The sequence below is a fragment of the Microbispora bryophytorum genome, from assembly GCF_006874465.1.
In the GTDB taxonomy this organism is placed as follows: domain Bacteria; phylum Actinomycetota; class Actinomycetes; order Streptosporangiales; family Streptosporangiaceae; genus Microbispora; species Microbispora bryophytorum.
The window spans coordinates 1-57,671 of sequence record NZ_VIRL01000002.1 but is presented as its reverse complement, the minus strand read 5'-3'; the positions used below and the strand labels follow the sequence as shown (position 1 = coordinate 57,671).

General features: G+C 71.7%; 49 protein-coding genes (1 of these 49 running past the window's edge). 24 read left to right on the top strand and 25 right to left on the bottom strand.

The annotated features are described in order from the left end of the window. A protein-coding gene (gene hflX, locus FLX07_RS04495) for a GTPase HflX (RefSeq protein ID WP_223852731.1) crosses the window boundary here: on the bottom strand, nucleotides 1–306 show its start. The gene continues 1,098 nt to the left of window position 1, outside the view; the window shows 306 of its 1,404 coding nt (coding positions 1–306); it begins with the start codon at nucleotides 304–306; its stop codon lies off the left edge, out of view. Nucleotides 307–639: 333 nt separating this feature from the next. Here hflX and FLX07_RS04490 point away from each other — a divergent pair, with 333 nt between their 5' ends. Beyond that, complete coding sequence (locus tag FLX07_RS04490) at nucleotides 640–1,992, top strand: FAD-binding oxidoreductase (protein ID WP_142568176.1); 1,353 nt, start codon at nucleotides 640–642, stop codon at nucleotides 1,990–1,992. A 6-nt stretch (nucleotides 1,993–1,998) separates the two neighbouring features. On the opposite strand, the gene FLX07_RS04485 is transcribed toward FLX07_RS04490, so the two are convergent. Beyond that, nucleotides 1,999–2,679 carry a DUF4097 family beta strand repeat-containing protein gene (locus FLX07_RS04485; RefSeq protein WP_142568175.1) on the bottom strand — a complete coding sequence of 227 codons (681 nt, stop codon included), beginning with the start codon at nucleotides 2,677–2,679 and terminating at the stop codon, nucleotides 1,999–2,001. A gap of 146 nt (nucleotides 2,680–2,825) precedes the next feature. Between FLX07_RS04485 and aceB the strand changes: the two genes are divergently transcribed. The 11 genes from aceB (at nucleotide 2,826) to FLX07_RS04430 (ending at nucleotide 16,864) form a co-directional block, all read left to right on the top strand. Continuing rightward, the gene (gene aceB, locus FLX07_RS04480; RefSeq protein WP_142568174.1) at nucleotides 2,826–4,415 is read left to right on the top strand and encodes a malate synthase A; all 1,590 of its coding nucleotides are present in this window, start codon (nucleotides 2,826–2,828) and stop codon (nucleotides 4,413–4,415) included. A gap of 24 nt (nucleotides 4,416–4,439) precedes the next feature. Beyond that, nucleotides 4,440–5,891 (top strand): FAD-linked oxidase C-terminal domain-containing protein, encoded by a 1,452-nt coding sequence (locus tag FLX07_RS04475; RefSeq protein ID WP_142568173.1) that lies wholly within the window; start codon nucleotides 4,440–4,442, stop codon nucleotides 5,889–5,891. After that, entirely contained in the window at nucleotides 5,891–7,279 is a 1,389-nt protein-coding gene (locus tag FLX07_RS04470) for an FAD-binding oxidoreductase (RefSeq protein ID WP_142568172.1), read from the top strand. Before FLX07_RS04475 ends, FLX07_RS04470 begins: the two co-directional genes overlap by 1 nt. Then, nucleotides 7,279–8,508, top strand: a complete 1,230-nt coding sequence (locus FLX07_RS04465; protein WP_142568171.1) for a (Fe-S)-binding protein — start codon at nucleotides 7,279–7,281, stop codon at nucleotides 8,506–8,508. Before FLX07_RS04470 ends, FLX07_RS04465 begins: the two co-directional genes overlap by 1 nt. 112 nt (nucleotides 8,509–8,620) lie before the next feature. Continuing rightward, nucleotides 8,621–9,355: an IclR family transcriptional regulator gene (locus FLX07_RS04460; protein ID WP_229689958.1), complete on the top strand. Its 735-nt coding sequence runs from the start codon at nucleotides 8,621–8,623 to the stop codon at nucleotides 9,353–9,355. A gap of 29 nt (nucleotides 9,356–9,384) precedes the next feature. Next, nucleotides 9,385–9,603 carry a DUF2277 domain-containing protein gene (locus FLX07_RS04455; RefSeq protein WP_142568170.1) on the top strand — a complete coding sequence of 73 codons (219 nt, stop codon included), beginning with the start codon at nucleotides 9,385–9,387 and terminating at the stop codon, nucleotides 9,601–9,603. Between the two features lie 217 nt (nucleotides 9,604–9,820). Further along, complete coding sequence (locus FLX07_RS04450) at nucleotides 9,821–11,782, top strand: FHA domain-containing protein (protein ID WP_142568169.1); 1,962 nt, start codon at nucleotides 9,821–9,823, stop codon at nucleotides 11,780–11,782. A gap of 223 nt (nucleotides 11,783–12,005) precedes the next feature. Then, nucleotides 12,006–12,653: an RNA polymerase sigma factor gene (locus FLX07_RS04445; RefSeq protein WP_308424437.1), complete on the top strand. Its 648-nt coding sequence runs from the start codon at nucleotides 12,006–12,008 to the stop codon at nucleotides 12,651–12,653. Continuing rightward, complete coding sequence (locus FLX07_RS04440) at nucleotides 12,653–13,699, top strand: CU044_5270 family protein (RefSeq protein ID WP_142568168.1); 1,047 nt, start codon at nucleotides 12,653–12,655, stop codon at nucleotides 13,697–13,699. The genes FLX07_RS04445 and FLX07_RS04440 overlap by 1 nt, the downstream gene beginning before the upstream one ends. A 133-nt stretch (nucleotides 13,700–13,832) precedes the next feature. Beyond that, the gene (locus FLX07_RS04435) at nucleotides 13,833–15,320 is read left to right on the top strand and encodes a hypothetical protein (protein ID WP_142568167.1); all 1,488 of its coding nucleotides are present in this window, start codon (nucleotides 13,833–13,835) and stop codon (nucleotides 15,318–15,320) included. A 53-nt stretch (nucleotides 15,321–15,373) separates the two neighbouring features. After that, nucleotides 15,374–16,864: an ArnT family glycosyltransferase gene (locus FLX07_RS04430; protein ID WP_142568166.1), complete on the top strand. Its 1,491-nt coding sequence runs from the start codon at nucleotides 15,374–15,376 to the stop codon at nucleotides 16,862–16,864. 12 nt (nucleotides 16,865–16,876) lie between these two features. On the opposite strand, the gene FLX07_RS04425 is transcribed toward FLX07_RS04430, so the two are convergent. The 11 genes from FLX07_RS04425 to FLX07_RS04375 all read right to left on the bottom strand — a co-directional run bounded on the left by FLX07_RS04425 (nucleotide 16,877) and on the right by FLX07_RS04375 (nucleotide 29,626). Further along, complete coding sequence (locus tag FLX07_RS04425) at nucleotides 16,877–17,626, bottom strand: HNH endonuclease family protein (protein ID WP_223852732.1); 750 nt, start codon at nucleotides 17,624–17,626, stop codon at nucleotides 16,877–16,879. 202 nt (nucleotides 17,627–17,828) lie between these two features. Continuing rightward, nucleotides 17,829–18,779 carry an ABC transporter substrate-binding protein gene (locus FLX07_RS04420; RefSeq protein WP_142568164.1) on the bottom strand — a complete coding sequence of 317 codons (951 nt, stop codon included), beginning with the start codon at nucleotides 18,777–18,779 and terminating at the stop codon, nucleotides 17,829–17,831. Between the two features lie 163 nt (nucleotides 18,780–18,942). Continuing rightward, entirely contained in the window at nucleotides 18,943–19,923 is a 981-nt protein-coding gene (locus tag FLX07_RS04415) for an ABC transporter substrate-binding protein (RefSeq protein WP_142568163.1), read from the bottom strand. Then, nucleotides 19,920–21,857, bottom strand: coding sequence for an ABC transporter permease (locus tag FLX07_RS04410; protein ID WP_142568162.1), 1,938 nt, complete (start codon nucleotides 21,855–21,857; stop codon nucleotides 19,920–19,922). The genes FLX07_RS04415 and FLX07_RS04410 overlap by 4 nt, the downstream gene beginning before the upstream one ends. Next, nucleotides 21,858–22,973, bottom strand: coding sequence for a quaternary amine ABC transporter ATP-binding protein (locus FLX07_RS04405; RefSeq protein ID WP_229689957.1), 1,116 nt, complete (start codon nucleotides 22,971–22,973; stop codon nucleotides 21,858–21,860). Nucleotides 22,974–23,317: 344 nt separating this feature from the next. Next, the gene (locus FLX07_RS04400; RefSeq protein WP_229689956.1) at nucleotides 23,318–24,079 is read right to left on the bottom strand and encodes an SDR family NAD(P)-dependent oxidoreductase; all 762 of its coding nucleotides are present in this window, start codon (nucleotides 24,077–24,079) and stop codon (nucleotides 23,318–23,320) included. A gap of 69 nt (nucleotides 24,080–24,148) precedes the next feature. Beyond that, the gene (locus FLX07_RS04395; protein WP_142568161.1) at nucleotides 24,149–26,425 is read right to left on the bottom strand and encodes a tetratricopeptide repeat protein; all 2,277 of its coding nucleotides are present in this window, start codon (nucleotides 26,423–26,425) and stop codon (nucleotides 24,149–24,151) included. A gap of 74 nt (nucleotides 26,426–26,499) precedes the next feature. Beyond that, nucleotides 26,500–27,258, bottom strand: a complete 759-nt coding sequence (locus FLX07_RS04390) for an SCO6745 family protein (protein ID WP_142568160.1) — start codon at nucleotides 27,256–27,258, stop codon at nucleotides 26,500–26,502. A 72-nt stretch (nucleotides 27,259–27,330) separates the two neighbouring features. Then, entirely contained in the window at nucleotides 27,331–28,143 is an 813-nt protein-coding gene (gene dapF, locus FLX07_RS04385) for a diaminopimelate epimerase (protein ID WP_142568159.1), read from the bottom strand. A 9-nt stretch (nucleotides 28,144–28,152) separates the two neighbouring features. After that, nucleotides 28,153–29,064: a tRNA (adenosine(37)-N6)-dimethylallyltransferase MiaA gene (gene miaA / locus FLX07_RS04380; RefSeq protein ID WP_142568158.1), complete on the bottom strand. Its 912-nt coding sequence runs from the start codon at nucleotides 29,062–29,064 to the stop codon at nucleotides 28,153–28,155. Between the two features lie 28 nt (nucleotides 29,065–29,092). Further along, the gene (locus FLX07_RS04375; protein ID WP_142568157.1) at nucleotides 29,093–29,626 is read right to left on the bottom strand and encodes a methylated-DNA--[protein]-cysteine S-methyltransferase; all 534 of its coding nucleotides are present in this window, start codon (nucleotides 29,624–29,626) and stop codon (nucleotides 29,093–29,095) included. Between the two features lie 42 nt (nucleotides 29,627–29,668). Here FLX07_RS04375 and FLX07_RS04370 point away from each other — a divergent pair, with 42 nt between their 5' ends. Then, a complete protein-coding gene (locus FLX07_RS04370) occupies nucleotides 29,669–30,361 on the top strand; it encodes a class III extradiol dioxygenase subunit B-like domain-containing protein (RefSeq protein WP_142568156.1) in 693 nt (230 codons plus the stop codon). Here FLX07_RS04370 and FLX07_RS04365 read toward each other — a convergent pair. Together FLX07_RS04365 and FLX07_RS04360 are read right to left on the bottom strand one after the other, a co-directional pair. Continuing rightward, complete coding sequence (locus tag FLX07_RS04365) at nucleotides 30,334–31,284, bottom strand: ribonuclease Z (protein WP_142568155.1); 951 nt, start codon at nucleotides 31,282–31,284, stop codon at nucleotides 30,334–30,336. The two genes, FLX07_RS04370 and FLX07_RS04365, sit on opposite strands and share 28 nt — an antisense overlap. A 672-nt stretch (nucleotides 31,285–31,956) precedes the next feature. After that, the gene (locus tag FLX07_RS04360) at nucleotides 31,957–32,208 is read right to left on the bottom strand and encodes a hypothetical protein (RefSeq protein ID WP_142568154.1); all 252 of its coding nucleotides are present in this window, start codon (nucleotides 32,206–32,208) and stop codon (nucleotides 31,957–31,959) included. Between the two features lie 13 nt (nucleotides 32,209–32,221). On the opposite strand from FLX07_RS04360, the gene FLX07_RS36290 reads away from it, so the two are divergent. Continuing rightward, entirely contained in the window at nucleotides 32,222–32,380 is a 159-nt protein-coding gene (locus tag FLX07_RS36290; protein ID WP_167748121.1) for a hypothetical protein, read from the top strand. Nucleotides 32,381–32,447: 67 nt separating this feature from the next. Here the strand turns inward: FLX07_RS36290 and miaB are convergent, their stop codons facing one another. Next, nucleotides 32,448–33,905, bottom strand: coding sequence for a tRNA (N6-isopentenyl adenosine(37)-C2)-methylthiotransferase MiaB (miaB, locus tag FLX07_RS04355; protein WP_268239549.1), 1,458 nt, complete (start codon nucleotides 33,903–33,905; stop codon nucleotides 32,448–32,450). 401 nt (nucleotides 33,906–34,306) lie between these two features. Here miaB and FLX07_RS04350 point away from each other — a divergent pair, with 401 nt between their 5' ends. The 7 genes from FLX07_RS04350 (at nucleotide 34,307) to FLX07_RS37480 (ending at nucleotide 42,245) form a co-directional block, all read left to right on the top strand. Continuing rightward, nucleotides 34,307–35,722, top strand: a complete 1,416-nt coding sequence (locus FLX07_RS04350) for a sensor histidine kinase (protein WP_142568152.1) — start codon at nucleotides 34,307–34,309, stop codon at nucleotides 35,720–35,722. A gap of 204 nt (nucleotides 35,723–35,926) precedes the next feature. Next, nucleotides 35,927–36,682 carry an amino acid ABC transporter ATP-binding protein gene (locus tag FLX07_RS04345; protein ID WP_142568151.1) on the top strand — a complete coding sequence of 252 codons (756 nt, stop codon included), beginning with the start codon at nucleotides 35,927–35,929 and terminating at the stop codon, nucleotides 36,680–36,682. 44 nt (nucleotides 36,683–36,726) lie between these two features. Then, the gene (locus FLX07_RS04340) at nucleotides 36,727–37,560 is read left to right on the top strand and encodes a glutamate ABC transporter substrate-binding protein (RefSeq protein ID WP_142568150.1); all 834 of its coding nucleotides are present in this window, start codon (nucleotides 36,727–36,729) and stop codon (nucleotides 37,558–37,560) included. A 33-nt stretch (nucleotides 37,561–37,593) separates the two neighbouring features. Further along, entirely contained in the window at nucleotides 37,594–38,265 is a 672-nt protein-coding gene (locus tag FLX07_RS04335) for an amino acid ABC transporter permease (RefSeq protein ID WP_142568149.1), read from the top strand. Continuing rightward, entirely contained in the window at nucleotides 38,262–39,140 is an 879-nt protein-coding gene (locus tag FLX07_RS04330) for an amino acid ABC transporter permease (protein ID WP_142568148.1), read from the top strand. Before FLX07_RS04335 ends, FLX07_RS04330 begins: the two co-directional genes overlap by 4 nt. Nucleotides 39,141–39,225: 85 nt before the next feature. After that, complete coding sequence (locus FLX07_RS04325) at nucleotides 39,226–39,963, top strand: transporter substrate-binding domain-containing protein (RefSeq protein WP_167748119.1); 738 nt, start codon at nucleotides 39,226–39,228, stop codon at nucleotides 39,961–39,963. A gap of 53 nt (nucleotides 39,964–40,016) precedes the next feature. Next, nucleotides 40,017–42,245, top strand: coding sequence for a S9 family peptidase (locus tag FLX07_RS37480; RefSeq protein WP_223852733.1), 2,229 nt, complete (start codon nucleotides 40,017–40,019; stop codon nucleotides 42,243–42,245). A gap of 319 nt (nucleotides 42,246–42,564) precedes the next feature. On the opposite strand, the gene rny is transcribed toward FLX07_RS37480, so the two are convergent. The 3 genes from rny to recA all read right to left on the bottom strand — a co-directional run bounded on the left by rny (nucleotide 42,565) and on the right by recA (nucleotide 46,569). Then, entirely contained in the window at nucleotides 42,565–44,187 is a 1,623-nt protein-coding gene (rny, locus tag FLX07_RS04315) for a ribonuclease Y (RefSeq protein WP_142568146.1), read from the bottom strand. Between the two features lie 280 nt (nucleotides 44,188–44,467). Then, nucleotides 44,468–45,109, bottom strand: a complete 642-nt coding sequence (recX, locus tag FLX07_RS37475; RefSeq protein WP_223852873.1) for a recombination regulator RecX — start codon at nucleotides 45,107–45,109, stop codon at nucleotides 44,468–44,470. Between the two features lie 362 nt (nucleotides 45,110–45,471). Continuing rightward, nucleotides 45,472–46,569 carry a recombinase RecA gene (gene recA / locus FLX07_RS04305; RefSeq protein WP_142568144.1) on the bottom strand — a complete coding sequence of 366 codons (1,098 nt, stop codon included), beginning with the start codon at nucleotides 46,567–46,569 and terminating at the stop codon, nucleotides 45,472–45,474. Nucleotides 46,570–46,903: 334 nt separating this feature from the next. On the opposite strand from recA, the gene FLX07_RS04300 reads away from it, so the two are divergent. Continuing rightward, nucleotides 46,904–47,179: a hypothetical protein gene (locus tag FLX07_RS04300; RefSeq protein ID WP_142568143.1), complete on the top strand. Its 276-nt coding sequence runs from the start codon at nucleotides 46,904–46,906 to the stop codon at nucleotides 47,177–47,179. Between the two features lie 22 nt (nucleotides 47,180–47,201). Here FLX07_RS04300 and FLX07_RS04295 read toward each other — a convergent pair whose 3' ends face one another. The 6 genes from FLX07_RS04295 to FLX07_RS04270 form a co-directional block, all read right to left on the bottom strand. Then, nucleotides 47,202–48,287 (bottom strand): ABC transporter permease, encoded by a 1,086-nt coding sequence (locus FLX07_RS04295; protein ID WP_142568142.1) that lies wholly within the window; start codon nucleotides 48,285–48,287, stop codon nucleotides 47,202–47,204. Continuing rightward, nucleotides 48,284–49,162 (bottom strand): ABC transporter ATP-binding protein, encoded by an 879-nt coding sequence (locus FLX07_RS04290; RefSeq protein ID WP_142568141.1) that lies wholly within the window; start codon nucleotides 49,160–49,162, stop codon nucleotides 48,284–48,286. Before FLX07_RS04290 ends, FLX07_RS04295 begins: the two co-directional genes overlap by 4 nt. Continuing rightward, complete coding sequence (locus FLX07_RS04285; RefSeq protein ID WP_142568140.1) at nucleotides 49,155–49,463, bottom strand: winged helix-turn-helix domain-containing protein; 309 nt, start codon at nucleotides 49,461–49,463, stop codon at nucleotides 49,155–49,157. The genes FLX07_RS04290 and FLX07_RS04285 overlap by 8 nt, the downstream gene beginning before the upstream one ends. After that, complete coding sequence (locus FLX07_RS04280) at nucleotides 49,460–49,891, bottom strand: hypothetical protein (RefSeq protein WP_142568139.1); 432 nt, start codon at nucleotides 49,889–49,891, stop codon at nucleotides 49,460–49,462. The genes FLX07_RS04285 and FLX07_RS04280 overlap by 4 nt, the downstream gene beginning before the upstream one ends. 160 nt (nucleotides 49,892–50,051) lie before the next feature. Next, nucleotides 50,052–50,246 (bottom strand): DUF3046 domain-containing protein, encoded by a 195-nt coding sequence (locus FLX07_RS04275; RefSeq protein ID WP_142568138.1) that lies wholly within the window; start codon nucleotides 50,244–50,246, stop codon nucleotides 50,052–50,054. A gap of 80 nt (nucleotides 50,247–50,326) precedes the next feature. Then, nucleotides 50,327–50,815, bottom strand: a complete 489-nt coding sequence (locus tag FLX07_RS04270) for a VOC family protein (RefSeq protein WP_142568137.1) — start codon at nucleotides 50,813–50,815, stop codon at nucleotides 50,327–50,329. A 197-nt stretch (nucleotides 50,816–51,012) separates the two neighbouring features. Here FLX07_RS04270 and FLX07_RS04265 point away from each other — a divergent pair, with 197 nt between their 5' ends. Then, the gene (locus tag FLX07_RS04265) at nucleotides 51,013–56,112 is read left to right on the top strand and encodes an Lhr family helicase (protein ID WP_142568136.1); all 5,100 of its coding nucleotides are present in this window, start codon (nucleotides 51,013–51,015) and stop codon (nucleotides 56,110–56,112) included. A 793-nt stretch (nucleotides 56,113–56,905) separates the two neighbouring features. Further along, a partial coding sequence (locus FLX07_RS04255; protein ID WP_191049445.1) for a cellulose-binding domain-containing protein occupies nucleotides 56,906–57,671 on the top strand: 766 nt, incomplete at its 3' end.

Here is a 57,671-nt window from a genome sequence, read left to right as displayed (position 1 = left end):
GATCGCCTTGCCCGATCCGATGTAGGTGGCGGTGTCGGGCCGGTCGCGCCGCTGGATAAGACCGTCCAGCACCTGCGATCCGGCGGTTTCGGCCAGCAGCTTCAGCTCCTGCAGCGAGTTCTCCGCGTCCAGGGCCGTGCCGCCCGCCCAGACGCCGACAAGGACGACGCGCTCCAGCCGGAGCTGCCGGTACTCGACTTCGGTGATGTCTTCGAGCTCTGTCGACAGACCCGCTACGCGGCGGAGCGCCTGGCGCTCTTCCAGTTCGTAATCGCCCACGGCGAGGTCTTCGGGCTCGTTTCGCATATATGTCATCTCTACTAGACAGAACAGTCGGACACCGCAATGCCTTCCCGGCCCCGGGTGCCTTCCGTCGATGGTGACACGCCCCCGGGACGTGCGCACTCCCTTATGTGCCCAGATCTCATGAACACAGTTCTCACGGACACAGATCCATAGGCCCGGTTCTCATGGCGCCCGCCGCGGCGGGTGCGGACGGCGATCACGCCGAGGGAAACCGGATTCCTGCCGAAAGACCAGACGATTCCGAGCTGATTGCCAATCACCGGCAAACGGGATGTAGCAGGGTTGATCACGAGCGGGGCCGACCGGCGCCGCCGGACGCAGCAGGAGGAGAGCGTGACAACCCTGGGAACCGACCTTCGCCGTGCGGTACGCGGGCAGGTCCTCGTCCCCGGCGACGACGGATTCGAGGCCGCGCGACTGCCGTGGAACCGAGCGGTCGACCAGCGGGTGGCCGCGGTTGTGGAGGTCGAGGACGCGGCCGACGCCGCCGCCGCGGTCCGCTGCGCGAGACTGGCCGGCCTCGCCGTCGCGGTGCAGCCGAGCGGGCACGGCGCCACGACCCACCTCGACGGGACGATCCTGCTGCGCACCGGACGGTTGCGCGGCATGGAGGTCCTGCCGGAGCGGCGCACGGCCCGCGTCGAGGCCGGCGTGCGGTGGGGCGAGTTGCTGACCGCGACGGGCAAGCACGGGCTGACCGGCCTGCCCGGCAGCTCTCCCGTCGTCAGCGTCACCGGCTACACCCTCGGTGGCGGGCTCGGGTGGTTCGCCCGCAGGCACGGCTGGGCGGCCGGCGGCGTACGCGCCTTCGAGGTGGTCGGCGCCGACGGCTCGCAGGCCCGCGTGACGGCCGGCTCCGACCCCGATCTGTTCTGGGCGCTGCGCGGCGGCGGAGGCGACTTCGCGCTGGTGACCGCGATGGAGATCGACCTGCACCCGGCGCCGCTGCTGTACGGCGGGCGCATGCTGTGGCCCGCCGACCGGGCGCCCGAGGTGCTCGCGGCCTACCGGGAGGTGACCGCGGCGGCGCCCGTGGAGTTGACCGCCTGGTTCGCGATGGTGAAGTTCCCGCCGGCGCCCCAGGTGCCCGAGCCGCTGCGCGGGCTCGCCGCGGTCGCGGTGGACTCGACGTTCCTGGGCGGCGAGGAGGAGGGGTGTGACCTGCTGCGGCGGTTCGAGGACATTCCCGGCCTGCTGCGCGACAGCCGCGCGGCGATGCCGCTGGACGCCCTGGGCGGCATCTGCGCCGAGCCGACGCAGCCGGTGCCCGGCGCGGGCCGCGCCGAACTGCTGACCGGACTCGGCGACGCCGTGGCGGACGACCTGCTCGCGGCCGCGGGCGACGTCGCTCCCCTGGGCACGGTGCAGGTGCGGCACCTGGGCGGCGCGCTGAGCCGGCCCGCCGACGGCGGCGGGGCGTGCGGGCACGTCGCCGAGCCGTACCTGCTGAGCATGGTGGGGCCGGTGATGTCGCCGGAGGGCGGGCAGGCGGTCACCGCGCGGCTGGCGCAGATCGCCGGGGCGCTGGCGCCGCACACGACCGGCCGCAAGCCGTTCACCTACCTGAACGGCGACGAGAAGGCCGCCTCCGCGTTCGACGCGGAGACGCTGGCCCGGCTGCGTGAGATCAAGCGCCGCCGCGACCCCGACGGCGTCTTCCGCGCCGGCCGGCCGGTGCTCGCCTGACGGCGATCACAGCTTGTGCACCTCGGCGTCGCCCGATCCGGTCCTGACCGTGATCGCGTTCGGCGCCGAGGCGTCGTCCGGCACCTCGACCGTGCGGTCGCCGCTCCCCGACGACACGTTGACCTTGTAGGCGCCGTTCGGCACCCAGAGCCGGCCGTCGCCCGATCCGGTCACGGCCTGCACGTCCGCGGGGACGGCCGAGAACCTGAGTGTGATGTCTCCCGAGCCCGTCCGGGTGTTGACCTGCGCGGCGGCGAGGCCCCGCGCCTCGACGTCGCCCGAGCCGGTGGAGGCGTTCACCTGGCCGGTCAGGTCGCGCAGCGTGATGTCTCCCGACCCACTGTCGATCTTCATGGTGAGACCGCGCGGCACCTCCACCTCGTAGTCCACCGAGCAGTTGTCGCACTTGTACTTCAGCGTGAGCGTGTCCCCGCCGACGGAATGGCCGTCCGTGGGCTTGTCCCCGCGCCAGTGCAGGGTCTCGGTGACGTGGACGCCGGACCTGTCGCCCTCGCGCACCACGACGTCGCCCGAGCCGGTGCGGGCGTCGAGGACGGCCACCTTGTCCGTCACGTCGTAGGACTCCACGGCCTGCTGCTCGCCGAAGCCAAATGGCACGTCGCATGCCGTCGCGACGAGGCTCATTCCCAGGACGGCCCCCGCAATGGCCATCGTCTTGTGTCTCATGTCCTCGATCTTCGGCCATGCGTGCGGCGTCTCCCATCGGGGAATCCCCGGACCATCCCCTGAGGAACCCCTTGCGTTGACCCTCAGCCGCCTCCTGAAGTAGCGTCGATTCCATCATTCAGAACTATTTTTCCGGAAGGTGGAAAATGACGGAAGGCGTCGAGATCACAGGCCCCCTGCTGGACCGGTTCGACGAGATCCTCACTCCCGAGGCCCTCGGCTTCGTGGCCACCTTGCAGCGCGAGTTCGACCCCAGGCGCAGGGAGCTGCTCGCCGCGCGTCAGGCGCGGCAGGAGGAGCTGTCCGCGGGCGGCACGCTCGATTTCCTTCCCGGGACGGCCCATGTCCGCGAGTCCGAGTGGCGGGTCGCCCCGCCCGCTCCGGGGCTGGAGGACCGCCGGGTCGAGATCACCGGGCCGGTCGACCGCAAGATGACGATCAACGCGCTCAACTCCGGCGCCAAGGTCTGGCTGGCCGACTTCGAGGACGCCAACTCCCCGACCTGGGAGAACACGATCAACGGGCAGCTCAACCTGCGCGACGCCCTCGACCGCACGATCGACTTCGAGTCGGGCGGCAAGGCGTACGCGCTGCGCCCGGACGGGGAGCTGGCCACGATCGTGGTCCGCCCGCGCGGCTGGCACCTGCCGGAAAAGCACGTCCTGGTGGACGGCGCGCGGATGTCCGGGTCGCTGCTCGACTTCGGCCTCTACTTCTTCCACTGCGCCCAGCGGCAGATCGCCAAGGGCCGCGGGCCGTACTTCTACCTGCCGAAGATGGAGTCGCACCTGGAGGCGCGGCTCTGGAACGACGTGTTCGTCCGGGCCCAGGAGTTGCTCGGCATTCCCCGGGGGACGATCCGGGCGACCGTGCTGATCGAGACCTACCCTGCCGCGTTCGAGATGGAGGAGATCCTCTACGAGCTGCGCGAGCACTCCGCGGGGCTCAACGCCGGCCGCTGGGACTACCTGTTCAGCGTCATCAAGAAGTTCCGCACCCGAGGGCGGGAGTTCCTGCTGCCCGAGCGCAACGCGGTGACGATGACCGCGCCGTTCATGCGGGCCTACACCGAACTGCTCGTGCGCACCTGCCACAAGCGCGGCGCGCACGCGATCGGCGGCATGGCGGCCTTCATCCCCTCCCGCCGCGATCCCGAGGTCAACAAGGTCGCGCTGGAGAAGGTGCGGGCCGACAAGACCCGCGAGTCGGGCGACGGCTTCGACGGCTCGTGGGTGGCCCACCCGGACCTCGTGCCGATCTGCCGCGAGGTGTTCGACGGCGTGCTCGGCGACCGGCCCAACCAGCTCGACCGGCGGCGCGAGGACGTCCACGTCGCGGCCGAGGACCTGCTGGCGGTGTCCAAGACCCCCGGCGAGATCACCGAGGCCGGGCTGCGCGGCAACGTGGACGTCGGCCTGCGCTACCTGGCGGCCTGGATGGGCGGCAACGGCGCCGCGGCGATCCACAACCTGATGGAGGACGCAGCGACGGCGGAGATCTCCCGATCGCAGGTCTGGCAGTGGATCCACAACGACATCGCGCTGGCCGACACCGGCGCGGTGGTGACACGGGAGCTCGTCGAGCGGATCATCGAGGAGGAGCTCGCCGGGATCGCCGCCGGGCCGGGCTACGACGAGAAGCTCTACGCGCAGGCAACGGCGCTGTTCAAGGAGGTCGCCCTTGACGACGACTTCGCGGAGTTCCTCACGCTTCCTGCCTACGAGCGGATGCCGTGACGATGTGAGGGGAAACGGGAGCCGATGTCCGAGCTCGAACGGCTGACGGAACGGCTGACGGCCGCGCTCCCGCCGGACGCCGTCCTCACCGATCCCGTACGGCTGCGCACCTACGAGTGCGACGGGCTGACCCACCACCGGGCGACCCCCGGTGTGGTCGTGCTGCCCGAGACGGCCGAGCAGGTGGCCGCGGTGGTGCGGCTGTGCGGCGAGCACGGCGTGCCCTTCGTCGCCCGCGGGTCGGGCACCGGCCTGTCGGGCGGCGCCCTGCCCCGCACGGACGGCGTGCTGATCGTCACCTCCCGCATGCGGCGGATCCTGGAGATCGACATCCCGAACCGCCGGGCCGTGGTCGAGCCCGGGGTGACGAACCTGGCGATCACCGAGGCGGTCCGCGACCGGGGGTACTACTACGCCCCCGACCCCTCCAGCCAGCAGGTCTGCTCGATCGGCGGCAACGTGGCGGAGAACTCGGGCGGCGCGCACTGCCTCAAGTACGGCTTCACGGTCAACCACGTGCTCTCCGCGGAGATCGTCACGCCGGACGGGGAGATCGTGGAGCTGTCCGCTCAGGACCCCGGCTACGACCTGCTCGGCGCGTTCATCGGCTCCGAGGGCACGCTCGGCATCGCCACCAAGATCACCGTACGGCTGTCGCGGGCGCCGGAGGTGGTCACGACCCTGCTCGCCGCCTTCACCGGCATCGAGGCCGGCGGCCGCGCCGTGTCGGCGATCATCGCGGCGGGCGTCGTGCCCGCCGCCATCGAGATGATGGACGCGCTGGCGATCGAGGCGGCCGAGGCCGCCGTGCACTGCCGCTACCCCGCCGGTGCGGGAGCCGTGCTGGTGGTGGAGCTGGACGGCCCGCATGCCGAGGTGGAGCACCAGTTCGCGGCCGTGGAGCGCATCTGCCGCGACAACGGCGCCTTCGAGATCCGGGTGGCCGCCTCCGCGGAGGAGCGGGCGGCCATCTGGAAGGGCCGCAAGTCGGCGTTCGCGGCGGTGGGCCGGATCAGCCCGGCGTACATCGTGCAGGACGGCGTGGTGCCGCGGACCGCGCTGCCGCGTGTGCTCGCGGGGATCGACCTGTTGCAGGAGGAGTACGGCATCCGGGTGGCCAACGTCTTCCACGCGGGCGACGGCAACCTCCACCCCCTCGTGCTGTTCGACGACTCGGTGCCCGGGGAGGCCGAGCGCGCCGAGGCCGTCAGCGGGCGCATCCTCGACCTGTGCGTCGAGCACGGCGGGTCGATCACCGGGGAGCACGGCGTCGGCGTGGACAAGGCCCGCTACATGCCCCGGATGTTCACCGAGGACGACCTCGACACCATGCAACTCGTGCGGTGCGCGTTCGATCCCCGGGGGCTGGCCAACCCGGGCAAGGTCTTCCCCACCCCCCGCCTGTGCGGCGAGGTTCCGGGAGTGCGCAGGGGCGCCCATCCCCTGGTCGAGGCCGGTCTCGCGGAGCAGTTCTGATGGCCGCGCGGGACGTCGGGGACGCGCTGGAGGCGGCCGGTGTGGCCGTGCGCGCGGCCGGCGACGGGGACGAGGTCGCGGGCGTGCGGCCGCGCTGGGTGGCGCTGCCCGAGTCGGCCGAGGAGATCGCGGCCGTGATGCGGGTGTGCGCGGCGCACGACCTGGCCGCCGTCGCGACGGGCGGCGGGACCAAGCTGCACTGGGGCGCACCGCCCGACCGCTGCGACGTGCTCGTCGACCTGTGCTGCATGAACCGTCCGCCGGAGCACGCGGCGGGCGACCTGGTCGTCCGGGCGCAGGCCGGGGTGACCGTGGAGGCGCTGGCGCGCGCTCTGGCCGAGGGAGGTCAGGAGCTCGCGCTCGACGTGCCGGTGCCGGGCACGACGGTCGGCGGGCTGCTGGCCACCGGCATCGCCGGGCCGCGCAGGTTCCGACACGGCACGGCCCGCGACCTGCTCATCGGCGTCACGGTCGTGCTCGCCGACGGCACGATCGCCAAGTCGGGCGGGAAGGTCGTCAAGAACGTCGCCGGATATGACCTCGGCAAGCTGTTCACCGGCTCGTACGGCACGCTCGGGATCATCGCGGACGCGACGTTCCGCCTCCATCCCCTGCCCGCCGCCCGCGCCTGGGTGACGGCGACCGTCGAGCGTCCGGTGACCGAGACGTACGGGACCTGGACGAACGAGGACGGCCTGACCTTCGAGACTCTCACCACCGACCTCGCCGGGTCTCTGGCGACGATGGTCCCCGCGGTGACCGAGTCGCCGTTGGAGCCGAGCGCCGTGGAGATGGACTGGCCCGACGCGGAGGGGCCCTGCACGGTCGCGGTCCTGGTCGAGGGCGCCGCCGCGGCCGAGCGCGCCAAGGCCCTGTGCGCCCTCATCGGCGGCGCGCTGAGCGACGCGCAGGTGACCGAGGAGCCGCCGCCGTGGTGGGGACGCCTGCCCGAGCCCCCGGCACCGGACGGGCCGCCCGGCCCCCTGGGCGCGGGCACGGGTGCGGGCGACGGCGACGGCGGGGAGATCCTGCTGGAGGTCAGGAACGTCCCCTCCCGCCTGGCCGGCAGCTTCGTCGGCCCCTTGACGGCGGCCCGTGAGGCGGGCGTGCACGCGGCGGTGCGCGGCTCCCTGGCCTCGCACGTCTTCCACGTCGCCCTGCCGCCGGACACCGAGCCCCGCCGGGTCGCCGCCTTCACGGGCGGGCTGCGGGCCCACATGGAGACGGACGGTGACGGCCGGGTGGTCGTGCTCGCCGCGCCCCAGGAGGCCGCGCGCCGCCTCGACCGGTGGGGACACGTCGGCGCGCTGCCGCTGATGCGCCGGGTCAAGGAGCGGTTCGACCCCGATCGCCGGCTGTCCCCCGGCCGCTTCCTGGGAGGCATCTGATGGACCCCGAGCTGATCAAGGACTGCGTTCACTGCGGGTTCTGCCTGCCCACCTGCCCGACGTACGTGCTGTGGGGCGAGGAGATGGACTCCCCACGCGGGCGCATCCACCTCATGGGCCAGCACGTCGAGGGCACGCCGCTCACCGACGCGATGGCCGGCCACTTCGACGCCTGCCTGGGCTGCATGGCGTGCGTCACCGCGTGCCCGTCGGGCGTGCGGTACGACCGCCTGATCGAGCAGACCCGCGCGGTCGTCGAGCGCGAGCACGTGCGCCGCCCCGACGAGCGCGCGATCCGGGCGCTGGTGTTCGCGCTGTTCCCCTACCGGCGCAGGCTGCGGGCGATGCGACTGCCCATGCGGCTGAGCAGGCGCCTGCAGCCGTTCCTGGAGCAGGTGCACCCCTCCCTCGGCGCGATGGCCGAACTGGCGCCCGACGCCCCCCGGCCCGTACGGCTGCCGCCGCTGGTGCGGGCGCGGCGACGCCGCAGGGCGCGCGTCGGGCTGCTCACCGGCTGCGTGCAGGGTGAGTTCTTCCCGCAGGTCAACGCGGCGACGGCCCGGGTGCTCGCGCTGGAGGGCTGCGACGTGGTGATCCCGCCCCGGCAGGGCTGCTGCGGGGCGCTGTCGCTGCACTCGGGCCGCGAGGCCGAGGCGCGCAGGTTCGCCCGCCGCACGATCGCCGTCTTCGAGCGAGCCGGGGTGGACGCCGTGGTGGTGAACGCGGCGGGCTGCGGATCGAGCATGAAGGACTACGCGGAGGTGCTGGCCGACGAGCCTGGCTGGGCGGCCCGCGCGCGGGCGCTGCGGACCCGCGACCTCGCGGAATTCCTGATCGAGCTGGGACCTGTCGCCGGGCGCCACCCGCTGCCGGTCACGATCGCCTACCACGACGCCTGCCACCTGGCCCACGCCCAGGGAGTGCGCGCCCAGCCGCGCGAGCTGCTGCGCGCGATCCCGGGGCTGGAGCTGCGGGAGATCGGGGAGTCCGCCGTCTGCTGCGGGTCCGCGGGCACCTACAACCTCTTCCAGCCCGAGGCGGCCCGGCAGCTGGGCGACCGCAAGGCCGAGCGCGTGCTCGCCGCCGGCGCCGACCTGCTGGTGTCGGCCAACCCGGGGTGCACGATGCAGATCGCGGCCTCCGTCCGCAGGGCGGGCAAGGGGGAGATCCGGGTCGCGCACACGGCCGAGGTGCTCGACGCCTCGCTGCGAGGGCTGGGGAGTGTCTGAGGCGCCGCCTGGGCCACGCGCAGCAGGGCTTGATTTGTCAGACACGACCGAGAACCCGGCATGCTGGGACGGTCCCCGCATTGCGGATGACACCGCCAAAGAGGAGGCTGCGGTGAGCGTGCAGAGCGTCGACCGGGCGCTGGACGTGCTCGAGGCACTGTCCGAGCAGGGCGGCCAGGCCGGTCTGTCGGAGATCGCCGCCATGACCGGCCTGCCGTACGGGACGATCCACCGGCTGTTGCAGACGCTGCTGGCCCGGGGGTACGTACGGCAGGAGTCCGACCGGCGTTACGCCCTCGGCGGCGCGCTCGTGCGGATCGGCGGCGCGGCCGAGCGGATGCTCGCGGTCTGGGCCGAGCCCTACCTCGCGAGGCTCGTGGAGCTGTCCGGCGAGACCGCCAACCTCGCCGTGCTGGAGGGCGACTACGTCGTCTATGTGGCGCAGGTGCCCTCACCGCGCAGGCTGCGGATGTTTGCCGAGGTGGGCCGCCGGGTGCTGCCGCACAGCACGGCCGTCGGCAAGGCCCTGCTGGCCGGGCGGGACGACGCGGAGGCGGTGTTCCGGCGCACCGGGCTGCCCCGCCGTACGGACCGGACGATCACTGCGGTCGGCGAGCTGCTGGAGGAGCTCGGCCGGGTGCGCGCCCGGGGGTACGCGCTCGACCTGGGCGAGGAGGAGAGCGGAGTGCACTGCATGGCCGTGCCGGTCCACGACGGCGGGCGGACCTTCGCGGCGATGTCGGTGTCCGGACCGGCCGAGCGCATCGACGCGGTCGACCGCGAGGAGCTCGCCGCGATGCTGCGCAAGGTGGCCGAGGACTTCGGCGCCGCCGTCTTCCACTCCTGACCGCACCGCGGATCGGCCAGTATGGGGTCATGTGCCGAAGCATCAAGACCCTGCGCCCGCCGTTCACCGACGAGGTGACCGAGGAGGACATCCGGGCGGCGGCCCTGCAGTATGTCCGCAAGATCTCCGGCTTCCGCGCGCCCGCCGCGCACAACGCGGAGGCGTTCGACCGCGCGGTCGAGGAGATCGCGCAGGCCAGCACGGCGCTGCTGGCCTCTCTCCAGGTGCGCGGCCCGGCGACCAGGTAACGCCCGGGGTGTCTCCGGCGGACGGCGGCTACGGCGCGGAGGTCCCCGCCGCCCGGCAAGCCGCCCTCGCGATCGCTGCCCGCGACCGCGCCCGCCTCGCCCGCGCAGGGGTGCGTGCAGGGGTGATTGCCTGCCCTGACTGGGACGCTTTGTCTCAGACGGGAAGCGTGTCACGATTGATGATCACATCGGCTTTCGAGGGAAAGGGGGCGGACCGATGCCACCTGCGATCGTCGGGCATGAAGGTCCCCTTGCCGGTCAGCGTTTCCCGATCGACGACAAGCCGATCACCTTCGGTCGCAGAGGCGACAACAGTGTGGTGATCACGAGTGAGAGGGCCTCGCGCTTCCACGCGGAGGTGCGCCGCGAGGCCGAGGGCTACGTGCTCCTCGACCGGGGCAGCAGCAACGGGACGCTGGTCAACGGCACGCGTGTCACCACGCATGTGCTCCGGCCCGGCGACACGATCACCATCGGAGGGGAGACGTTCCGCTTCGAGGCGTTCGACGACTCCGAGACGATCGTGAACACCTCCCTGATGCAGCACTTCCGCCCGTCGGTTCCGGACATCGAACCGGAGCAGGTCCTGCACGTCACCGTCTCCGGCGGCGGGCCCGTCGGGCTGGCCTTCGCCCTGCTCCTCGACCACCTCATGGGGCAACGGGTCACCATCACGATCTACGACGGCCGCTGGACCGAGGACGGGTCGCGGATCGTGTGGAAGAACGCGGCGCAGGGCAACAACCGGCGGCAGCAGGTCGTGACGGTGCAGAGCCGCCAGTATCTGAACCTCCCGGAGGACGTCCAGTCGCGGCTGTTCACCGAGGGGTCCTACAGCGAGATGTGGCCGGCCGGTCCGGACTCGATCCGCGGCTACGGCCCGCGGAACATCCGAATCGCCTACATCGAGGACACCCTGCTGGAGATGGCGAACGAGAGGTCCGCCCGCATCCGCCTGGTGCCCGAGAGATTCGACGCCGCGGAGCGCCAGGACGCCGTGGCCAAGGAGCACGTGCTAGCCATCTGCGAGGGAGGGCGCTCGCGGACCCGCGAGCACTTCACCGACAGGTTCGGCCGGGCCGACGACTCGATCTTCTCGCTCGACGGCCGGCACGTGCAGGACGTGGTGCTGGGGCTGCGGGTGAAGTCCAGCCTGCCTGACCCGGCGATCGTGCTGCTGACCGTGGCGCAGAACCGCTTCCTCCTGAATTCCCTGCGCGGCGAGGGCTTCCTCAACATGCGGCTCACCGACGACGAGGCCGCGGAGGTCGTCGGCATCGACCCCGTCCGGCACGTGTTCGAGGAGTGCGTCGCCTCCAGTCCCTGCCTGATGGAGCGCACCGAGGACGGGGACTTCCACTGCTCAACCCACCACACGCTGTTCCTGCCCGCCCTGATCAGGGGTTCGGCACTGTGGAGGAGGGCGAAGGAAGGGCTCGCGCTCTTCGGCGTCGCCGACGGCGACGTGAGCGCGGTCACCGCCTTCCGGCTGGACATGGTGCAGCGGCCGCGATTCACCGCCCGGTTGTACTCCCCCACCTCGACCACCCCGGGGACGTACGGGTTCCTCCTGGGCGACGCGGCCAACGCGATCCACTTCTGGCCGGGGCGGGGCCTCAACAGCGGGCTGGCGTCGGCCATCTCGCTGGCCCGGTCGCTCAACCGCAACTGGCGCGGCAGGCCGTTGCGGGACGCCGACTTCGTACGGCACGAGGCGGCGATGTCGATGCTGCAGTATCGGCACAAGAGCCGCGCGTGGAACGCGATGGTGACCGTCGACGATCAGGGGGTCACGCGGGCGATCAAGGACACGATCGTCCAGGGCATCGAGGAGGGCCACGCCGCCCCGGACAGGGAAGCGGACGTCGACGCCTTGATGGAGCGCCTGCGGCAGATCCGCGACCGCCTGTCACCACGTGTTCCCGGCATGCCCGACGACGCGACCCTCATCCGGCACCTGCACGAACTGCGGAGCGAGACGCTGCGCACCCTGCTGGCGAGCGGAGCTTGGGAGACGCTGACGGTCGGCGGCGAGGAGGTCGACATCGACATCTTCGACCAGCCGGTCTCCGCGGCGTCCCCCGTGGCGTCCCCCGTGGCATCCCCCGCGGAGGGGGCGCTCGTCGCGCGGCAGGCGGACGGGCAGACCATGCCGCCCGGCGGCACGCCCTCCGTCTGACGTCGCTCCGGCGAACCACGGAACCGGCCCGGGCCGTCCGGCGGAGTAGAGGCGAGGGGCGCGACGGCGCCCCCGGAAGGATAGCCTCTATGAACGGACAAAACGGGTGGTGAGGACGGTTTTCGGCGACCTATGCCTCCCCTCGGTCGCCCCGGCTCACGAACCCGGCGGCTCCCGCGACGGCACCGAAGCCTCCGGGGCCCGAACCGGGCCGTATGACACCGTGCCGTATGACACCGTGCCGTATTACACCGGGCCGTACCGGGCCGCACCGGACGGCGCCGAGCCTTATCACGCCGGACCGGACGACGCCGAGCCGAGCGACGCCGTGTTGATCGAGGCGTCGCTGACCGCGCCCGAGCGCTTCGCCGGCGTCTTCGACCGGCACGCGGACGAGATCCACGCCTACGCCGGCCGCCGCCTCGGGCCCGAGCACGCCGACGACGTGACGGCGGAGACGTTCCTCGTGGCGTTCCGCAAGCGGCACCGCTACGACACTTCGCGGCCGGACGCCCGGCCCTGGCTGTACGGCATCGCGGGCAACCTCATCTCCGGGCACCGCCGGTCGGAGGTGCGCCGGCTGCGGGCGCTCGCCCGTACGCCGCGCGACGTCGATGAGCGCGGCCTGCACGAGGAGGAGCGCGGAGCGGAGCGGGCGAGCGCCGCAGCCCTGCGGCCCGTCCTCGCCGCCGCGCTGGCCAGGCTGTCGGCCGCCGAGCGCGAGCTGCTCCTGCTGGTCGCCTGGGCCGACCTCTCCTATGAGGAGGCGGCCGAGGCGCTGAAGATCCCCATCGGCACCGTCCGCTCGCGCCTGCACCGCGTGCGCGCGAAGCTGCGCCGCCATCTCGACCTTCCCAAGGAGAACGTGTGATGACCGACGAGATCGACCTGGTGACGCGGGAACGGCCCGACGTCGCCCCCTACTCCCTGGCGGCCAAGGCGGCCGCACGACGGCGGCTGACCGGCCCCGCGAAGCGTCCCGCCCGCCCGCGTCCGCGGCCGTACCTGCTGCTCGCGGGTGGGACGGCGCTTCTCGCCGCGGCGGGGGTCGCGGCCGTCACCACCGTTCTGACGGGACCGCAGACGCAGACGGGCCCGCGGACCCGTCCGGTGGCGGTGAGCGCGGGGGTCGTGGCACTGCCGAAGGTGTCGAACATGTCGGCCGAGGAGGTACTGGGCAAGGCGGCCGGCGCGGTGACCGACCTGTCCCCGCGCGACGACCAGTTCGTCACGGTGAGCTCCCAGACGATGTACGAGGCCACCGTGGTCGGCGAGGACAAGAAGGAGTCCCGCTACCTCTATCGGACGAAGCGGACGATCTGGCTGTCGGCCGACGGCACGAAGGACGGCGCGCTGAAGGTCGAGTATCTGGAACCTCGCGCCTACCCCGGCTGGCCGATCCCGCCGGAGGCGTACAAGGAGAAGGGCACCGAGTGGATGCGGCTGCCCGCCTGTGACAGCCTGCGGGACACCGCCTACACGAGCCTGAAGAAGCTGCCCGCCGACCCGGAGAAGATGCGCGCCTACCTGTACGACCGGCCGCGCGGCGACAACCCGCCCGACACGGGGGCGTGGACGGCCGTCGGCGACCTGCTGCGGGAGACGTACGTGCCCGCGCCCCAGCGCGCGGCGCTGTTCAAGGCCGCCGCCACGATCCCCGGGGTCACGGTCAACGAGAGCGCCGAGGACGCCGCCGGACGGACCGGCATCGGCGTCGGCCGGGTCGCCGGCGGGGTGCGCGCGGAGATCATCTTCGACCCCTCCACCTACGAGCTGCTCGGGGAGCGCGGCATCGTCGTAGACGAGAAGGAGGCGAAGGCGCCCACCGGCAGCCTGGTGGCCTCGACCGCCCAGTTGGAGGTCATGGTCGACGACACCGCGCCGAAGGTGGACGACCCCCACGCCGGCTGCCTCTGATCGGCCGCCCGGAAGGTCGCCCGTAAGTGCGCGCACCCGCATGACCTGCTCGCCGGATGACGCGGGATGACGCCGGGCGCTGCCGGAGCGATCTGCCCTAAGATCGTCCATCCTGTCAGAGAAGGGGCGCAGGATGTTCCGGCAGCATGTGGGGCCGATCGTGGCCGGGGTCTATCTGGCGGCCGCGGCCGTCGCGGGCGTGCTCGCGGCCGTCACAGGGGACCTCGGTCCCCTCTGGACCGTCGTCCTGTGGCACGCACCCGGCGAGAACGCCTTCACGGAACCGTCCACGGCCGCCGTGCTGGCCGCGGTGGGCCTGTTCGCGATCCTCGCGCTGAAGACCTGGATGCTCCGGCAGGTCCTGGCCTTCCCCCCACGCGCGGCTCCGCCGGGCGGAGCGCAGGTCGGCGCGCGGGTCCTCTGGGCGCGGCGCGCGCTCTACCTGGCCGTCGCCTTCCACGTGGCCGGCCGGATGCCCGCCGCGCTGCTGCCCGGCGACCTCGCCGTCGTCCTCGCCCTGCTCCTCTGGAGTGCGCAGACCGTGTCGTTCGCCCTGGTCCTGTCCGGGCGCCGGATGCGAATGTGCGTCCTCGCCGCCGCCCTGGCGGCGTCGGCGGCCACCGCGGCGACCGCGTTCTGGGGCGAGATGACCTACCCGCTGCTGCCGCCCACGTTCTTCTACGTCCTCTGGGTGCCCGTGCTGGGCTGGCAGGTGCTCGTCCTCGCCGGTCAGCGCCGTGACGGCCGCTGGAGCCGCGCGACGCTCAGAGCCGGCCTGGTCGCCGCCTGTCTCACCCTGGTGAGCCCCTACCCGGGAGCGGGCCTGGAATGGGTGCTCGGCCGGTCACCGGAGCTGCCGGCCGAGGGGCTCGTCGTCTTCCTCGTGGTGTGGCTCGCCCGCTCGGCCCACGAACTCGCCGGCCCGGGCGCCGGGCCGGAGGAGCTCGGGCCGCCCCGGCGCCTGCCCCGGCCGGTCCGGCTGGCGGTCGTCCTGCTGCCGTTCCTCGCACTCGTCGCGTCGGAGGCGGCGCCCCCGCCCGCCGCGTACAGCTGGCAGCCCGAGCCGCCGCGTACGGCGAACGGGCAGGCCGCGGAGACGGAGGACTACGAGGACTACGTCGCGGAGGCCAACGCCCGCTGCCGGGACCCCTGGCCGCGGCTGCGGGCCCGGCGGCAGGGCACGGCCGCGTACTTCCTGTTCGAGGGCGGGGGCTACGGCGTGTACGACCCGGACGACACCAGCGAGGGCGAGGACCCCTACGCGGCGATGGGCGACGGGTTCCTCGGCGCGGCGGGCAGTTCGGCGGTCGTGATGACGTACGGCGAGAACGAGCCGATATGCCTGACGGTGAAGGCGTTCGGCTCCGCTCCCCCGCTGCGGCTGAAGGGGTGGGAGCAGGTGGCCGAGGTCGGCGTGGTCAGCCGCAGCGGCCGCCTGGAGGTGCCCTCCTACGCCGACGGCGGCGAGGAGGGCGCCGCGGCGCGGCTGCCGAACCTGGCCGTGCGAGGCCCCGGACGCTACCGGATGCGGGTCTACGCCCGGGGCATCGAGGAGACCGTGGAGGAGCACCTGGTCGTCGTGTTCCCCGGCCGGTCGGTCAAGAAGGTCGTCTACCGGTGAACCGGGCGGCCTAGGTCCTGGCGCCGTGGCGATAGCGCGATCACACTGTGACAATGCCGGACATCACCCAGCGCACCCGGTCCTTCGTCGTCCCCTGGCCGGTGGTCCTGATGGCTGGTCTGGTAGTCGCTCTGCTGCTGGCGTTCTCGGGCGCCTACGGCTTCCTGGGCGACGAGATGTACTTCGTCGTGGCGGGCCGGCATCCCGCCTTCGGCTACGTCGACCAGCCGCCGCTGACCCCGTTGCTCTCCGCCGCCTCGGTGGGCCTGCTGGGCGTCTCGCCGACCGCGGTCAGGGTGCTGCCGGCCGTGGAGGCGGCGCTCGTCGTCGTCCTCGTCGCGCTCATCTCACGCGACGTCGGCGGGTCTCGGCGGGCGCAGTTCCTGGCGGCCATCACGGCCGCCGTCTCCGGCTATCTCGCCGCCGGCCACATGGACACCACCACAGGTCTCGACCTGCTCGCCTGGGCGCTCATCCTGTGGCTGGCGGTCCGGCTTCTCGCCGGTGCCGACCGGCGCCTGTGGCTGGCCGTGGGCCTGACCGCCGGGATAGGGCTGCAGAACAAGGGCACCCTGCTGTTCCTGGCCGCGGGGCTGGCGCTGGGCCTTCTCGCCGCCCGGCGCTGGGACGTCGTCCGTTCACCGTGGCCGTGGGCGGCCATCGGGATCGCTCTCCTGCTCTGGGCGCCGAACCTCGTCTGGCAGGCGACGAACGGCTGGCCCCAGCTCACCATGGCCTCGCGCATCGCCGGGTACGCGGCGGACAACCGGGCCCAGACCGTGCCGCTGCTCTGGCTCTTCACCGGTCCGATCCTGTTCGCCGTGAGCCTCGCCGGAGCGGTCTGGCTCCTGCGTTCGAGGGAAGCCGTTCCGTGGCGGGCGATCGGCATCGCGGGCCCCGTCGCGCTCGTCCTCGTCGTCGCGACCGGAGGCAAGGCCTACTACGCGATCGGCACCGCGGCCGCGTTCATGGCCGCCGGTTCGATCGTCGTCGACCGCTGGCTCGTACGCGGCCACGCCAGCATCAAGGGGGCAATCTTCACCGTCGCCGCCTTGGTCTCGGGTCTGCTCCTCGCGTACCTGACCCTGCCGGTCCTGCCCGTCGCCACCTATGCCGCCAGCACCCTTCCGGCCACGGTGCCGGACACCGCGAACCAGATCGGCTGGCCGGCGTTCGTCTCCACGGTCAAGGGCGCGGTGGCAGCCCTGCCCGCCGACGAGCGCGCCCGGGCGGTGATCCTGACCAACGACTACAGCGAGGCGAGCGCACTCGACCTGCTGGGATCGGGACTGCCCCCCGTCTACTCCGGTCACAACTCGTACTGGTCATGGGGCCCGCCACCGGCTCAGCGCACCGTCGTCGTCCACGTCGGCGACTGGCGGCCCACCGACTGGAGCAGGTTCTTCGTCGGCTGCCACGACGTGGCCCGGATCGACAACGGACTGGGCGTTCCGAACGGGGAGCAGGGCAAGGCCATCTCGGTCTGCACCGGCCTGAAGTCGTCGTGGACCGCGATGTGGCCCGGGCTCCGCACCATCAGCTGACGAATCGCCCGTTCAGGCGCACTGCTCCAGCATGGCCGCCTTGTCGGCGGAGGTCACCGGCAGGTCGTATTTGAGGGCCACCTGGGCGAACCGCACGGCGTAGGAGCAACGGATGTCGCGGCGGGGCGGCAGCCAGGTGGCCGGGCCCGAGTCGCTCTTGGAGCCGTTGGTGGAGCCGTCCACGGGGATCAGGTTGAGCGGGTCGTTGGCGATCTGCTTGCGCTTGCTCTCGCTCCACCGCGACGCGCCCATCTGCCAGTCGTACGACAGGGGCATGACGTGGTCGATCTGAACCTCCGACGCCTTCGACTTGGTCCAGTCGATCGTCTTGCCCGTGTACGGGTCGTACAGGGTCATGGAGGCGATGACGCAGTTCGACCCGCTTCGATACTTGATGTCGCGGCCGTCCCGCTTGAGCAGGTCGTTGCGGGTGTCGCAACCGTTGCGCCCCCACGGCACGTCGTCCACGCTGTCGGCCCAGGCGTAGCCGAACTCGTCACGGTCGTAGCCGGTCTTCGCCCCCCGGCCCTTCGTCGCCACCTTGTCGATCAGATCGCGGGCCTTCGCCCGGTCCTTGTCCGACGAGATCACCTTGAGGCCGGGGCCGGTGCCGTCGGGGTTGTCGAGCGGGTTGACGCCCCGCCCCGTCTCCGAGTCGCTCTTCGCTCCGCCGTCCTTGCCGGCCGTGGGGTCGCCGTCCAACTCGGGCAGGGGCCCGCAACCCGCCAGTACGGCCACCGCCACCGAGATTCCGGCGATCAATCGGGTACTACGCCCGCCCACTGCCACCCCTAGGTCATGAAATATCCCTCTCAGATATAGCAAAGTGTAAAAAGATGGCAAAGGAGGCGCGCAGGTGAGTCTGGGCATACGACAGGGGCGCGGCACGCCCCGCGTGCCGCGCCCCTCGAACGCGCCCGATGAACGGGCCTGATCAACGGCCCGATGGATCAGATCCGGCGGATCAGGACGGGATCCAGTCCTGCCAAACGATCTTGTTGGCGTCGACCCACTTCTTCGCGGCCGCCTCGGCGCTCATCTTGTTCACCGCCATGTCGTAGGCCACGGCGTTCTGGTCGTCGTTGGTCCACGTCCAGTTCTTGATGAACTCGTACGCCTTGCCACCGGTCTTGGAGAACTTCACGCTGACGATCTTGTCGAGCAGGTACGGCGGATAGTCGCACTTGATCGTCTTGACGTCGCCGTCACACCCGATGGCGTACGGCGGAAGGTTGATCTTGACGAGCTTGAGCTGGTTGAACAGCCACTGCGGCTCGTAGAAGTACATCAGCAGCGGGGTCTCGTTCTCGGTGGCCTTGCGAGCCGCCGCGATGAGCGCGTCCTCACTGCCGGAGTAGACCACCTTGTAGGGCAGGTTCAGGTTCTGGATGAGCGCCTCGTCGTTGGTGACGAAGGACTTGTCGCCGGCGAGGAACTGACCCAGGCCCTCGCTCTTGTCGGTCTTGAACAGGTCCTTGTACTTGGGCAGGTTGTGCCAGTCCGTGATGTCCGGATATTTCTGGACCATCCACTCGGGGACATACCACCCGATGACGCCCTTGTTGCCGTCCTCGCCCGCAGTCATCGCGACCTTCTTGTCGTCGATGTACTCCTTCTTGAGCTCCGGGTGGCTCCAGTTCTCCAGGACGGCGTCGACCGTGCCCTTCTCGAAGCCCTTCCAGGAGTCCGCCTCGGCGCTCTCGATCGTCTCGACCTTGTAGCCGAGCTCGTGCTCGAGGAGATAGGCGACGACCGCGGCGCTGGCCTCGTAGCCGATCCAGGGGTTGATCGCGAGTCGTACGGTCTTCGTGCCGCCTCCGGCGCCTGCTCCGGCGGCGTCATCCGAACTCCCGCCACTGCAGGCGGTCATGGCCAGCGCGAGCGTCAGCACGCCGGCAAGGAGACGGATCCTCATATCTAGCCTCATCTGATGTCGTACGGGGCGGCGAACGCGAGCGGCGGGGCCGCGGCGACACCGGCAGAGTATTCCACAACAAGCGGGACCGGCCGCGATCACGGGGATCGCGGCCGACGAGTGCTCACGCCCAGGCGGGGCGCACGGCGTCGTGATCCTCAGATCACTTGGGCATCCAGGCCTGCCACTTGGCGGTGTTGGCCTCGATCCACTTCTTGGCCGCGTCCTCGGCCGACATTCCGTTGTTGGTGATGTCGTCGGCGACCGCGTTCTGGTCGTCGTTCGTCCACTGGAAGGCCTTGATCAGCTCGTACGCCTTGCCGCCGGTGTCGGCGAACTTCTTGCTCACGATCTTGTCAAGGTCGTACGGCGGGTAGTCGCAGTCGACCTTCTTGGGGTCGCTGTCGCAGCCCTCCGTGTACGCGGGGAGGTTGACCTTGACCAGCTTGACCTGGTTGAACAGCCACTGCGGCTCGTAGAAGTACATGAGCAGCGGCTTCTTCTGGTCGGTCGCCTGCTTGGCGGCCTTGATCAGCGCGGCCTCGCTGCCGGCGTAGACGACCTTGTAGTCCAGCTTCAGGTTCTTGACCAGCGCCTCGTCGTTGGTGACGAAGGACGGGTCGCCGTCGAGCATCTGGCCCTTGCCGTCCGACTCGGACGTCTTGAACAGGTCGGCGTACTTGTTGAGGTTCTTGTAGTCGGTGATGTCGGGGTACTTCTGGGCCATCCACTCGGGCACATACCAGCCGATGACGCCCTTGTTTCCGGTGCTGCCCGCCTCGACGGCGACGTTCTTCTCCTCGATGTACTTCTTCTTGAGGTCCGGGTGGCCCCAGTTCTCGATCACGACGTCGACGTCGCCCGACTCCATGCCCTGCCAGGACGGCTCCTCGGCGAGCGTCACCTTCTCGACCTTGTAGCCGAGCTCGTGCTCAAGCAGGTAGGACACCACCGCGGCGCTGGCCTCGTAGCCGACCCAGCCGTTGATGGCCATCTTGACCGTGCCGCCCGCGGACGCGCCCGCGGAACCCGCGGCGCTCGCACTCGGCGCCGCCGCGGAGTCGTCCTCTACCTTGGCGCCTCCGCAGGCGGCCGCACTGAGGCCGAGAACGAGAATCCCTGCGATTAGGCGTAACTTCTTCATGCGTTCCTCTTCTTGTGGGGAGAGCGGCGCCCGTTGGCGCCTTGCGTGATCCGGTCGAGCATGACTCCGAGGAGGACCAGGGCGACGCCGGCCGCGAGGCCCTTGCCGTAGTCCTCCTGCTGCGCGAAACCGGCCACGACGTCGTATCCGAGAGCTCCAGCGCCGACCAGCGCGCCGATCACCACCATCGCCAGCGTCATGACGATGCCCTGGTTCGCCGCCAGGAGCAGCGAGCCGCGGGCCATCGGCAGCTGCACCTTCCACAACAGCTGCCGGTCCGTGGAGCCCGTCGACCTCGCCGCCTCCATGACGGTGCCGGGGACCGCGCGCAGGCCGTCCTCGACCACGCGCGCGACCACCGGCACCGCGTAGATGAACGCGGCCATGATCGCGGTGAAGCGGCCGTTGCCGAACAGCGCCACGGCGGGCAGCAGGTAGGAGAACGACGGCATCGTCTGCGCGGCGTCCAGGAGCGGCCGCAGCACGGCGGCGAACCATCGGGACCGCGCCGCCGCCACGCCCAGCGCGAGCCCGGCGGCGATCGTGATCACCGAGCCGACCAGCACCATCGTCAGCGTCTCCATGCCGTGCTCCCACAGGCCGAGCGCGGCGACGCCCAGAAGGCAGACGGCGGCCACCAGACCGGCCGCCGGCCCGCTCACCCGCCAGGCGAACACCAGCACCGCCGCCGTGACCAGCCACCAGGGAGCGCTGGTCAGCAGGTCCTGCAGCGGGTTGAGGAAGCCGTACGCGACGGTGTCGTTGAGGAAGCCGGTGAAGGTGTACCAGTGCGCCTCGATCCAGTCGGCCACGTCGTTGATGGGCCTGATGACCTGCACCTGCCACTGCTCGGGAAACTCCTGCGCCAGCACGGGGGTCAGGGCGAGCCCGGCGGCCGTGAGGACGGCGAAGCCGCCCCAGCGGACGGCCCGCGCCCGGCTTCCGCCGTCGCGCCGCTGCGCCGCCGCCCGCGTCATGCGGTCCAGCACGATGGCGATCAGCACGATCGCGACTCCGGGCACGAGCGCGGCGCCCACGTTGACCCGGGCGAGCGCGCGGAGCAGGTCCTCGCCGAGGCCCGGCGCCGCGATCAGCGCCGTCAGCGGCACCATCGACAGGGCCGCGGCGATCGTCTGGTTGACGCCCAGCATGATCGTGTTCAGCGCCAGCGGCAGGCGGACCTTGCGCAGTGTCTGCCACCCGGTCGCGCCCAGCGACTCCGACGCCTCCACCGTCACACCGGAGACCCGCTCGATGGCCAGTGCGGTGATCCTGATGGCCGGCGGCATCGCGTAGATCATCGTCGCGATCGTCGACGACGCCGACCCGATGAGGAACAGCAGCACCATCGGCGACAGGTACGAGAACGTCGGCATGATCTGCATGACGTCGAGCACCGGCGTCACGATCCGCCGGACGCGGGGCGAGCGACCGGCCCAGATCCCCAGCGGGATGCCGAACAGCAGCGACAGCACCACCGCGGACAGCGTCAGCGCGAGCGTCTCGACGCTCGCCTCCCAGAACCCGAGCACGCCGAGGCCGGCGAAGCCCACGAGCGAGACGACCGCGATCCGCCAGCCGCCCGCCAGCCAGCCGAGGCCGGCGGCCAGGCCGACGAGCCCCGGCCATCCCAGCGCGACCAGGGCGCCCTGAATGAGCGCAAAGACCTCCGAGGCGCCAAGGCGGAGGTAGTTGACGACGTACAGGAAGATCGGGTTGCTGTTGCGGTTGGCGTCGACCCAGTCGCGGGCGTCGTTGAGCCAGTGGAACAGGGTGGCGTCGTCGTCGTGCGGCAGCACGGCCCTGCCGCGGAAGAGCACGTAGAGGGCCACCCCCGCGACCACTCCGGCGACCGGCACGACCCATCGGGGCAGGCGCCGGGCCCGCGCCGGGGCCTGCACGGGCGGCGCCGCCTGAACGGGCGCGCTCACCATCTACGCCTCCCCTGACGCGCCGGCCGAGGCGACCGCCGCGCCCCCGCGAGTCCTCGCCTCTGCCGTCTCGGCGGGGGCGGTGACGACCACGCGCTCGGTTTCGGGCCGTACGGCGCCGAGGATGTCGACGCGGCTCACCACGCCGACCAGTTCGCCGTCGGCGACGACCCGGATGGGCCGGTCGGAGGCCATCGCGGCCGGGACCGCGTCGTGGATCACGGTGCCGGCCGGGAGTTCGGGACCGTCGAGCGGCTCGCCGGGCTCGGGGGCGCGGGAGATCCAGCGCAGCGACAGCACCTGCGCCCGGGGAACGTCCCGCACGAAGTCGGCCACGTACTCGTCGGCGGGCGCCCCGACCAGCTCCTCGGGGGTGCCCACCTGCACGATCGCGCCCGCACGCATGATCGCGATGCGCTCGCCGAGCTTGAGCGCCTCGGACAGGTCGTGGGTGATGAAGACCATGGTCTTGCCGACCTCGCGGTGCAGCCGGATGACCTCGGCCTGCATGTCGCGGCGGATCAGCGGGTCGAGCGCGCTGAACGGCTCGTCGAACAGCAGCACCTCGGGGTCGACGGCGAGAGCCCTGGCCAGCCCCACCCGCTGCTGCATGCCGCCCGACAGCTGCTCGGGATAGGAGTCCTCATGGCCCTCCAGCCCGACCAGCGACAGGATGCGCCGGGCCTTCTCGTGCCGCTCGGCCTTTCCGACGCCCTGGATCTCCAGGCCGTAGGCGATGTTGTCCACGACCTTCCGGTGCGGCAGCAGCCCGAAGTGCTGGAAGACCATGCTCACCCGGTGGCGGCGAAGCTCGCGCAGTTGCTTGGCCGACATGGCGCGCACGTCCTGGCCGTCGATGCGCAACTCTCCCGCCGTCGGCTCGATCAGCCGGGTGAGACAGCGCACCAGCGTCGACTTGCCGCTGCCCGAAAGGCCCATGACGACGAAGACCTCGCCCGGGCGTACCTCGAAGCTGACGTCCCTGACGGCGGCGGTGCACCCCGTCTTCGCCCGCAGTTGCGCGGGCTCGAGCTCGGCGTCGGGGCTGCCGATGATCCGGTCGGCCTTGGGACCGAAGATCTTCCAGAGCCCGCGAACCTCGATCGCGGCTGTGCCCACTCTGATTCCCCTCACTTGGCGCTCGCCCGCGAGGCGGCGTGGACGCCCGGAAACGCCAAAGCACGGCGCGAGGGCTGCCGCTCGAACGCCGTGAATGAAGAGCGGGGGGCCAACGACTCCTCAGGGCACACGCACAGGCGTTGCGCTACGCGCAACACGGATCCTGTTTTGACAACAGGTCTGAGGCTAGGGCCCTGCTGCCCCTCATATGGTGAAAAATGCCACCTAAACTCCATATCGTGATCGTCCGGTGATCTTTCGCTCCGCGGGCAATACCGGGCGGTGAGGGCGCGGCGGCGCGGTGTGAGGACCGACCCCCGGGCGTGGTGGCAGCCGGGCCGGGATCAGGTGGCGAGAATGCCTCCGTCGACCGGGAGCACCGCCCCGGTGACGTACGAACCGGCGTCGGAGGCGAGGAAGACCGCGGCCGCGACGAGCTCCTCCGGATCGCCCGAACGCTTCATCAGGACCCGCTGCTCCCGCACGCGGTCGAGGTAGCCGTCGGGATACTGCGCGGTCATCTCCGAGTCGAAGAAACCCGGCTCCAGGCAGTTGACCCGGATGCCCCGGCGCGAGGTCCACTGCTGGGCGAGGTCGCGGGTGAGGCCGGCGACGGCGGCCTTCGACGCGCTGTAGGCCGCCTGTGGCAGCCCGGCCGTGGTCTCGCCGAGCACGCTGCCGATGTTGACGATCGACGATCCCGGCCGCATGACCCGGGCGCAGGCCTGCGCCATCCAGTAGGTGCCGTTCAGGTTGACGTCGATCACGCGGCGGAACTCGCCGGGAGTCTCCCGCAGGGCGGGCACGGCCGTGCCGACGCCCGCGTTGTTGATCAGCACGTCGATCCGGCCGAACTCGCCCATGGCCGCGTCGGCGAGGGCCTGACACTCCTCGGGGTCCGACACGTCGGTCGGGACCGCCAGGCAGCGGCGGCCGGTCTCCTCGACCAGCCGCCGGGTCCGCTCCAGGCCCTCGGGACGGCGGGCCCCGATCACCACGTCGGCGCCCGCCTCCGCCAGGCCCCCGGCGAAGGCGACGCCGAGCCCCGACGAGGCCCCCGTCACGATGGCCACCTTGCCGTCAAGACGGAACCGGTCCAGGATCACGCCGCCTCCTCGCCCAAGAATCGAACCCGACTCTAGAGCAAGGTTTTGCCAGGGTGCGGGACGGGTGGATCAGAGGCCGTACTCCTTGGAGATCCGCTCGTGCCGCTCGGCCTCGATGCCGACCTCACGGGCGAGGTCGAGCCACGCCAGCGGGTGGGACCACTGCTCGGTGACGTCGTCGAGGACGGCGTCCAGCTCCGCCGGCCGCGCGGCGGGCGGGATCGCGATCCAGCCGAACACGCCGGGCAGCTGCTCGCCGGTGGCCGGGTGGGTGACGCGGTAGTTCTCGTCGCTGTAGACCCACATCGGCCAGCCGCGCTCGGCGAGGACCTCGTTGAACTCGGCCCACTCGTCCTCCGACGGCGCCGCGCCGTCGAAGAACCAGCTCGTGTAGCCGCCCGGGCGCAGCATCGTCACCCCGGCGAACGGGATGACGAAGCTCTCCCGCTCCTGCTCGTTTTCGGGAATCGGCTCCAGCGGCCGGGGGTCGATCACGACGACGTCGCCCGCGTTGTAGTCCATGCCGCGGGGCTGCGGGATCGCCAGGCGCGCGGTGGCCGGGCCGGTCCGCACGGCGAGCACCTCCCGCTGACTGCCGTCGGGGGCGGGGAGGATCACCCGGACCAGGTGCCACTCCTCCTCGATCGGGCCCTCGCCCGGCTCGATCGGCATGCCGAGCTTGGTGCCCGCGGCGCGGACGGTCGCCCAGTCCTCCACGGCGGTGGACAGGACGATGATCCGCCAGACGTCCTCCTCCTCGCCCTCGCCGGAGTCGAGCAGCGGCTTGAGGATCTCGGCCGCCTTGACGTTGTCGCCGAGCTGCTGCACGGCGCCCGACCACAGGCGGAGCGCCTCCAGGCCGCCCTCGTTCGCGGCCGCCTGCTCGGCCTCGGCCGCCGTCTCCTCCCAGCGCTCGCGCGCGCGGTGGAGCCGGGCGAGCGCGAGGTGCGAACGCGTCTGCGGCAGCCGGGCCGCCAGGGTCTCCACCCGCTCGTCCTGCCCGGCCTCGATGAGCAGGCCGGTGAGGTAGGAGATGTCCTCGTCGCCGGCGGCGGCCGGGTCGCCGTCCTCGACGACCGTCTTCCAGTAGACGTCGGCGCCCACCGGGGCGTAGCCGAGGAACCCGAGCGTCGTGGTGTGGCGCCGGGTGGCCTCGAGGTCGGTGCCGGACAGCGGCCACAGCCAGCCCACCCACCGCTCGGGGTCGGCCGTGCGGCCGTCGGCGGCGTCGAAGTAGGCCACCAGCTCGTCGCGGGGGCCGGGCGGCGGAAGCTCCTTGGCGTCGTCCGCCGCGGCGCGCAGCTCGGCCACCCGCTCGGCGAGTCCCTCGGTGGCGCGCAGATCGGCGATCACGGCCTCGGCGTAGTCGGCCAGCAGGCGGGCCTGCCACAGACCCTGCCGGGCGACCGCCAGGTGCCCGGCCGTCAGGGCCAGCTCGAACCGGGCGCGGTGGCCGCCCACGCTTTCGAAGTAGGCCATCCACTGCCGCAGGATGCGGCCGAGCTGCCAGGTGTTGGCGATGCCTTCGGTGAGCATGCGGACCGTGCGGGCCCACTCCACCCATTCGCGCGCGTGGTCGCCCACCACGTCGAGGTCGGGCAGCGCGTCCACGGCCTCCTGCACACGGCCGAGGGTGGCCAGCACCTGCGACCTGAGCAGGGTCTCGCGGCGGCCCTTCGCGACCGGGTCGTCCGGCTTGAAGCCGGTCGAGGCGTCGAGCGCGGCCAGGGCGTCGTCCGGGCGGCCGGCGGCGAGCAGGGCCCGCACGGAGGCGGCGCCCAGCTCCCAGCTCGCCTCGCGCTCCTCGCCGCGCAGGCGCTCGACCGCCGCCTCGGCGTACGCGACGGCCTCGGCCGCCTGGCCCGCGTCGAGCAGGGCGGCGACGTACTGCGTGGCCAGGCCGGAGAAGGCGAGAGAGTCGGGGCCGACGCTGTTGAGGGCCGCGCCCAGGGTCGCCAGCCGGGTCTCGGCGTAGCCGGGGCCGTCGGTGTTGGCCTGGGTCATCGCCAGGACTTCCACGGCGCCGGGGGCGGCGGGACAGTCCCGGACGTCGTCACGCTGGGCGAAGTCCGCCAGTGCCACGGCGTCGTCGAGCGCGACCGCGCCGATCGCCCGGTCACCCGCCCGGCCGACCAGGTGCCAGTAGCGCGCGAAGAACTCCAGCCACGGCTTCTCCAGCGTCTCGGCGTGCTGCGCGATCGCCGGCGCCACGACGTCGAGCTGGGTGAAACGGCCCTCCAGCGCCTGCCCGGGCACGTCACCCAGCGCCATGGCCAGCCCCGTGTTGCCCGCCTCGTGCAGTTCACGCTGGGTGCTACCGACCCAGGCCCAGATGTCCACGTCCATGGGCAGTCAGTCTGCCAGGTCGCCGACCATGACCCAAACGAACGCGGCCTTATGCTCACCGGCGCGTCAGCGCGTCAGCGCACCCGGGACGCCTCCCGGAGGAGGGCGCAGAGTTCGGCGAGCTCCGCCGGGCCGAGCGCCGCGTACGCACGGGCGACGAGGTCGTCGGTCAGCTCCTCCACCCCGGCCCTGCGCTCCGCGGTCTCCGCCGACGGCTCCGGGTAGGGCTCGGGCCAGGCGAGGAAACGGGCGACGTCGGAGGCGCGGTCGTACGGGATCGGAGTCCCGGTGCCGTCCGCGCCCACGAGGGTGGCATCCAGCGGGTCGAGTCCGTGCGCCACCACGGCGGTCGCGTGCCGGCCGCCGCGCAGTTCCCGCACGACGTGCAGCAGGTGGGCCGCCAGAGCGGGCCCGCCGCCGGGCCGCGGCATGGCCCGCCATCCGGCGAACAGCGGCGCGCAGAACGGGTCGGCGCCGTCGGCGACGGCGGCGAGCAGCTCCGCCAGCCGGTCGGCGTTCCCGAGCCCGGCGAGCCGGCGCCGTCCCCAGTCGTGGCAGGCGCCGGCGTAGAGCGAGGCGGCCTCCTCGGCCGGGAGCTTGCGCCCGCCCTCCCACGACTCGCGGACGTGCCCGGCCGGGAAGAAGACGACCGCCGCGAGCACGACATCGGCGTCCACCTCGCCGAGGACGCCGCACCTGCCGCGGAAGTACATATCCCGTGGGCCGAGGCCGTGACGCTCGCACAGCGCCTTGACCTCCCGCGAGATCATGAAGCCCCCGCCGAGGGCCCCGATGGCCGCCTTCGTCTCCACCACCGCGTCACGCGGATCCATGCGCCCTCCTCGATCCACTCTTCAGACCCAGGGTGGGGGGTTAGAACAAAGTTCCGCAAGTCCCTTGGACGATCAGAGGACGGCGGGCCACTCCCCCGAGGCGACGAGGACGGCCGGCCCCGACAGGTAGCTCGTGTCCTCCTCCAGCGTGACGGTGACCGTGCCGCCGAGCACCCGGACCTCCCAGGTGCCGGTGGTCTCCCCGGCGGCGTGCGCGGCGGCGACGGCCGTCGCGACCGCCCCGGTGCCGCACGAGCGCGTCTCCCCCGAACCCCGCTCGTGCACCCGCATGGTCACCCTGTGGTCGCCCACGGTGTTGAAGATCTCGACGTTGACGCCCTCCGGGTAGTCCGCGCGGTCGAAGTCCGGCTCGCGGCCGAGGTCGAACCCGGCCACCGGCTCCTCCACGGCGCACGCCAGGTGGGGGTTGCCCATGTTCACGTTCACGCCGCGGCACTCACGCCCGTCGACGACCGCGCCGCTGTCCCCCAGCACCCGCGGCCGGCCCATGTCCACGGTCACGTCGCCCGTCACCCCGAGCCGTACGCGCTTGAGGCCCCCGCGGGTGGCGACGGCGAACTCGCCGGGCGCCGCGAGGCCCGCGTCGACCAGGTAGCGGGCGAAGACCCGGACACCGTTGCCGCACATCTCGGCGATGCTGCCGTCCGCGTTGCGGTAGTCCATGAACCACTCGGCCTCGCCGGCCGGCCCGGCCGCCTCGGGGCAGAGCTTGGTGCGCACGACGCGCAGCACCCCGTCGGCGCCGATGCCGGCACGCCGGTCGCACAGCGCCGCGACGTCCGCCGCGGACAGGTCCAGCGTGGCGTCGGCGTCCGGCAGGATGACGAAGTCGTTCTCGGTGCCGTGGCCCTTCACAAAACGCATGGCAGCAGTCTAGGAGGCGCCGGTGATCACGGCGATCGCGCGACCGGCCAGGTCAGGCGCGTCGAACGGCAGCCACACCACGCGAGGGTCGCGGCGGAACCACGACTCCTGCCGCCGGGCGAACCTGCGGGTGGCCCGCACCGTCTCCTCCCGCGCCTGCTCCTCGGTCCACTCCCCCGACAGGAAGCGCAGCACCTGCGCGTACCCGAGCGCCCGGCCGGCGGTCCTGCCCTCCGCCAGGCCGCGCGCGGCGAGCGCGCGCACCTCGTCCACCAGCCCGGCCTCCCACATGAGGGCGACCCTGCGCTCGATCCGCTCGTCGAGAACCGGCCGCGGCACCTCGACACCGATCTGCACGCTGTCGTAGACCGCGTCGTACGACGGCATCGTGGCGGAGAACGGCCGCCCGGACAGCTCGATGACCTCCAGGGCGCGGACGATCCTGCGGCCGTTGCTCGGCAGGATGTTCTCCGCGGCCACCGGGTCGAGGCCCTTGAGCCGCTCGTACAGGGGCGCCGGGCCGGTCGCGGCGAGCTCCTTGTCCAGCCGGGCGCGCACGTCCGGGTCGGTCCCCGGGAACTCCAGGTCGTCGATCGCGGCGCGCACGTAGAGCCCGGAGCCGCCCGCCAGCACGGGCACCCGGCCGCGGGAGCGCAGGCCCTCGATCAGGGGGCGGGCGAGCCGCTGGTATTCGGCCACGCTCGCGGTCCGCGTCACCGGCCAGATGTCCAGCAGGTGGTGGGGGACGCCGCGCCGCTCCTCCCGGGTCAGCTTGGCCGTGCCGATGTCCATGCCCTCGTAGAGCTGCATGGAGTCGGTGTTGATCACCTCGCCGTTCAGGCGGAGCGCGAGCTCGACGGCCAGATCGGACTTTCCCGCCGCGGTCGCGCCCACGACGGCGATCACAGGTAGCTGCCCCACACCCTCCAGTGTCCCAGCGGCGGGGAGGTCAGATGTCCCAGTCGAGAGTGGGAGGCAGGTGGCCTTCGAGGGTGAGCAGCCACCGCTTGGACTCCACTCCCTCACCGCCGCTGAAGCCGCCGAGCCCGTTGCTCGCGACGACCCGGTGGCACGGCACGATGATCGGGATCGGGTTGGCGCCCATGATCGAGCCGATGGCCCGCGCCGGGACCCCCGTGCCGCTCCGCGCCGCCAGCTCCCCGTACGTCACCACCTCGCCGTACGGGACCGTGGCGGACAACGTGCCGAGGACCTGCCGCTGCAGTAGCGACATGAGCCGCCAGTCCACCGGCACGCGGAACTCCTTCAGCTCACCCCGGAAGTACGCCGCCAGTTCCTCGCCGGCCGCGGCCGTCCGGACCCGGTCGTCGGCGACGGCCATGCCGAGGCGATCGGCGATGCGCTCCCTGACCAGGGGGCCGTCCTGGAAATGCGTCGCGGCGACCCCGTCCTCGGTGACGGCGGCGAGCACGTCGCCCAGCCTGGTCGGTACGGTCGCGAACGCCACCGTGCTGCTGTCCATACGTCCCATTCTGCGCGTGGTCCGGCGGGGTAGGGTGATCGGGTGCTGGTCGCCGCGGCCGTCTGCCCGCATCCTCCGCTGCTCGTCCCGCAGGTCGCCGGGGCCGCTGCGCCCGAACTCGACGACCTGCGCGCGGCCTGCTACGCGGCGGCCGGGCCGCTCCTGGACGCCCGCCCCGACGTGCTGGCCGTGGTCGGCGGCGCGGAGACCACCGCGTCCTTCCCCGGGAACGCCGCGGGGACGCTGCGCCCGTGGGGCCCCGACGTCCGGGTCGGCCCGGGGGATCTCGTCCTGCCGCTGTCGCTCACCATCGGCCGCTGGCTGCTGGAGGGGACGGGTGTGCTTCCCGTCCTGCGGTTCGAGGCGGTGGGCTTCGACGCGCCACCCGGCGAGTGCGCCGCGCTGGGCCGCCGCCTGGCGACGTCGGCGCCGCGGGTGGCGCTGCTGGTCATGGGCGACGGCTCGGCCAGACGCACCGAGAAGGCGCCGGGGTACATCCACCCCGGCGCCGTGCCGTACGACGAGACGCTCGCCGGCGCGCTCGCCTCGGGCGACGCCGGTTGTCTGCTCGGCCTCGACCCGGACGAGGCGCGGGAACAGTGGGCGGCGGGCCGGGCGGCCTTCCAGGTCCTCGGCGGCGCGGCGGAGGGAGCGCCCCCGCCGGCCGCCTCCGAGCTGCTGTACGACGACGCGCCGTACGGCGTGGGCTACTTCGCCGCCCGCTGGGCCTGGTAGTCCGCGCGCTTCGGCACGGGGACGCGCATGAGGTCGCGGGCCGTCACGACCTCCCCCGCGTAGAACGTGCGCACCTCGTCCACGAAGCGCGGCTCGTCGGCCGTGGTGTACCGCTCGGAGAAGTGGGTGAGCACCAGCCGCCGCACCCCGCAGTCGGCCGCGATCCGGCCCGCCTGGGCCGCCGTCAGGTGCCCGTACTGCGCGGCCAGCGCGCTCTCGTCCGACAGGAACGTCGACTCGATCACCAGCAGGTCGACGCCGTCGGCCAGGGCGAACGCCCCGTCGCACACCCGCGTGTCCATCACGAAGGCCGCGCTCTGCCCCGGCTTGGGGACGCTGCACTCCTCCAGCGTGACCGTCGAGCCGTCCGGCATCGTCAGCGAGCCGTGCCGCTGGAGCTCCCCGATCATCGGCCCGCGCACGCCCCGCCTGGCCAGCTCCCCGGGCAGCATGCGGCGCCCGCCCGGCTCGTCCACCCGATAGCCGTACGACTGGACGGGGTGCGACAGCGGCCGCGCGGTCAGCGTCACGGGCCCCGACGGCCACCGGACCACCTCGCCGGAGAGCGGGCGAGGTGTGATCACATCGGTGTCGGCGAAGGCCGACGCGTTGCGCAGCCTCCCCCAGTACGTCTCGCCGCTCGCGGGGTAGGCCGCCCGCACCTCGTGGTTCACCCCGTCCCTGGCGATGCGCTGGACCACGCCGGGCACCCCCAGGCAGTGGTCGCCGTGAAAGTGGGTGACGCAGATCCAGGTGATGTCGTGCGCGCTCACCCCTGCGTGCAGCATCTGCCGCTGGGTGCCCTCTCCCGGATCGAACAGGAACCCCTCGCCGTCCCAGCGCAGCAGGTAACCGTTGTGGTTGCGGTGACGGGTGGGCACCGCACTCGACGTGCCGAGGACGACCAGTTCACGAACGGACACACCGCGATGGTAGGACGTGTCCGGCGATCGGGCGCCGCCGCGCTGCGGCGCAAGCACCGCCATGGCGGCCTTTCACCTGCCGTGGCGCGACTCAGCCAATATTCGCCATCATTCGGGATATTTCTCCGAATAATGGCCGGGCGGCGTATTTGGAGTTCCCGGAAATCGCCGGAACCGCCGCTGGAATTCGCGCGTGGCGGGCAGACTGAGAAATCCGATACGACCGACCGCCGCATGGAAGAATACGACCTTGCCGGATTTCTCCCCCATCCCTCGGCACCGGCGCGACGGCCATCCCGTCCTCGCCCTGACGGGTGTGGTCGGCGTGGCCGCGATCGCCGGACTCGGCGTCGTCCTGGCCGTCCTGCCCACGCGTGACCCGGCGCCCTCCGCCGCCCGGCCGGTGACCGCCGATCTGGGCGCCGCGGCCTCTCCTGCACGTCCGGCGCCGGGATTTCCCGCCGCCGGCCCTTTCTTCTCGCCGGCGCCCTCCCCATGGAAAACCGGATCCGGGCGACCGGAAACGGAACCGGAACGCGCGGCGGAGCACCGGAAGGAGGCGGAGGAAACGGCGCCGCGAGACACCACAGAAAGCCCAGAAAGCGGACAATCGGCGCGAGAATTGGCAAAGGACGAACCGGCGGCACATCGACGCGGCGCGCTGCCGCCCGGTCACGATGTCGGAGCGTCGCCGTCGCCCGGGCGCCCTCCCCGGACGGCGCACCCCTCCTCCCGGTCCCGGCCGCCCTCGCCCGTCTCGTCGTCCCGGAGCGGCGCGAGCGGCGCCAGCGGCTCCACCGGCACGTCAGGCCGCGCCGGGACGGGGGAGGCGCACCGGCCCCGGCCCGCCCGCATCGCTGCTCCGCACGCCTCGAAGCCGGCCGTACGGAGCTCCACGACCCGCGAATCGACGGCAGAGGACACAGCGGCCAAGGACATGACGGCCAGGGACACGACGGCCAGGGACGCCGCGCCCCCGAGATCGGCCGGGGCGGACGGCGCGGCGCGCACCCGGATCCAGGACCCCTGCCTGCGATTCGACGACGACCTGCGGCGCGCCTACTGCTACGAGGTCCTGCGCCGCCTCAGTCAGTGACCTGGGCGTCTCGGTCAGTAGACCGGACGCCTCGGTCAGAGGCCCGGACGTCGCGGGGGTCGGCCCGTCAGACGGCCGAGCAGGCGGACGGCTCCACGGGCGGCGGAGCGGGACGGCCGACGGTGGGCATCCCCAGGCTGACCGCGCTGCCCCGCTGCGGGGCGGCCTGCCGGGCCTCCCACGCGTCGCCCGCGCGGGTCCGCCGCACGGACAGGACCTTGTCGGCCACCAGGTGGTGCGGCGCGGCGTAGGTCACCTCGACGGTGACCATGTCGCCGGGGCGCGCCTCGGCGGCGCCGGCGGCGGCGAGGTGGACGAGGCGGTTGTCGGCCGCGCGGCCGGACAGGCGGTGGGTGGCGTCGTCCTTGCGGCCCTCGCCCTCGGCGACCAGCACCTCCAGAGTGCGCCCGACCTGCTTCTTGTTCTCCTCCCAGGAGATCTCCTCCTGAAGGGCGACCAGGCGCTCGTACCGCTCCTGGACGACGGCCTTGGGCACCTGGTCCTCCATGGTCGCGGCCGGGGTGCCGGGGCGGATGGAGTACTGGAACGTGAACGCGTTGGCGAAGCGCGACTGCCGTACGACGTCGAGCGTCTCCTGGAAGTCCTCCTCGGTCTCGCCGGGGAAGCCCACGATGATGTCGGTCGAGATCGCGGCGTCCGGCATGGCGGCCCGGACCCGCTCGATGATCCCGAGGTAGCGCTCGGACCGGTACGACCGGCGCATGGCCTTGAGGATGCGGTCGGAGCCGGACTGCAGCGGCATGTGCAACTGGTGCATCACGTTCGGCGTCTCGGCCATGGCGGCGATCACGTCGTCGGTGAAGGCCGCCGGGTGGGGCGAGGTGAAGCGGACTCGCTCCAGGCCCTCGATGTCCCCGCAGGCCCGCAGCAGCTTGCCGAACGCGAGCCGGTCGCCGAACTCCACGCCGTAGGTGTTGACGTTCTGGCCCAGCAGGGTGATCTCCAGGACGCCCTGGTCGACCAGCGTGCGCACCTCGCCGAGGATGTCGCCGGGACGGCGGTCCTTCTCCTTGCCGCGCAGCGACGGCACGATGCAGAACGTGCAGGTGTTGTTGCACCCGACCGAGATCGCCACCCACGCCGCGTAGGCCGACTCGCGGCGGCTCGGCAACGTGGAGGGGAAGGTCTCCAGGGACTCCTTGATCTCGACCTGCGCCTCCTGCGCGATCCGGGCTCGCTCGAGCAGCACCGGCAGCGACCCGACGTTGTGGGTGCCGAAGACCACGTCCACCCAGGGGGCCCGGCGGACGATCTCGCCCTGGTCCTTCTGCGCCAGGCACCCGCCGACCGCGATCTGCATGCCCTCACGGGCCATCTTGATCGGCCGCAGGTGGCCCAGGTTGCCGTAGAGCCGGTTGTCGGCGTTCTCGCGTACGGCGCAGGTGTTGAACACGACGACGTCCGGCGTGTCCCCCTCGGCCGCGCGGACGTATCCCGCGTCCTCCAGCAGCCCGGACAGCCGCTCGGAGTCGTGCACGTTCATCTGGCAGCCGTAGGTCCGCACCTCGTAGGTCCGGGCCGCGCCCTCGGTGCCCGCCTGTATCGTCGTCACGCTTTCGGCGCCCTGGGTCGTCACAGTCTGTGTGGTCGCAGTCATCGCCCTACAAGGGTAGGCGCTTTCCCGCCCTCACCCGTACCGGAACGTCGCGCACCCGATCGCCGGCACGGCCGGCCAGGCCGGCTCGTGGCCTCGGCCGCGGGGCCACGCACAGCGTCGCCGCCGCACGCCACGCCCTCCCGGCGCGGACCGGATCAGGGGCGCGGATCCCGCTGTCATGACCAGGGCTCGCATCTGTCATTACCCAGGCTTGTGAAAAGCGAAAATATCGTTTTATTGAATCATTCATCTCTATGTGATGCCCTTGTGAGTGCATGGACCACGCTCCCCACGGATTGGCCAGAACCATGGTGAACTGGAAGCGATCATCCGTTCTCATCCGCAGGACGGTTGGTTACTCCACCGTCGCCGCATTGGTGTGCACCGGGGTCAGTCTGCTCTTCCTCGTCGTCGTCGGCAGCAAGGACGACGAGTCGTCCCGGGCTCGAGTCACCGGGGCGTGGGACCGAGTGGTGCCCCTCATCAGAGAGGGGTTCCTCCCCCCCGTGCTGCCGGCGGGCAAGGACATGGCGATCCAGGTCCTGAACACGCGGAACGAGGTCGTCGCGGCGACGCCGCAACTCGCCCACAAGCCCCCGATGGCCACCTTCCGCGCGGCCAGCGCGAGCGTGCACGCCGAACGGGTGCTGTGCCCTCCGGCCGGGCTGAAAGGCTGCATGACCGTCTTCTCCTACAAGGTCTATCAGCCGGACGGGCCCTGGCTCCTCTACGTCTCGGCGCCCACCATCCCCTGGTACGGGAACACGGCGGCGCTGTCCTTCGCGATCGGCATGTCCCTGCTGATGACCGCGATGACGGCGGCCGGGACCTTCCATGTGGCCAAGAGGGACATGACCGCGGTGGACGCCATCCGCACGGAACTGGCGGAGATCACCGCCACCCATCTCCACCGCCGGGTCCCGGTGGCGCACAACAACCAGGAAGAGATCAAGCTCCTGGCCGGAACGGTGAACGACACCCTGGACCGGCTCGAAGGCGCGTACAAGCAACTGCGGCAGTTCACCTCGGACGCCTCGCACGACCTGCGCAGCCCCCTCACCGCCATGCGGACCCAGCTCGAAGAGGCCCTCATGCATCCGGACGACACCCACTGGCCCACGATGACGGCGGCGGTGCTCTCCGGAGTGGACCGGCTTCAGGCGATCGTGACCGATCTGCTGACCCTGGCCAGGCTGGACGCCCGCGCCCCCCTCGATCTCAGTCCGACCGACCTCGGCCGGCTGCTCGGCGGCGAGCTCGACCGCCGCACCTACCGAATGAAGATCGTGAAAGATCTCCGGCAGAACGTCTTCGTCGACTGCGACCGGCTGCGGATCACCCGGCTCCTGGTGAACCTGCTCGACAACGCCGAACGGCACGCCACCTCGCAGATCACCGTCAGCGTGCGGGCCGACGGGCCGACGGCGACGCTGGAGGTCCTCGACGACGGCGCCGGAGTCGCCCCGGAACACCGGGAGATCGTGTTCGACCGCTTCACCCGGCTGGACGCCTCCCGCGACCGGGACTCAGGGGGCACCGGGTTGGGTCTGGCGATCGCGCGGGAGATCGCGGAAGCGCATCGGGGCACCTTGACCATCCAGGACAGCGAACGGGGAGCACGGTTCGTCCTGCGCCTCCCCATCCGCGAAGCGCCTCATACCGCCGGCCGAAGCGAGCATCGTGCCGGTCACACCGGACTTTTCAGTATGCCGGTCCCACGATGAGCCGTTTTCCGGCTCCGGATTTTTGCGTATCCGCGCTCCTGCTCGGCGCGAGGCCGACCGGAGCCGACCGGGACCGCGTCCCGGGCCGCATGGGCCGGGCCGTACGGACAAACCGGGACTGATGTCCTGAGCAGCCGGGATGTGATCTATTCGGTACCGGCCCGTTAGTGACTCGGCGACGTTGACCCCCCTACGTTGTTGACCATGACGGAGATCAGTGGTTCCGACCCGCTTGTCAGGCTGGAGGGAGTCAACAAGCATTTCGGTCCCCTGCATGTGCTCAAGGACATCGGCCTGAGCGTGGGCCGGGGCGAGGTGGTCGTCGTCATCGGCCCGTCCGGCAGCGGCAAGTCGACGCTGTGCCGGGTGATCAATCGTCTGGAGACGACCGACACCGGAACCATCGTCTTCGACGGGCGGGAGCTGCCCGCGGAGGGCAGGGCTCTGGCCCGCCTGCGATCCGAGGTCGGGATGGTGTTCCAGTCCTTCAACCTCTTCTCCCACAAGACGATCCTGGAGAACGTCACGCTCGGTCCGACCAGGGTGCGGAAGATCTCCCGGCAGCAGGCCGAGCAGCGGGGCATGGAACTGCTCGAACGGGTCGGCATCACCTCTCAGGCGGGCAAGTATCCCGCCCAGTTGTCCGGCGGCCAGCAGCAGCGCGCGGCCATCGCCCGCGCGCTGGCCATGGACCCCAAGATGATCCTTTTCGACGAGCCCACCTCGGCCCTCGACCCCGAGATGGTCCAGGAAGTGCTCGACGTGATGACCGGCCTGGCCAAGGACGGCATGACGATGATGGTCGTCACCCACGAGATGGGTTTCGCCCGCCGGGCGGCCAACCGGATCGTGTTCATGGCCGACGGCCAGATCGTCGAGGAGGGGTCGCCCTCGGAGTTCTTCACCCAGCCGAGCACCGAGCGCGCCCGCGACTTCCTCTCCAAGATCCTCACTCATTGATCCCAGCTCACGACAAGCTCCACAAGAAGCGAAAGGTGACGCGGATGCGATTCGGAGCCGGCCTGCTCGCGCTGGCCGCCCTGGCTACCGGCCTGACGGCCTGCGGCAACTCCGGGGCGGACTCGATCGCCGACAAGGCGAAGAACGACAAGAAGCTCGTCGTCGGCATCAAGATCGACCAGCCGGGCTGGGGCCTGAAGAAGCCCGACGGCACCTACGGCGGGTTCGACGTGGACGTGGCCAGGTACGTCGCCAAGGAACTCGGCGTGCCGGAGAGCGGGATCACCTTCAAGGAGGCCCAGTCGGCCAACCGGGAGCCGTTCATCCAGCAGGGCCAGGTGGACATGGTCGTCGCGACCTACTCCATCACCGACGAGCGCAAGAAGAAGATCTCCTTCGCCGGGCCGTACCTGATCACCGGCCAGGACATCCTCGTCCGCGCCGACGACACCTCGATCACCGGGGTCGAGTCCCTCAAGGACAAGAAGGTCTGCGGCGCGCAGGGCTCGTCGTCGCCGAAACGGCTCGCCGACAAGTTCGGGGCCGAGTGGGAGTCCAAGAACCTCACTCAGCAGCAGGGGTACGGCGCGTGCCTGCCGTTGCTGGAGAACCAGCAGGTCGACGCGATCTCCACGGACGCGACGATCCTCGCCGGGTTCGCCGCCCAGTTCCCCGGCAAGTTCAAGCTGATCGGCCAGCCGTTCAGCGAGGAGAAGTACGGCATCGGCATCAAGATGGACGACAAGTCCGGCCGCGACGCGATCAACACCGCCATCGAGAAGTTCTTCAACGACGGCAGCTGGCGCAAGGCCCTCGACGCCAACCTCGGCGAGTTCGGCAAGTACTTCACCACGCCGCCGTCCGTCGAGCGGTACTAGGGCACCGATAGCGGCACTGGAAGGAGGCCGGCGGTGGAGGCCGTCGTCGACGAGCTTCCCGTCATCCTCGGCGCGTTCTGGCTGACGGTGAAGCTCACGGTGGTCAGCGGGGTGATCTCGCTGATCTGGGGGATCGTGCTGGCGGCCATGCGCGTCAGTCCGCTTCCGGTGCTGCGAGGGGCGGGTGCGCTGTACGTCAACGTGCTGCGCAACACGCCCCTCACACTGATCATCGTGTTCTGCGGCCTCGGCCTGGGCACGGTGATGAACGTCCAGTTCTCCCGGGACGACCTGTCGCTCAACAGCTTCTGGCTGTCGATCATCGGGTTGTCCGCCTACACCGCCGCCTTCGTGTGCGAGGTCGTGCGGTCGGGGATCAACACCGTGCCGCTCGGGCAGGCGGAGGCCGCCCGGGCGATCGGGCTGACGTTCCTGCAGACGCTCCGCCTGGTGATCCTCCCCCAGGCGGTGCGCACGGTCATCGCGCCGCTCGGGAGCCTGCTGAACGCGCTGGTCAAGAACACGACGGTCGCGGCCGCGATCGGCGTCATGGAGGCGGCGCTGCGGATGAAGAACCTGTTCGACGCCCACGGAGACGCGATCATTCCCATCTTCCTCGGCTTCGCCGCCGGGTTCGTCGTGCTGACCCTTCCCATGAACCTGCTGTCCGGCCGGCTGGCCCGCCGCCTGGCGGTGGTCCGATGACCGGGCGCGGCGCCGGCGTCCTCTACGACGTCCCGGGCCCGCGCGCCCGCCTGCGCAACAACGTGCTGACCCTCGCGTCCGGCCTCGTCCTGCTGCTCGTGGCGTACTTCGTCTGGACGAAGTACGACGAGAAGGGCCAGTGGGACGGCAAGCTGTGGCAGCCGTTCCTGCGGGCCGAGACCTGGACCGAGCTGATCCTGCCCGGACTGCTCAACACGCTGACCGCCGCCGCGGTCGCCGCGGTGCTCGCGCTGCTGTTCGGGGCCGCGTTCGGCATCGCCCGCCTGTCGGACCACCGCTGGGTGCGGATCCCGGCCGCGGTGGTCGTCGAGGCCTTCCGCGCGGTCCCGGTGCTCATGCTGATCTTCTTCGCCCAGTACGGCGGGAGCCTGGCCGGGCTGGTCGTGACCGAGTTCGCGGCCGTGGTCTTCGGTCTCACGGTCTACAACGGGTCGGTCCTCGCGGAGATCGTGCGCGCGGGCATCCTCGCCGTGCCGCGGGGCCAGGCCGAGGCGGGATCCGCGATCGGCCTGCGCAAGAACCAGGTGATGCGGCTGATCCTGCTGCCGCAGGCGGTGACCGCGATGATGCCCGCGATCATCAGCCAGCTCGTGGTGCTGCTCAAGGACACCGCGCTCGGGTTCGTCGTGGCGTACGCCGACCTGCTGAACGCGGGCGCCCGCGTGGTGCCGGCCAACTACGCCAACCTGATCCCCTCGGTCATCGTCATCGCGGTGGTCTACATCGCGATCAACCTGGCGCTCGGCTACCTCGCCACCTGGCTGGAACGGCGCAGCAGGCACAGCCGGAAGATCACGGCCGACCCGGCCGCCGCCGAGGTGGCCGCGGGCGGCGAGGTCGCGCTGATGAGCTGACCCCTCCCTCCGCACGGCTCGGGTCAAGGGATCTTTGCCGTGTCGCTGCTGGCGGGCAGACGCACGCGACCTCGATATTGATCGCGTGTGGCGTGGCGTTGCCGTGGTCGGCGTCCTGGCGGCCACGTTCCTGACCGGTGGATGCGGGAACGGCGGCACGCTGGTGGTCGGCGTGCGTCCCGGGCAGCCGGGCCTGGTCACCAGGCTTCCCGACGGGCGCTACAGCGGCTTCGACATCGAGGTCGCGCAATACGTCGCCCGGGCGCTCGGCTACCGCGACGACCAGGTCGTCTACACGCTCGACACCGCGCGGGCCGATCTCGTCGTCGGCGCCACCGGCCCGCCCGGCTCCCGGTATGTCGCCGGCCCCTACCTCGTCACCAGCACCGACATCCTCGTCCGGGCCCACGACCTGTCCATCCGCCGGCCGCGCGACCTCGCCCGCAAACGCGTCTGCGCCACCCGGGAGTCCGCCGAGCCGCTCGTGCGGAAATTCGGCACCCGCTGGCGGCAGTTCTTCCTCGCGGAGGCGAACCTGCCCGCGGCCTGCGCCCCGCTGCTGGCCTCCGGCAGGACCGACGCGATCGTGGCCGACGCCCCCGTGCTCGCCGGGCTGTCGGCGCAGTATCCCGGCAGGTTCCGCTTCAGCGGCAAGGGGCTGTCCACCGAGAGGTACGGCATCGCCACCGGGACGGCCGCACTGCGCGATCAGGTCGAAGAGGCGCTGCGCCGGATGTTCGAGGACGGCACCTGGAAACGGACGGTCATCGACCAGCTCGGCGCGCTCGCCACCCGCTACACCACTCCCCCGTCCCTGGACTGATGCGTTGCCGCATTCGCCCTCCCGGGAGCGGGCTCGTCGGGCAGGATGCGGTCATGCCCCCCACGCCTGGCCCGAGGCCGTTCTCGCCACGGCCGTCGCCCATCTCCACGACCGACGTGGCACGTGCCGGTCGGCGGCTCGGGTTCCCGACCGTGCTGGGCGGGGAGGCGTGGTGGGAGGAGGACCGCCCCGCCGAGGGCGGCCGCCGTACGGTCGTCCACCGGGCCGCCGACGGCACCCTCACCGACCTGCTTCCCGCGCCCTGGGACGCCCGTACGCGCGTCCACGAGTACGGCGGGCGGTCCTATGTCGTGGTCCCCGGTCACGGCCTCGTCTTCGCGCACCACCCCGACCAGCGGCTCTACCTCGCCCGGTCCCACGCCGGCGGCGAGCCGGGCACGGACCGGCCCCGCCCGGTCACCCCGGAGCCCCGCGAGCCGGGCGCGCTGCGCTACGCCGACCTCCGCTACGCCGACCTGCGGGTCCAGGACGGCCCGGATGGCGCGGGCAGCGCAGGCGGGCCGGGTGGTGCCGGTGGCGCGGGCGGGCCGCGGGTGTGGTGTGTCCGGGAACGCCACGACCAGGACGCCAAGGTCACCCGTTCGATCGTGGCCGTGGAGTTGACCGGGACCGGCGAGATCGCCGAACTGGTCACCGGCAGCGACTTCTACGCCTCTCCCACGCCGTCCCCCGACGGCCGGCACCTCGCCTACATCTGCTGGAACCACCCGAACATGCCCTGGACCGGCACCGAGCTGCGGGTTACGCGACTGTCCGACGGCGCCACGTGGACGGTGATGGGCGGGCCTGCCGAGTCTGTCCTCGCGCCGCTGTGGTCCGACGAGCGGCGCCTGTACGCGATCTCCGACCGGTCCGGCTGGTGGAACCTCTACCGAGCCGACATCTCCGGATCGTCGTGCGAGCCTGTCTTCCCGGCGGAGGAGGAGTTCGCCGGGCCGCTGTGGCAGCTCGGCGGCCTGCCTTACGCCATGCTGGGCGACGGGCGGCTCGCCGTGCTGCACGGGCGCGGCGACCTGCGCATGGGCGTCCTCGACCCGGAGGCGGGCACGCTGACCGATCTCGACGTCCCCTTCGTGGGGTGGGCGCCCGTGCTGGACGCGGACGGCGACGTGCTCATCGGCCTCGGCTACCGGGAGGGCGCGCCGCGTTCGGTCGTCCGGATCCACGCCGCCACCACCGCCGACACCGCCGACGACGCCGACGACGCCGACGCCATCGGACCCGGCCCCGGCCACGCCGTCGGCCCCGGTCAGGCTGACCGCGCGGGTCACGCCGGTCACGCAGGTCGCAGCCGTCAGGCCGGACGCTCCGATCGCGCCAGTCACGCCGATCGCGCCGATGAACTGCGGCGGGAGGTGGAGGGCGTCGCCGCCGGCGTCCTCCCGGCGCCCCGGGCCGTGCAGTTCGAGGCCGTGGAGCTGGAGGCCGTGCAGTTCGAGGCCATGCAGCAGGAGGCCATGAAGTTTGGGGCTGGGGGCTTCGGGGCCGGGGAGTTAGGGGCTGGGGAGTTAGGGGCCGAGGGGTTCGGTGCCGCGCCCGGCACGCGCCGCGTCCACGCGTACCTGCATCCACCGGAGCAGGCGGACGAGGGCGGCGCGCCCTACGTCGTCTTCGTGCACGGCGGGCCGACCGGGCACGCGACGAGCGAGTTCAGCCTGGAGAAGGCGTTCTTCACCAGCCGCGGCATCGGCGTGATCGACGTCAACTACGGCGGATCCAGCGGGTACGGCCGGGCCTACCGGGAGCGCCTTCGCGGCCGGTGGGGTGTGATCGACGTGGAGGACGTGATCGCCGCGGCGAAGTGGCTGGTCGCCGAGGGCCTCGCCGACCCCGCCCGAATCGCCGTACGCGGGGCGAGCGCGGGCGGGTGGACGGTCATGGCCGCCTGCGCCGCGTCGGACGTCTTCGCGGGCGGCGTCTCCGTGGCGGGCGTCAGCACGCTCAGGCCGCTCGTCGCGGCCACCCACGACTTCGAGTCACGGTACGTGGAGTGGCTGGTCGGTCCCGAGGACCGGTACGGCGAGCGTGAGCCGCTGGCCCGGGCCGACCGGGTGAACTGTCCCATGCTGCTCATGCAGGGGCTCGCCGACCCGGTCGTGCCGCCGGCCCAGTCGCGGGCGTTCGCCGAGCGCCTGCTGGCGCGCGGCGTGCCCTGCACCTACCTGACGTTCGAGGGCGAGGCCCACGGGTTCCGGCGGCTGGAGACCAGGGCGGCGGCCCTCGCCGCCGAGTTGTCGTTCTACCTGCAGATCTTCCGGTGAGCCGGACCGGTCGCCCGTCCGCCTCGACGAGTGGCGTGCGCATCCGGTCGGTCCCGATGCGCTGGTCCGCGTCGACGTGGGCGACGAACCGGACGGCGTGACGAAGGCGCTCGACGACCTCGCCGGCGCTCGGCCTTGCCCCCTGATCTGATCAGGAGGCGTCCCACCGGGCGTCTCCGGACGCCCGAGTGCCCCCGCCCAGCTACGGACGGGGGCACTCGGCCGTGGCGGCCGTGGCGGCCGGGCCGGCGTCGACGCGAGACGCGGGGGCCGAGGCTCACCAGGCGAGACTCACCGGGCGAGACTCACCGGGCGAGGCTTACCGGGCGAACTCCGTGGCGCGGGACTCGCGGACCACGGTGATCCGGATCTGGCCGGGGTAGGTCAGCTCCTCCTCGACCTGCTTGGCGACGTCCCTGGCGATGACCTGGGCCTGGATGTCGTCCACGTTCTCGGGCCGGACCATCACCCGGATCTCCCGGCCCGCCTGCATGGCGAAGACCTTGTCGACGCCGTCGTACGACTGGGCGATCTCCTCCAGGCGCTCCAGCCGCTTGACGTAGGCCTCCAGGGACTCGCGCCGGGCACCGGGGCGGCTGCCGCTGATCGCGTCCGCGGCCTGGGTGAGGACCGCCTCGACGGTCTTGACCTCCACCTCGTTGTGGTGCGCCTCGATGGCGTGGACGACGTCCTCGTGCTCGCCGTACCTCCGGGCGATCTCCGCGCCGATCATCGCGTGGCTGCCCTCCACCTCGTGGGTGAGCGCCTTGCCGATGTCGTGCAGCAGCGCACAGCGCTTGACGAGGTCACGGTCGAGCCGCAGCTCGGAGGCCATGATCCCGGCGATGTGCGCCGACTCGATCAGGTGCTTGAGCACGTTCTGGCCGTAGGAGGTGCGATAGCGGAGCTGGCCCAGCAGCGTGACCAGCTCGGGGTGCATCTCGGTGATGCCCAGCTCGACCAGCGCGTCCTCTCCCGCACGCACGCACAGGTCCCGCACCTCGGCCTTGCTGCGCTCGTACGCCTCCTCGATCCGCTGGGGATGGATCCGGCCGTCGAGCACCAGCTTCTCCAGCGTCAGCCTGGCCGTCTCCCGCCTGACCGGGTCGAAACACGACAGCAGCACCGCCTCCGGCGTGTCGTCGATGATCAAATTGACCCCGGTGGTGGACTCGAAAGCCCTGATGTTGCGGCCCTCGCGGCCGATGATGCGGCCCTTCATCTCGTCGCCCGGCAGGTGGAGGACGCTCACCACCGACTCGGCCGTCTGCTCGGTGGCGACCCGTTGGACGGCCAGCGTCACGATCTTGCAGGCGCGCTTCTCGCCCTCCTTCCGGGCCTCGCCCTCGATCTCCCGGACGATCAGCGCGGCCTCGCGCTTGGCCTGGTTCTCGATCTCCTTGACCAGCTCCGTCTTGGCCTGCTCGGCAGTCAGTCCGGCGACCCGCTCCAGGATCTCCTGCCGCCGCTCGGCCACCCGCTCCAGCTCCTCGCGGCGGTCGGCCAGCTCGGTCTCGGTCTCGGCCAGTTTGCGGGCCCGCTCGGTCTGTCTGCGCGCCTCCTCGTCGAGCCGCTGCTCGCGCTCGGCCAGCCGGTTCTCGCGGCGTTCGAGGTCGGAGCGCAGCTCCTTGAGCTCCGTTTTGAGGATCCGCGTCTCCTCCTCGACCTCCTTGCGCATCAGCGCGGCGCTCTCGGCGAATGTCTCCGACTTCTTGAGAATCTCCCCTGCGTCATGCTCCGCTTTCGTGCGGATCTCCTCGGCCTCGCGTCTGGCGCGTTCGAGTTCCTCGTTGACCTCGGCCTTCACCCCGGCGAGCTGCTCGGGTGAGGGGCCAGGCGGTGCGACGGTTCCGGTGCGGCGCATGACTATGACGAGGGCGGCGATCATCACGAGAGCCAGCAGCACTACCGCAACCGCAAGAACGATCACGATCGTGTCCATGCGCGCTCACCCCTCACGACAACTCTTGGCAGGGGTCGCACGCGCAGCACGGCAGCACCCGGTGGCGTCACCAGGACAAATATCGTCGCAATGCCCAGGCGCCCCGAGGGGCGACCCATATGGCCCGAAGGCCGGTCAATGTCTCTCGTCCGTCGTGGTTCACCGTTATGGCAATCCGCGCTGCGCGGAGCAACTCCTCACTGCGGTCGAGATTAAGCGTCAGAGAGGTAACGAGCAAGCAAAGATGCCCTGTCAAGTGACTTTTGCGTGGTGCTATGGCTCACTCGAAGGTATCCGGAAGTTCATCTGACGGGCTGCCCTCGGCCTCGATCGCCTCTCGGACCACACGGAAGGCCAACCCCGGCGAGTAGCCCTTGCGGGCCAGCATGCCGGCCAATCTCCGCATGCGCGCCCGCGGCTCCACCCCGCGGGTGGCGGCCAGCTTCCGGTCCACCAGCCTGCGTGCGGTCTCGGCCTCCTCGTCCGGATCGAGCCGCCCGACGGCGTCCTTGACCGTCTCCTCGGCCACGCCGCGCTGCCGCAACTCCTGGGCGAGCGCGCGGCGGGCGAGCCCGCGACCGGTGTGCCGGGAACTCACCCACGCGGCGGCGAACGCCTCATCGTCGATGAGCCCGACCTCGGAGAACCGCTCCAGCACGGCGTTCGCCGCCTCCTCGGGCACGTCCCGCTTGCGCAGGGCCTCCGCGAGCTGGGCCCGGGTCTTGGGGGCCATCGTCAGCAGCCGCAGGCAGATGGCTCTGGCCACCGCCTCGGGGTCGGCCGGTGGTCCCTCGCTTGCCGCCGTGCCCTCCTGCGGCCCGTCGGGAAGCCACCCGCCGGACCTCTCACGCCTTCCCCGGCTCCGCGGCGCTCCACGTCCTCCCTGGCCCGCCCGGTTTCCCGGAGCCGCCCGTTCCCACAGGCCCGCTCGATCTCCCGGAGCTTCGTGTTCTCCCGGAGCGTGTTCTCCCAGAGCTTGGTCTTCCGGAGCGTGTTCTCCCAGGCCTGCCCGTGCACTCAGGCCGGCCCGTTCTCCCCGCCGGCCGCCACGTCCCTGACGGCGGCGTCCGGCCCGGCCGGCCTCCTGCCCGTTCTCCGCACGCCCGAATTCCGCACGCCCTGCCTCCGCACGCAGAATCTCCGCACGCAGAGCGGCGATCGTCGCGGAGGCGTCCTCAGCCGATCCAGGTAGCTCTTCGGCCGGCCCCCAGGGTCCCGAGTTCCAGTCCCCCGGCCCGATCTCGTCGTCCGGGCCGGAGGGCTCGTCGCGCCTCATGCCTGCGCTCAGACGTCACCCGGCTTGGGCGCACTGGCCGCCTTGCTGCCCCGGCCCGACGTGGGGGCCGGCGCCGCCGGGGCGGCGGGGGGCTCGCTCGGCGTGTCGAGCCGCGGCCCGACACCGAGCTTCTCCTTGATCTTCTTCTCGATCTCGTTGGCGATGTCGGGGTTGTTCTTCAGGAAGTTGCGGGCGTTCTCCTTGCCCTGCCCGAGCTGGTCGCCCTCGTACGTGTACCAGGCGCCGGCCTTGCGCACGAACCCGTGCTCGACGCCCATGTCGATCAGCCCGCCCTCGCGGGAGATGCCGATGCCGTACAGGATGTCGAAGTCGGCCTGGCGGAAGGGCGGGGCCATCTTGTTCTTGACGACCTTCACCCGGGTCCGGTTGCCCACCGGCTCGGTGCCGTCCTTGAGCGTCTCGATCCTGCGCGCGTCCAGCCGCACCGACGCGTAGAACTTCAGCGCCTTGCCACCTGTGGTGGTCTCGGGGCTTCCGAACATGACGCCGATCTTCTCGCGGAGCTGGTTGATGAAGATGGCGGTGGTCCGGGTCTGGTTCAGCGCTCCGGCGATCTTGCGCAGTGCCTGCGACATGAGGCGGGCCTGGAGGCCGACGTGGCTGTCGCCCATCTCGCCCTCGATCTCGGCCTTCGGCACGAGGGCCGCCACCGAGTCGATCACGATGATGTCGACGGCGCCGGAGCGGATCAGCATGTCCGCGATCTCCAGCGCCTGCTCACCGGTGTCCGGCTGGGAGACGAGCAACGCGTCGACGTCGACGCCCAGCTTCTTGGCGTACTCGGGGTCGAGGGCGTGCTCGGCGTCGATGAACGCCGCGATGCCGCCGCCCTTCTGGGCGTTGGCCACGGCGTGCAGGGCGACCGTCGTCTTACCGGAGGACTCGGGGCCGTACACCTCGACGATTCGGCCGCGGGGATAGCCGCCGATGCCGAGGGCGACGTCGAGAGCGATGGAACCGGTGGGGATGACCTCGATCGGGGCACGCGCGTCGTCTCCGAGGCGCATGACGCTGCCCTTGCCGAACTGCCGCTCGATTTGTGCGAGGGCGGTCTCAAGGGCCTTCTCGCGGTCGTTGATTGCCATTGGGTGCCCCCTGAAGGGTGGTCGTCTGCTCGGTCACCGAAAAGCTACGGGGTGCCACCGACATTTTCCGGAGCTTCCCGCAGCCCGCCCCACGAAGGGCGGACCGGGAGCCTGTCGCGCCCCGGCGACCTGACGGCGCGCACCCCGGCGGCGACCAGTCCAATATAGCCGAACGACTGTTCGATCACATGTCAGAACCGCCACCGAGTCCGGGGAACGAACGGTATCCCGACCGCACCGTTACATTCCCGGGCGTTACTCTGCCATGGTTGCCAGCGCGTTGACCTGGGACGATCCTTGTAGCAAAGCTGAATCTCCCCGCTGGAGGGGCCACGTGACGGGCACCGGCGACTACAGCGGACAGCGCCTGGCCCGGCTTGAGGCGCTCGCGGCGCGGCTCCGCGAGCACGGCATGTCCGCGCAACTGCTCGGGACGGACGATCCGGTCCTGTCCGTCCGGCACCCGGGCACCGGCAGGCAGACGATCGTCTTCGCGACGCCTGCCAGGGAAGGCTGGATGTTCCTGTGGGCACCGGGCGGCCAGGAGAGCGCCGACGACCCCGGGCGTGCGGCCGAACTGATCGGCCGCACGCTCTCACCGCACCCCTGATCCTCCGCCGGCGCCCCCGCCGTCAGCGGACGACCTCACCCAGCCTGACCCGGGCGCCGGTGCGGAGCACCGCCCGCCGGTAGACGCGGGCCGCGCCCAGCAGGACGGCCACCACGGCCACGGCCATGAGCGCTCCGGAGACGAGGATCTCCACGAGCGGCACGTCGACGGCCGCCGTGCGTACGGGCATGACCATCGAGGAGAACGGCGGCACGAACGACAGCACGCGCGCGACCGTGCCCGCCGGTTCGACGGCGGCGAAGTAGGCCGTCAGGTAGGTGAACATCATCAGCATGGTCATCGGCGTCAGGACGGTGTTGAGCTCCTCCTGCCGCGACACCAGCGAGCCAAAGGCGGCGGCGAGCGCCGAGAAGAAGGCGTAGCCCAGCACGAACCAGATGACCGCGCTGACCACGATTCCCCCCATTCCGGGCGGCAGGTCGGCCGTGAAGCCGGTCGCGGACGACGCCGCCAGGCCGGCGGCGATGACCACGACGAGGTTGACCAGCCCCAGCGCGCCCAGCCCGACGATCTTGCCGCCCAGGAGCTGCCAGGGACGGACCGAGGTGAGCAGGATCTCCACGATGCGGCTGCCCTTCTCCTCCACCACACCCATGGCGACGAACATCGCGGAGTAGATGAGCAGGAAGAACAGCACCATCACGATCAGCGTGGCGATGCCGGTGCGCACGCCCTCGTAGCGGGCGTCGGCGCCGACCGACTCCACCGTCAGCGGCGTGATCGTGAGACCGGCCGCCCTGATCTGGGCGTCACGGTGGACACTCTCCAGGATCAGTCCCAGCCGCTGGTCGAGTTCGCCGTTCGCGAGGACCTTGTCCCCGTTGACGAGGGCCGCGTCGACGTCCCCGTCGACCACGGCCTTTCGGGCGGCCGCCTCGTCCGGCAGCCGGGAGTAGGCGAGCTGGGCCGCGGGCGGGGGCGCCTGGCCCACCACGCCGACGTCGTAGCTGTCGTCGCCGCCCAGGACCTTGGGCAGGAACGCGAGCGCGGCCACCAGGACCGCGCTGACCGCCAGGCTGATCAGGTAGGACTTCGTCCTGATGCGGGTGCGGATCTCCCGCTGGGCCACCAGCCACAGGCCGTTCATGCCACCGCCTCCCTGAAGATCTCCGCCAGCGTCGGCTGCCTGCGGCCGAAGTGCTCCACCTTGCCCGCGCCGATCGCCGTGCGCAGGATGTCCTGATCGTCACCCTCCTCGCACAGCAGCACGTCGCGGTCGCCCTCACGGGTGAGCTCGCCGGGCAGGCCGTCGGCCCAGCCGGGCGCGGCGTCCCTGACCACGACCCGCAGCGTCCCGCGGCCCTCCCGCTCGCGTAGCTCGCCGACCGGTCCGTACGCCACCATGCGGCCCGCCGAGATGATGCCGACCGAGTCGCAGAGCCGTTCGACCAGGTCGAGCTGGTGGCTGGAGAAGATCACCGGGACACCCGCGGCGGCGCGGTCCTTGAGCACCTCCGCGAGCGCGTCGACCGCCAGCGGGTCGAGGCCCGAGAACGGCTCGTCGAGGATCAGGACCGCCGGCTCGTGGACGAGCGCGACGGCGAGCTGCACCCGCTGCTGGTTGCCGAGCGACAGCGCCTCCACCGCGTCGCCGCTCCGCTCGACCAGGCCGAGCCGCTCGATCAGGGCGGCGGTGGCCGAGCGCGCGGCGGCCGGGGCGAGCCCGTGAAGCCGCCCGAAGTATTCGATCTGCTCGGCGACCTTCATCTTCTGGTAGAGGCCGCGCTCCTCCGGCATGTAGCCGAACGTGCGGCGGTCGTCGTACGTCACCGGGCGCCCGCCCAGACGCACCTCGCCGGAGTCGGCGTCGAGCACGCCCATGACGATCCGCATCGTCGTCGTCTTGCCCGCGCCGTTGGCGCCGACGAACCCGAACATCTCGCCCGGCCGTACGGTGAGACCCACCCCGTCGAGGGCGGTCTTGTCTCCATAGCGTTTGCGTAGGCCATCGATCTCAAGCACGGGGGGTTGCCTCCACAATTCGTCGCAGAACGTCCATATATGTCTCGAAGGCCGTACGCCCCTGATCGGTCAGCGAGAGCCAGGTGCGACCACGCTTGCCGACGAAGGTCTTCTCCACCCGGACGTATCCGGCCTCTTCGAGCGTGAGGATGTGCTTGCTGAGCAGCGAGTCGCTGACCTCGATGGTGTCGCGGAGGAAGCGGAAGTCCGCCTTGTCCGCCGCGGCCAGGGCGCCCATGATCGACAGCCGCACCGGCGCGTGGATGGTCTCGTCGAGCTCGTGGCGCGGGTGGGCCGTCATCGGTTCCTCATCAGGCGAAGCCCGCCGTACACCAGGGGCAGCCCGGCGAGCACCGACAGCGCGGCGAGCGCCACCGTCCAGCCCGCGGTGGGCCGATCGGGCATCAGCCAGACGCCGACGACGAACGGCACCATCATCGTCACCACGTACGCCGCCGAGACCGGCCCGTTGATGCGCTTCATCAGCCGGTCGTGCACCCGCAGCCGGGCCCAGTACACGCACAGGGCGACCGTGAGGACGATCCACCCGAGCCCGGCGAGCAACGGCAACGGATAACCGCCGAGGAACATCGCCGGCCAGTAGACCATCGTGGCCAGTCCCACGAACAGGTACGCCCGCCCGGGCCCGTGCGAGGAATGGCGGACCCGCCGCCCCACGCGCCCGATCTCCTGGAGAGCCTCATCGGGAGTGAAGTGATCTCTGGCCATGCGCTTCCTCCGTGTTCATCTGCTCAACACGCTAGCAAGCACTCAACTACCGTTCAAGTGGTTGCCGAAGACGACTCACGCCATGGGTCATGGACGGAGCGGCGCGCGACAGGATCAGCCGGCCGCGGTCACGGGATGGGGTGGGTGGAAAGAGGGTCTGTCAGCGGAGCCTGGAGTCCACGTCGACCTCCTGACAGACGGCCTGCCAGATCTGCTTGGCCGCCACGCCCTCCGCGAGGGCCTGCTCGACCGTGCGCCCGCCGAGCCCGGCGATCACGTAGTCCTTCGCCCACGACTCCGCGTACGCCTCCCCGAAGTGGCGGCGCATCCTGTTCCAGAAGTCTGTGAGGCGCATGCGTTCAGTATGACGCCGCGGCCCGGATGTCCCGTCCCGGCCGCGGCGTCCGATCACCTGCCCACCGGCAGGAGACGGCATCACATGACGCGGGTGCCGTACATCTCGCCGAGCGGGTCGGCGAGCAGCTCAAGGCGGGCGCCGTCCGGGTCCTGGAAGTAGATCGAGCTGCCGCTCTCCACCTGGTGGGGGACGCCGGCGGCGTCGAGCTTGCCGCGCAGACGCTCCCACGTCGCCGGCTCCACCGAGATCGCGATGTGGTGGAGCCCGCCGAGGACCTCCTTGTACGGCTCCAGATCGAGGCCGGGGAGGTCGAAGAAGGCCAGCAGGTTGCCGTTGCCGATGTCGAAGAAGAAGTGGTTGGACCCGCGGTAGTCGCGGTTCTCGAATATCTCGGTCAACGGGAACTCGAGGAGCTCGTGGTAGAAGCGGATCGTCCGCTCGACGTCAGACGAGATCAGCGCGAAGTGGTGCAGGCCCCTCGCGCTGCTTGCGGCACGGCGCTCGCTCAGGTAGCGCTCACGGATCCGCGCGCGCTCCGCCTCGATGGCCGCGTAGTCGATTTCCATACTGAGGATGATTGTCCCGACGCCGGCATCTCATGCCACCGGGGGCCGGTGAGCAGCCGTCTTCCGTGTCGTACGGGATCAGCCCGCCTGGGCCGGCAGGCGTCCGGCCCGCCGCCCCCAGGCTCGCCCCGCACCTGCCCGGCACCTGCCTCACCTGGTGACGGGATGGCGGCGCGGCGTTTTCTGTCGGTGGGGCGATGCATGATGGGCAGGTGGGTGCGCTCGACGGCTTCAGCTCTGTGACCAGGGAGTGGTTCACCGGCGCCTTCGCGACGCCGACCGCGGCGCAGGAGGGCGCGTGGTCGTCGATCGCGCGGGGTGAGAACACGCTCGTGGTCGCTCCCACCGGGTCCGGCAAGACGCTCGCGGCCTTCCTGTGGGCCATCGATCGCCTCGCCGTCGAGCACACGACGCGCCGGGCCTCGCCGGGAGCCGAGGTGGAGCGGCCCGGGAGCCGCCGCGTCGGGCGACGCGGCCGGAAGGACGACGGGGAGCCGCCCCGGCCCTGCCGGGTCGTGTACGTCTCCCCTCTGAAGGCCCTCGCGGTGGACGTCGAGCGGAACCTGCGGGCCCCGCTCACCGGCGTCCGGCAGACGGCGCTGCGGATGGGCCTGCCCGCGCCCGGCATATCGGTGGCGATCCGTTCGGGGGACACCGCGGCCGAGGAGCGGCGCCGTTTCGCCGCCCGGCCCTCCGACATCCTGATCACGACGCCCGAGTCCCTGTTCCTGATCCTCACCTCGCAGGCGCGCGAGGCGCTGCGCGGCGTCGAGACCGTGATCGTGGACGAGGTCCACGCCGTCGCGGGGACCAAGCGCGGGGCGCACCTCGCGCTGACGCTGGAGCGGCTCGACGCCCTGCTGCCCGCCCCGGCCCAGCGCATCGGACTGTCGGCGACCGTGCGGCCGGTCGAGGAGGTGGCGACGTTCCTCGGCGGGTCCCGCCCGGCCACGGTCGTGCAGCCGCCCTCCGAGAAGGTCATCGAGGTCGACGTCGTGGTGCCGGTGGAGGACATGACCGAGCTGGCGCCGCCCCCGCCCGGCGCTGACGGCGGGTCGCCGGAGCACCGCAGGAGCATCTGGCCGCATGTCGAGGAGCACCTGCTCGACCTGATCGAAGCCCATCGGTCCACGATCGTCTTCGCCAACTCGCGACGTCTGTCGGAGCGCCTGTGCGCCCGGCTCAACGAGCTCGCCTGGGAACGGCGGACCGCGCCGCCGCCAGGCGAGGGCGCGAGCCCCGGCCCGGGAGATCCGGCCCACTGGTCGGATGCCTTCGAGGAGTTGCACGCGCAGTGGTCCGACCGGCACGAAGAACCTGACGCCCGACGCGAGGACAGCTCGCACGCAGACAGCGCACCCGGCGACATCGCGCACCGAGACGGCGGGTGGGCGGATGCCCTACGGCCTGATGTCCAGCGCGGTGATACCCGGCGGACCGGCCCGGCGGCCATGCCGGCGGAGATGACGGCCCAGGCGGGAGTCTCGGGCGGCGCGATCCCCGAGGTGGTGCGGGCGCATCACGGCTCCGTCTCCAAGGAGGAGCGGTCCCAGATCGAGGAGGCGCTGAAGTCGGGCCGTCTGCCCGCGGTGGTCGCCACCTCCAGCCTGGAGCTGGGCATCGACATGGGGTCGGTCGACCTGGTCGCCTGTGTCGAGGCGCCGCCCAGCGTGGCGAGCGGCCTGCAGCGCATCGGCCGCGCCGGGCACCAGGTCGGGGCCGTCTCCCGTGGCGTGATCTTCCCCAAGTATCGGGGCGACCTCGTTCAGACGGCCGTCGTGGCCGAGCGCATGCGTACGGGACAGATCGAGGCGCTCCGCTATCCGCGCAACCCCCTCGACGTGTTGGCCCAGCAGATCGTCGCGATGACCGCGCTCGACGAGTGGACGGTCGACGCGCTGGAGACGCTGGTTCGCCGTGCCGCGCCGTACGCCACGCTGCCGCGCAGCGCGCTGGAGGCGACGCTCGACATGCTCGCCGGGCGCTACCCGAGCGAGGAGTTCGCGGAACTGCGGCCGCGCATCGTCTGGGACCGGGTGACGGGCACCCTCCAGGGCCGTCCCGGGGCCCAGCGCCTGGCGGTGACCAACGGGGGCACCATCCCCGACCGCGGGCTGTTCGGCGTGTTCCTCGTGGGCGACAAGGCGTCGCGCGTGGGCGAGCTGGACGAGGAGATGGTCTACGAGTCCCGGGTCGGCGACGTGTTCGTGCTGGGCGCGACCTCGTGGCGGATCGAGGACATCACCGCCGACCGGGTCCTGGTTTCCCCCGCCCCCGGGCAGCCGGGCAAGCTGCCGTTCTGGCACGGAGACGCGCCGGGCCGCCCCGCCGAGCTCGGCCGCGCGATCGGCGCGTTCGTCCGTGAGCTGTCGGCCGCGGGGGCGGGCGGCCGGGGCGACACGGCGCCGGCGCGCGAGCGGATTCGCGCGGCGGGGCTCGACGACTACGCCGTCGGCAACCTGCTCGCCTATCTGACCGAGCAGCGGGAGGCCACGGGCTATGTGCCCGACGACCGCACGCTCGTGGTCGAGCGGTTCCACGACGAGCTTGGCGACTGGCGCGTGGTGATCCACTCCCCCTTCGGCGCGCGGGTCCACGCCCCCTGGGCGCTCGCCATCGGACGGCGGCTGCGCGAGCGGTACGGCGTCGACGTCCAGGCCATCCACTCCGACGACGGCATCGTGCTGCGCGTGCCCGACACCTTCGAGGACGCGCCCACCGACGTCGCGGTGTTCGACGCCGAGGAGATCGAGCAGGTCGTCATCGAGGAGCTCGGGGGCTCCACCCTGTTCGCCTCCCGGTTCCGGGAGTGCGCCGGGCGCGCCCTCCTGCTGCCCCGCCGCTCCCCCGGCAGGCGCACCCCCCTGTGGCAGCAGCGCCAGCGGGCGGCCCACCTGCTCGGCGTCGCGAGCAAGTACGCCGGGTTCCCGGTGGTGCTGGAGACGATGCGCGAGTGCCTGCAGGACGTCTTCGACGTGCCGGGCCTGGTGGAGCTCATGCGGAACGTCGCCGCCCGCCGGGTGCGGGTGGTCGAGGTGGAGACCACCCAGGCGTCCCCGTTCGCGGCGTCGCTGCTGTTCGCCTACATCGGCGCGTTCATGTACGAGGGTGACGCGCCGATGGCCGAGCGGCGGGCGCAGGCACTCGCCCTCGACACCGCGCTCCTCGCCGAGCTCATGGGGCAGGCCGACCTGCGGGAGCTGCTCGATCCGGATGTCGTCGCCGAGACCGAGCGGGAGCTGGCGCGGCTGGACAGGCCGTTGCGCGACGCCGAGGACCTCGCCGACCTGCTGCGCTCGCACGGCCCGCTGCTCGCCCAGGACGTCTCGATCCGCGAAGGAGACCCGGGCTGGCTCGCCGACCTGGAACGGGCACGCCGGGCCATCCGGGTGCGTGTGGCGGGCCACGAGCAGTGGGCCGCGGTGGAGGACGCCTGGCGCCTGCGCGACGCGCTCGGGGTGCCGTTGCCGGTGGGCGTCCCGCACGAGTTCCTCGAAGCGCCCCTCGCCGGTGGGTCCAGCGGGCCGGGCCGGGCCGCCGTCCCCGATCCGCTCGGCGACCTGGTCGCGCGGCACGCCCGCACCCGCGGGCCGTTCTCCTCCGGCACGGCCGCCGCGCGATTCGGCATGGGCGTCGCGGTGGTGGACGAGGCGCTGCGCCGTCTCGCGGCGGCGGGCAGGGTGGTCGCGGGCGAGTTCCGCCCCGGGGCCCGGGGCGAGGAGTGGTGCGACGCCGGGGTGCTGCGGCTGCTGCGGCGCCGGTCGCTGGCGCGGCTCCGCAAGGAGGTCGAACCGGTCCCCCCGGAGACGCTGGCGGCGTTCCTGCCCACCTGGCACGGCATCGTCCCGCAGGGCGGCACGCCGACCGGCGGGGAGCAGGGCGGGAACGCCGGCCGGACCGGGCTCTCGGCGCCCGGCACCCAGAGCGGACAGGGCACCCAGAGCGGACAGGGCGGACAGGGCCACGGCCCGGCGCGGGCCATGGACGCACTGATCACGGCGATCGAACGATTGCAGGGAGCAGCCGTCCCCGCTTCCGCGTTGGAGTCGCTGGTGCTCCCCGCCCGAGTGCCCGGATACTCCCCCGCCCTGCTCGACGAGCTGACCTCGTCCGGGGAGGTCGTCTGGGTGGGCCAGGGTTCCCTGCCCGGCGGCGACGGGTGGGTCGGTCTCTACTTCGCCGACACCGCACCCCTGCTGCTTCCCGCGCCGTCGGAGCTCACCATGACGCCGCTGCACGAGCAGGTCCTGGAGATCCTGAGCGGGGGCGGCGCGCTGTTCTTCCGCGAGTTGTCCAACCGGATCGCGGCGGCGGCGCTCGGCGAGCAGGCGCCGCCCGATTCCGGCCAGGACGCCGCCTCGGCCCGCCGGGCCAGGATCCTCGGCCGCGCCCCGGATGAGGCGGCGGGTGCCGCGCGGGCGAGCGCGGTGCCGGACGACACGACACTCGCGGCAACTTTGTGGGACCTCGTCTGGGCAGGCCGGGTCACCGGTGACACGCTCGCCCCGCTTCGCTCGACTCTGGGCACCGGGCGGCCCGCCCACCGGCCCGCGGCGACCAGGCGCCGCCGCGCGGTGCTGCCCACGAGAAGCGGCCCGCCGACCGTGAGCGGCCGATGGTGGCTGCTGCCCTCGCCGGCGGCCGACGGCACCCAGCGGGCCCACGCGCAGGCCGAAGTTCTGCTGGAGCGGCACGGCGTGCTGACGCGGGGCGGCATCTCAGCCGAGCGCCTGCCCGGTGGTTTCTCCGCCGTCTACCAGGTGCTGCGCGCCTTCGAGGAGAGCGGCCGGTGCCGCCGGGGCTACTTCGTCGAAGGTCTGGGCGGCGCCCAGTTCGCCCTGCCGGGCGCGGTCGACCGCATGCGCGCCCTGTCCTCCACGCGTCCCGCTCCGGCCGAGGACCTGTGGTCGATCCCCGTCCCGCCGCCGCCTCGCCGTGCGGTCGTGCTCGCGGCGACCGACCCGGCCAACCCCTACGGTGCGGCCCTGTCCTGGCCGGACCGCACCGACGACGTGACCCACAAGCCGGGCCGCAAGGCCGGCGCGCTGGTGGTGCTGGTGGAGGGTGCGCTGATCCTCTACGTGGAGCGCGGCGGCAAGACCCTGCTCTCGTTCGGGCCCGAGGAGGACCTGCGGTCCGCCGTGCTGGCCCTGGCGGTCGCCGTGAAGCGGGGAGCCCTGGGGAAGCTGACGGTCGAGCGCGCCGACGGCACCGCCATCGCCGACTCTCCGCTCGCGGCGGCGCTCGAAGCCGCGGGCTTCCACCCCACCCCCCGCGGTCTGCGCATCCGCGCCTGAGTCCTCCCTCCGCCCCCCGCGGCCTGCGCATCCGCGCCTGAATGCTCCCTCCGCCCCCGCTCAGCACGGGCGAGTCGCCCTCCCCGGCCGTCTTCCCCGGACATGTAATTTTCAGCCGATCCTGTGATCGCTCGAAGGCGCGACACCTCCCGTGGGCGGCACAGGAGCGGTGCCATACCGACAGTCCGGCCGCCCGCCGCGGACGTGTCCGTTGACGCTTGACCCGCCCCCTGCGTACGGTCCGCCGGGAAACGCCAATTTTCCGAGAAGGAAATCGATTGTCGGACTCACCGGGAGCGGCGGTGGCAGCGAGCACGGCAGGTGAAGTGCTTCAGAGCACACATGTCCGGCCTCCTGCCTTCTCATCGGCAACTGTCCGGCAATCGATGTCCCAGCCGTTGCCGACCCCGTCGGAGCCGCCCCGGCGGGTACCGTCCCGGCAAGGACCATCCCGGCGAGGACCGCGCCGCAGGGAACCGTCCCACCGAGCGCCATCCCAGCGGGCACCGCACCGCGCGAAACCGCCCCACCGGGAACCATCCCGGCGGGGAACGCCCCGGCGGGGAACGTCACGGCAGGCACCGGCGGAGCGGTCGGCGCCGGCACGCGTGCGAGCCGACCGCGGACGGCAGCCCGGCCGATCGCCTCCCGCCGACCTCGACCGCCGGCGTCGACCTCCGGACCAGAACGGCCGCTCAGCCGTGTCAGGCCACGGCCGTTCTCTGCTTCACGACAGCGGCTCTCGCATGGGCTCCCTTCTCCCCCTTAATCGCCCCCGTCTCCGAGGACACAGATGCGACTCTTCTCCCACCGGTTAGGAGCGGCGCTGGCCGCCGTCGTCTGCGCCGGGACCGTAGGCGCCGTCACGCCGGCCCTGACCGCCCAGGCCGCGACCGGCTGTCAGGTCACCTACACGATCACCAATCAGTGGCCGGGCGGCTTCGGCGCGAATGTTAACGTTAACAACATCGGTGATCCGGTGAACGGCTGGACGTTGACCTGGTCATTCACCGCCGGGCAGACCATCACCCAGCTCTGGAACGGCAGCCACACGCAGTCGGGAGCGCAGGTCACCGTCACCGACGCCGGCTACAACGGCTCCATCCCCACCAACGGCACGGCCGGCTTCGGCTTCAACGGCTCCTGGGACGGTTCCAACCCCGTTCCCACCGATTTCACCCTGAACGGCACCCCGTGCACCGGCACCGTCGCCAGCCCGTCGGCGAGCCCCACGCGGTCACCCGACCCGAGCCCGAGTGCGTCGCCCAGCCCATCCGCGAGCCCGTCCGCGAGCCCGTCACCAAGCCCCTCAGCGAGCCCCGCAGTGAGCCCCTCAGTGAGCCCGTCGCCGTCCCCTTCGGCCAGCCCCTCCGGCGCCACGCCACCGACGAACCCCGTGGGGAAAGTGCTCACCGTTGCAGTCGGCTCCCCGTTCCGGCCGGTCACGCACGTCGCGGCCGGCGGCCTGTACGGCCTGGCGGAAAACAGCCGCCCGGCCGACTCCGCGCTGCTGCCGCTGAAGGTCAACTCGCTGACGCAGCCCGCCCCGGGCGTGGGGC

Coding starts and splice junctions, on each gene's coding strand:
- FLX07_RS04485 (WP_142568175.1), bottom strand. CDS start 2,679: ATGAGACACAAGACGATGGCCATTGCGGGGGCCGTCCTGGGAATGAGC.
- aceB (WP_142568174.1), top strand. CDS start 2,826: ATGACGGAAGGCGTCGAGATCACAGGCCCCCTGCTGGACCGGTTCGAC.
- FLX07_RS04475 (WP_142568173.1), top strand. CDS start 4,440: ATGTCCGAGCTCGAACGGCTGACGGAACGGCTGACGGCCGCGCTCCCG.
- FLX07_RS04470 (WP_142568172.1), top strand. CDS start 5,891: ATGGCCGCGCGGGACGTCGGGGACGCGCTGGAGGCGGCCGGTGTGGCC.
- FLX07_RS04465 (WP_142568171.1), top strand. CDS start 7,279: ATGGACCCCGAGCTGATCAAGGACTGCGTTCACTGCGGGTTCTGCCTG.
- FLX07_RS04455 (WP_142568170.1), top strand. CDS start 9,385: ATGTGCCGAAGCATCAAGACCCTGCGCCCGCCGTTCACCGACGAGGTG.
- FLX07_RS04450 (WP_142568169.1), top strand. CDS start 9,821: ATGCCACCTGCGATCGTCGGGCATGAAGGTCCCCTTGCCGGTCAGCGT.
- FLX07_RS04440 (WP_142568168.1), top strand. CDS start 12,653: ATGACCGACGAGATCGACCTGGTGACGCGGGAACGGCCCGACGTCGCC.
- FLX07_RS04435 (WP_142568167.1), top strand. CDS start 13,833: ATGTTCCGGCAGCATGTGGGGCCGATCGTGGCCGGGGTCTATCTGGCG.
- FLX07_RS04430 (WP_142568166.1), top strand. CDS start 15,374: ATGCCGGACATCACCCAGCGCACCCGGTCCTTCGTCGTCCCCTGGCCG.
- FLX07_RS04420 (WP_142568164.1), bottom strand. CDS start 18,779: ATGAGGATCCGTCTCCTTGCCGGCGTGCTGACGCTCGCGCTGGCCATG.
- FLX07_RS04415 (WP_142568163.1), bottom strand. CDS start 19,923: ATGAAGAAGTTACGCCTAATCGCAGGGATTCTCGTTCTCGGCCTCAGT.
- FLX07_RS04410 (WP_142568162.1), bottom strand. CDS start 21,857: ATGGTGAGCGCGCCCGTTCAGGCGGCGCCGCCCGTGCAGGCCCCGGCG.
- FLX07_RS04395 (WP_142568161.1), bottom strand. CDS start 26,425: ATGGACGTGGACATCTGGGCCTGGGTCGGTAGCACCCAGCGTGAACTG.
- FLX07_RS04390 (WP_142568160.1), bottom strand. CDS start 27,258: ATGGATCCGCGTGACGCGGTGGTGGAGACGAAGGCGGCCATCGGGGCC.
- dapF (WP_142568159.1), bottom strand. CDS start 28,143: ATGCGTTTTGTGAAGGGCCACGGCACCGAGAACGACTTCGTCATCCTG.
- FLX07_RS04375 (WP_142568157.1), bottom strand. CDS start 29,626: ATGGACAGCAGCACGGTGGCGTTCGCGACCGTACCGACCAGGCTGGGC.
- FLX07_RS36290 (WP_167748121.1), top strand. CDS start 32,222: ATGACGGCCAGGGACACGACGGCCAGGGACGCCGCGCCCCCGAGATCG.
- FLX07_RS04350 (WP_142568152.1), top strand. CDS start 34,307: ATGGTGAACTGGAAGCGATCATCCGTTCTCATCCGCAGGACGGTTGGT.
- FLX07_RS04345 (WP_142568151.1), top strand. CDS start 35,927: ATGACGGAGATCAGTGGTTCCGACCCGCTTGTCAGGCTGGAGGGAGTC.
- FLX07_RS04340 (WP_142568150.1), top strand. CDS start 36,727: ATGCGATTCGGAGCCGGCCTGCTCGCGCTGGCCGCCCTGGCTACCGGC.
- FLX07_RS04330 (WP_142568148.1), top strand. CDS start 38,262: ATGACCGGGCGCGGCGCCGGCGTCCTCTACGACGTCCCGGGCCCGCGC.
- FLX07_RS37480 (WP_223852733.1), top strand. CDS start 40,017: ATGCCCCCCACGCCTGGCCCGAGGCCGTTCTCGCCACGGCCGTCGCCC.
- rny (WP_142568146.1), bottom strand. CDS start 44,187: ATGGACACGATCGTGATCGTTCTTGCGGTTGCGGTAGTGCTGCTGGCT.
- recA (WP_142568144.1), bottom strand. CDS start 46,569: ATGGCAATCAACGACCGCGAGAAGGCCCTTGAGACCGCCCTCGCACAA.
- FLX07_RS04295 (WP_142568142.1), bottom strand. CDS start 48,287: ATGAACGGCCTGTGGCTGGTGGCCCAGCGGGAGATCCGCACCCGCATC.
- FLX07_RS04285 (WP_142568140.1), bottom strand. CDS start 49,463: ATGACGGCCCACCCGCGCCACGAGCTCGACGAGACCATCCACGCGCCG.
- FLX07_RS04280 (WP_142568139.1), bottom strand. CDS start 49,891: ATGGCCAGAGATCACTTCACTCCCGATGAGGCTCTCCAGGAGATCGGG.
- FLX07_RS04275 (WP_142568138.1), bottom strand. CDS start 50,246: ATGCGCCTCACAGACTTCTGGAACAGGATGCGCCGCCACTTCGGGGAG.
- FLX07_RS04270 (WP_142568137.1), bottom strand. CDS start 50,815: ATGGAAATCGACTACGCGGCCATCGAGGCGGAGCGCGCGCGGATCCGT.
- FLX07_RS04265 (WP_142568136.1), top strand. CDS start 51,013: ATGCATGATGGGCAGGTGGGTGCGCTCGACGGCTTCAGCTCTGTGACC.